This window comes from Stenotrophomonas sp. STEN030, assembly GCF_056759995.1.
The window spans coordinates 1-56511 of record NZ_JBRREB010000032.1 but is presented as its reverse complement, the minus strand read 5'-3'; the positions used below and the strand labels follow the sequence as shown (position 1 = coordinate 56511).

The 56511-nt window shown below is 62.5% G+C and carries 50 protein-coding genes; 26 read left to right on the top strand and 24 right to left on the bottom strand.

The genetic code is table 11. The features are described 5' to 3' along the window. Positions 1–124 precede the first annotated feature (124 nt). The 4 genes from ACVOLR_RS12555 to thpR all read right to left on the bottom strand — a co-directional run bounded on the left by ACVOLR_RS12555 (position 125) and on the right by thpR (position 3066). Complete coding sequence (locus ACVOLR_RS12555; protein WP_481536720.1) at positions 125–1450, bottom strand: virulence factor family protein; 1326 nt, start codon at positions 1448–1450, stop codon at positions 125–127. A 72-nt stretch (positions 1451–1522) separates the two neighbouring features. Next, positions 1523–1720 (bottom strand): oxidoreductase-like domain-containing protein, encoded by a 198-nt coding sequence (locus tag ACVOLR_RS12550; RefSeq protein ID WP_481536716.1) that lies wholly within the window; start codon positions 1718–1720, stop codon positions 1523–1525. Between the two features lie 62 nt (positions 1721–1782). Then, a complete protein-coding gene (locus ACVOLR_RS12545; protein ID WP_481536715.1) occupies positions 1783–2382 on the bottom strand; it encodes an HD domain-containing protein in 600 nt (199 codons plus the stop codon). A gap of 96 nt (positions 2383–2478) precedes the next feature. Further along, positions 2479–3066 carry an RNA 2',3'-cyclic phosphodiesterase gene (thpR, locus tag ACVOLR_RS12540; RefSeq protein ID WP_481536714.1) on the bottom strand — a complete coding sequence of 196 codons (588 nt, stop codon included), beginning with the start codon at positions 3064–3066 and terminating at the stop codon, positions 2479–2481. 276 nt (positions 3067–3342) lie between these two features. Between thpR and ACVOLR_RS12535 the strand changes: the two genes are divergently transcribed. Next, a complete protein-coding gene (locus tag ACVOLR_RS12535; protein WP_481536713.1) occupies positions 3343–4437 on the top strand; it encodes a tetratricopeptide repeat protein in 1095 nt (364 codons plus the stop codon). A 37-nt stretch (positions 4438–4474) separates the two neighbouring features. Here the strand turns inward: ACVOLR_RS12535 and ACVOLR_RS12530 are convergent, their stop codons facing one another. After that, complete coding sequence (locus ACVOLR_RS12530) at positions 4475–4807, bottom strand: zinc ribbon domain-containing protein YjdM (RefSeq protein WP_481536712.1); 333 nt, start codon at positions 4805–4807, stop codon at positions 4475–4477. A 357-nt stretch (positions 4808–5164) separates the two neighbouring features. On the opposite strand from ACVOLR_RS12530, the gene ACVOLR_RS12525 reads away from it, so the two are divergent. Beyond that, complete coding sequence (locus ACVOLR_RS12525) at positions 5165–6541, top strand: Hsp70 family protein (RefSeq protein WP_481536711.1); 1377 nt, start codon at positions 5165–5167, stop codon at positions 6539–6541. A gap of 264 nt (positions 6542–6805) precedes the next feature. Here ACVOLR_RS12525 and ACVOLR_RS12520 read toward each other — a convergent pair whose 3' ends face one another. Genes ACVOLR_RS12520 through ACVOLR_RS12510 form a run of 3 tightly spaced genes read right to left on the bottom strand, consistent with a single transcriptional unit; the run spans position 6806 to position 8837 of the window. After that, positions 6806–7696 carry a DUF4097 family beta strand repeat-containing protein gene (locus ACVOLR_RS12520; protein ID WP_481536710.1) on the bottom strand — a complete coding sequence of 297 codons (891 nt, stop codon included), beginning with the start codon at positions 7694–7696 and terminating at the stop codon, positions 6806–6808. Between the two features lie 11 nt (positions 7697–7707). Continuing rightward, positions 7708–8265, bottom strand: coding sequence for a hypothetical protein (locus ACVOLR_RS12515; RefSeq protein ID WP_481536709.1), 558 nt, complete (start codon positions 8263–8265; stop codon positions 7708–7710). After that, entirely contained in the window at positions 8265–8837 is a 573-nt protein-coding gene (locus ACVOLR_RS12510; protein WP_481536719.1) for an RNA polymerase sigma factor, read from the bottom strand. The genes ACVOLR_RS12515 and ACVOLR_RS12510 overlap by 1 nt, the downstream gene beginning before the upstream one ends. Before the next feature lie 237 nt (positions 8838–9074). Between ACVOLR_RS12510 and ACVOLR_RS12505 the strand changes: the two genes are divergently transcribed. The 3 genes from ACVOLR_RS12505 to ACVOLR_RS12495 all read left to right on the top strand — a co-directional run bounded on the left by ACVOLR_RS12505 (position 9075) and on the right by ACVOLR_RS12495 (position 11801). Then, positions 9075–9656 carry a mechanosensitive ion channel domain-containing protein gene (locus tag ACVOLR_RS12505; protein WP_481536708.1) on the top strand — a complete coding sequence of 194 codons (582 nt, stop codon included), beginning with the start codon at positions 9075–9077 and terminating at the stop codon, positions 9654–9656. A 275-nt stretch (positions 9657–9931) separates the two neighbouring features. Next, positions 9932–11191: a sugar transporter gene (locus ACVOLR_RS12500; RefSeq protein ID WP_481536707.1), complete on the top strand. Its 1260-nt coding sequence runs from the start codon at positions 9932–9934 to the stop codon at positions 11189–11191. Between the two features lie 91 nt (positions 11192–11282). Then, on the top strand, positions 11283–11801 hold the full coding sequence (locus ACVOLR_RS12495) for a GNAT family N-acetyltransferase (protein WP_481536706.1): 519 nt from the start codon (positions 11283–11285) through the stop codon (positions 11799–11801). Between the two features lie 29 nt (positions 11802–11830). Here ACVOLR_RS12495 and ACVOLR_RS12490 read toward each other — a convergent pair whose 3' ends face one another. Both ACVOLR_RS12490 and ACVOLR_RS12485 read right to left on the bottom strand, forming a co-directional pair. After that, positions 11831–12094, bottom strand: coding sequence for a DksA/TraR family C4-type zinc finger protein (locus ACVOLR_RS12490; protein WP_481536705.1), 264 nt, complete (start codon positions 12092–12094; stop codon positions 11831–11833). 73 nt (positions 12095–12167) lie between these two features. Next, positions 12168–12722 carry a DUF2058 domain-containing protein gene (locus ACVOLR_RS12485; RefSeq protein WP_481536704.1) on the bottom strand — a complete coding sequence of 185 codons (555 nt, stop codon included), beginning with the start codon at positions 12720–12722 and terminating at the stop codon, positions 12168–12170. Positions 12723–12791: 69 nt separating this feature from the next. Here ACVOLR_RS12485 and ACVOLR_RS12480 point away from each other — a divergent pair, with 69 nt between their 5' ends. Both ACVOLR_RS12480 and ACVOLR_RS12475 read left to right on the top strand, forming a co-directional pair. Continuing rightward, positions 12792–13289 (top strand): M48 metallopeptidase family protein, encoded by a 498-nt coding sequence (locus ACVOLR_RS12480; protein ID WP_481536718.1) that lies wholly within the window; start codon positions 12792–12794, stop codon positions 13287–13289. Between the two features lie 66 nt (positions 13290–13355). Then, a complete protein-coding gene (locus ACVOLR_RS12475; RefSeq protein ID WP_481536703.1) occupies positions 13356–14066 on the top strand; it encodes an rRNA pseudouridine synthase in 711 nt (236 codons plus the stop codon). Between the two features lie 166 nt (positions 14067–14232). On the opposite strand, the gene ACVOLR_RS12470 is transcribed toward ACVOLR_RS12475, so the two are convergent. The 3 genes from ACVOLR_RS12470 to sstT are packed head-to-tail and all read right to left on the bottom strand — an operon-like array spanning position 14233 to position 16465. After that, positions 14233–14535: an AzlD domain-containing protein gene (locus tag ACVOLR_RS12470; RefSeq protein ID WP_481536702.1), complete on the bottom strand. Its 303-nt coding sequence runs from the start codon at positions 14533–14535 to the stop codon at positions 14233–14235. Further along, positions 14532–15260, bottom strand: a complete 729-nt coding sequence (locus ACVOLR_RS12465; RefSeq protein ID WP_481536701.1) for an AzlC family ABC transporter permease — start codon at positions 15258–15260, stop codon at positions 14532–14534. Before ACVOLR_RS12465 ends, ACVOLR_RS12470 begins: the two co-directional genes overlap by 4 nt. Beyond that, positions 15260–16465, bottom strand: coding sequence for a serine/threonine transporter SstT (gene sstT / locus ACVOLR_RS12460; RefSeq protein ID WP_481536700.1), 1206 nt, complete (start codon positions 16463–16465; stop codon positions 15260–15262). The genes ACVOLR_RS12465 and sstT overlap by 1 nt, the downstream gene beginning before the upstream one ends. 123 nt (positions 16466–16588) lie before the next feature. Here sstT and ACVOLR_RS12455 point away from each other — a divergent pair, with 123 nt between their 5' ends. Further along, complete coding sequence (locus tag ACVOLR_RS12455; RefSeq protein WP_481536699.1) at positions 16589–18160, top strand: phospholipase D family protein; 1572 nt, start codon at positions 16589–16591, stop codon at positions 18158–18160. Positions 18161–18244: 84 nt separating this feature from the next. Here ACVOLR_RS12455 and ACVOLR_RS12450 read toward each other — a convergent pair whose 3' ends face one another. Further along, complete coding sequence (locus tag ACVOLR_RS12450) at positions 18245–19303, bottom strand: HDOD domain-containing protein (protein ID WP_481536698.1); 1059 nt, start codon at positions 19301–19303, stop codon at positions 18245–18247. Positions 19304–20213: 910 nt separating this feature from the next. Here ACVOLR_RS12450 and ACVOLR_RS12445 point away from each other — a divergent pair. Beyond that, complete coding sequence (locus ACVOLR_RS12445) at positions 20214–21008, top strand: IclR family transcriptional regulator (RefSeq protein WP_481536697.1); 795 nt, start codon at positions 20214–20216, stop codon at positions 21006–21008. Between the two features lie 148 nt (positions 21009–21156). Here the strand turns inward: ACVOLR_RS12445 and ACVOLR_RS12440 are convergent, their stop codons facing one another. Next, positions 21157–21447, bottom strand: a complete 291-nt coding sequence (locus ACVOLR_RS12440) for a hypothetical protein (RefSeq protein WP_481536696.1) — start codon at positions 21445–21447, stop codon at positions 21157–21159. A gap of 108 nt (positions 21448–21555) precedes the next feature. Here ACVOLR_RS12440 and ACVOLR_RS12435 point away from each other — a divergent pair, with 108 nt between their 5' ends. Further along, positions 21556–22359: a carboxylesterase family protein gene (locus ACVOLR_RS12435; RefSeq protein WP_481536695.1), complete on the top strand. Its 804-nt coding sequence runs from the start codon at positions 21556–21558 to the stop codon at positions 22357–22359. A gap of 325 nt (positions 22360–22684) precedes the next feature. After that, complete coding sequence (locus tag ACVOLR_RS12430) at positions 22685–25420, top strand: bifunctional diguanylate cyclase/phosphodiesterase (RefSeq protein WP_481536694.1); 2736 nt, start codon at positions 22685–22687, stop codon at positions 25418–25420. Positions 25421–25490: 70 nt separating this feature from the next. Here ACVOLR_RS12430 and ACVOLR_RS12425 read toward each other — a convergent pair whose 3' ends face one another. Beyond that, positions 25491–26126 (bottom strand): LysE/ArgO family amino acid transporter, encoded by a 636-nt coding sequence (locus tag ACVOLR_RS12425; RefSeq protein ID WP_481508366.1) that lies wholly within the window; start codon positions 26124–26126, stop codon positions 25491–25493. 133 nt (positions 26127–26259) lie between these two features. On the opposite strand from ACVOLR_RS12425, the gene ACVOLR_RS12420 reads away from it, so the two are divergent. Both ACVOLR_RS12420 and phaZ7 read left to right on the top strand, forming a co-directional pair. After that, positions 26260–27165, top strand: a complete 906-nt coding sequence (locus ACVOLR_RS12420; protein WP_481536693.1) for a LysR family transcriptional regulator ArgP — start codon at positions 26260–26262, stop codon at positions 27163–27165. A gap of 119 nt (positions 27166–27284) precedes the next feature. Further along, a complete protein-coding gene (gene phaZ7, locus ACVOLR_RS12415) occupies positions 27285–28424 on the top strand; it encodes an extracellular native short-chain-length polyhydroxyalkanoate depolymerase PhaZ7 (protein ID WP_481536692.1) in 1140 nt (379 codons plus the stop codon). A gap of 9 nt (positions 28425–28433) precedes the next feature. Here phaZ7 and ACVOLR_RS12410 read toward each other — a convergent pair whose 3' ends face one another. From ACVOLR_RS12410 to ACVOLR_RS12400, 3 genes are all read right to left on the bottom strand, one after another. Continuing rightward, positions 28434–29195 carry a transporter gene (locus ACVOLR_RS12410; RefSeq protein WP_481536691.1) on the bottom strand — a complete coding sequence of 254 codons (762 nt, stop codon included), beginning with the start codon at positions 29193–29195 and terminating at the stop codon, positions 28434–28436. Positions 29196–29363: 168 nt separating this feature from the next. Further along, the gene (locus ACVOLR_RS12405; RefSeq protein WP_481536690.1) at positions 29364–30287 is read right to left on the bottom strand and encodes a M14 family metallopeptidase; all 924 of its coding nucleotides are present in this window, start codon (positions 30285–30287) and stop codon (positions 29364–29366) included. A gap of 178 nt (positions 30288–30465) precedes the next feature. Then, positions 30466–31350 carry an acyltransferase gene (locus ACVOLR_RS12400; RefSeq protein ID WP_481536689.1) on the bottom strand — a complete coding sequence of 295 codons (885 nt, stop codon included), beginning with the start codon at positions 31348–31350 and terminating at the stop codon, positions 30466–30468. Between the two features lie 357 nt (positions 31351–31707). On the opposite strand from ACVOLR_RS12400, the gene ACVOLR_RS12395 reads away from it, so the two are divergent. Then, positions 31708–32598, top strand: a complete 891-nt coding sequence (locus ACVOLR_RS12395) for a PAS domain-containing protein (protein WP_481536688.1) — start codon at positions 31708–31710, stop codon at positions 32596–32598. 162 nt (positions 32599–32760) lie between these two features. On the opposite strand, the gene ACVOLR_RS12390 is transcribed toward ACVOLR_RS12395, so the two are convergent. After that, positions 32761–33117, bottom strand: coding sequence for a hypothetical protein (locus ACVOLR_RS12390; RefSeq protein ID WP_481536687.1), 357 nt, complete (start codon positions 33115–33117; stop codon positions 32761–32763). A gap of 48 nt (positions 33118–33165) precedes the next feature. Then, positions 33166–34116 carry an MBL fold metallo-hydrolase gene (locus ACVOLR_RS12385; protein ID WP_481536686.1) on the bottom strand — a complete coding sequence of 317 codons (951 nt, stop codon included), beginning with the start codon at positions 34114–34116 and terminating at the stop codon, positions 33166–33168. A gap of 268 nt (positions 34117–34384) precedes the next feature. Here ACVOLR_RS12385 and ACVOLR_RS12380 point away from each other — a divergent pair, with 268 nt between their 5' ends. Then, positions 34385–35359: a tetratricopeptide repeat protein gene (locus tag ACVOLR_RS12380; RefSeq protein WP_481536685.1), complete on the top strand. Its 975-nt coding sequence runs from the start codon at positions 34385–34387 to the stop codon at positions 35357–35359. 49 nt (positions 35360–35408) lie between these two features. Here the strand turns inward: ACVOLR_RS12380 and ACVOLR_RS12375 are convergent, their stop codons facing one another. Next, complete coding sequence (locus ACVOLR_RS12375; RefSeq protein ID WP_481536684.1) at positions 35409–36449, bottom strand: S66 peptidase family protein; 1041 nt, start codon at positions 36447–36449, stop codon at positions 35409–35411. Positions 36450–36754: 305 nt separating this feature from the next. After that, on the bottom strand, positions 36755–40270 hold the full coding sequence (locus tag ACVOLR_RS12370; protein WP_481536683.1) for a methylmalonyl-CoA mutase family protein: 3516 nt from the start codon (positions 40268–40270) through the stop codon (positions 36755–36757). Positions 40271–40575: 305 nt separating this feature from the next. On the opposite strand from ACVOLR_RS12370, the gene ACVOLR_RS12365 reads away from it, so the two are divergent. Continuing rightward, positions 40576–41673, top strand: a complete 1098-nt coding sequence (locus tag ACVOLR_RS12365; RefSeq protein WP_481536682.1) for a Glu/Leu/Phe/Val family dehydrogenase — start codon at positions 40576–40578, stop codon at positions 41671–41673. A 78-nt stretch (positions 41674–41751) separates the two neighbouring features. Here ACVOLR_RS12365 and ACVOLR_RS12360 read toward each other — a convergent pair whose 3' ends face one another. After that, positions 41752–44601 (bottom strand): S8 family serine peptidase, encoded by a 2850-nt coding sequence (locus ACVOLR_RS12360; protein ID WP_481536681.1) that lies wholly within the window; start codon positions 44599–44601, stop codon positions 41752–41754. A gap of 180 nt (positions 44602–44781) precedes the next feature. Here ACVOLR_RS12360 and ACVOLR_RS12355 point away from each other — a divergent pair, with 180 nt between their 5' ends. The 10 genes from ACVOLR_RS12355 (at position 44782) to ACVOLR_RS12310 (ending at position 56388) form a co-directional block, all read left to right on the top strand. Continuing rightward, complete coding sequence (locus ACVOLR_RS12355; protein ID WP_481536680.1) at positions 44782–45957, top strand: thiolase family protein; 1176 nt, start codon at positions 44782–44784, stop codon at positions 45955–45957. A 121-nt stretch (positions 45958–46078) separates the two neighbouring features. Further along, positions 46079–46420: a hypothetical protein gene (locus ACVOLR_RS12350; RefSeq protein WP_481508349.1), complete on the top strand. Its 342-nt coding sequence runs from the start codon at positions 46079–46081 to the stop codon at positions 46418–46420. A 233-nt stretch (positions 46421–46653) separates the two neighbouring features. Next, positions 46654–47421 carry an integrase arm-type DNA-binding domain-containing protein gene (locus tag ACVOLR_RS12345; protein ID WP_481536679.1) on the top strand — a complete coding sequence of 256 codons (768 nt, stop codon included), beginning with the start codon at positions 46654–46656 and terminating at the stop codon, positions 47419–47421. Then, positions 47342–47854 carry a site-specific integrase gene (locus tag ACVOLR_RS12340; RefSeq protein WP_481536717.1) on the top strand — a complete coding sequence of 171 codons (513 nt, stop codon included), beginning with the start codon at positions 47342–47344 and terminating at the stop codon, positions 47852–47854. The genes ACVOLR_RS12345 and ACVOLR_RS12340 overlap by 80 nt, the downstream gene beginning before the upstream one ends. Further along, positions 47851–49014, top strand: a complete 1164-nt coding sequence (locus tag ACVOLR_RS12335) for a PDDEXK nuclease domain-containing protein (protein WP_481536678.1) — start codon at positions 47851–47853, stop codon at positions 49012–49014. Before ACVOLR_RS12340 ends, ACVOLR_RS12335 begins: the two co-directional genes overlap by 4 nt. Before the next feature lie 334 nt (positions 49015–49348). Then, positions 49349–49858, top strand: a complete 510-nt coding sequence (radC, locus tag ACVOLR_RS12330; RefSeq protein WP_481536677.1) for a RadC family protein — start codon at positions 49349–49351, stop codon at positions 49856–49858. Positions 49859–49944: 86 nt separating this feature from the next. Then, positions 49945–51792, top strand: a complete 1848-nt coding sequence (locus ACVOLR_RS12325) for an N-6 DNA methylase (RefSeq protein ID WP_481536676.1) — start codon at positions 49945–49947, stop codon at positions 51790–51792. Beyond that, positions 51789–53087, top strand: coding sequence for a restriction endonuclease subunit S (locus ACVOLR_RS12320; protein WP_481536675.1), 1299 nt, complete (start codon positions 51789–51791; stop codon positions 53085–53087). The genes ACVOLR_RS12325 and ACVOLR_RS12320 overlap by 4 nt, the downstream gene beginning before the upstream one ends. Beyond that, on the top strand, positions 53084–56032 hold the full coding sequence (locus ACVOLR_RS12315) for a type I restriction endonuclease subunit R (RefSeq protein WP_481536674.1): 2949 nt from the start codon (positions 53084–53086) through the stop codon (positions 56030–56032). Before ACVOLR_RS12320 ends, ACVOLR_RS12315 begins: the two co-directional genes overlap by 4 nt. Further along, entirely contained in the window at positions 56029–56388 is a 360-nt protein-coding gene (locus ACVOLR_RS12310) for a M48 metallopeptidase family protein (RefSeq protein ID WP_481536673.1), read from the top strand. Before ACVOLR_RS12315 ends, ACVOLR_RS12310 begins: the two co-directional genes overlap by 4 nt. Positions 56389–56511 lie beyond the last annotated feature (123 nt).

Genomic DNA, 56511 nt, shown 5'->3' with positions numbered 1-56511 from the left:
GCAGCCGAAGCCCACGCCGTCGGTTCAGGTGGTGGGGTCCGCCGCCCCCAGCGCTGTCGATGACTCCTTCGGGCCGGCCACCGCGCGCCCCCCCCCCCCCCCGCTCCTACAACAGTCAGAACAGCTACGGCCCCTGCACCCGCTGCAGTATCGCCTTCGCCAACCCTTCGTAGTCACCTTCGAAATGATGGTCACCGGGCAGCTTGATCAGCTGCGCGCTACCTGCAGGCAACTTCGGGCACAGCGCATCATCGTCATCCGCACCGTAGATACACAGGGTTCTGTCAGCAGCCATGCGCTGCACCTCCGGCGCGATCGGCAACCCATCATCGCCGCCACTGGAAATCCAATTACTGACGTGAAACTCATAGTCGGCACGCTCGCCCACCGACATCAACGCCGTCATGCGCAGCATCTGTGCGGTGGCCGGCGGCAGCTTGTTGATTGCCGCAGGCAACACATCGGCACCCTGCGAGAAACCGATCAGCATCAGTTTTGGCCGCTGCCAATGGTTGCCGTAGTAACGCGCGATACGGTCCAGATCGGCTGCAAACCCCGCCGGTGTGCGCTCACTCCAGAAGTAACGCAGCGAATCCACACCGACTACTGGAATCCCCGCCTGCGCCAGTGCACCAGCCACATCCTTGTCCAAGCCCGCCCAACCGCCATCGCCGGATACAAACACCGCGAAGGTATCGCCCTGCCCGCTGGTCGGCACTTCAACCAACGGCAAACCGTCCAGATCCTGCGGCACCGCAGGCAGGCTGACGCCACGCTGCGCACCAAGCACGCGTGCTGCCGCGATCTCGCCAGGCAGAGCACTGCCCTCGCGGGTACGGCCGAACTCGCGCGCCCATGGCACGGCATCCATGAAAGCCGTGACGGCCGTCGCCGGGCATGCCTGCGCCTTGCCTGCGCCCGCGTTCAACCAAGGGAAGCGCAACGGCTGCGGCAGCAGCGCGCGGCCCTTGATGGCATCGCCGCAGGTCATCGTGGCGTTAGGCAGCTGGGGGCAGAAACCTTCGGTCAACAAGCCGGCGAACACATCCGGATCGGCCAGGGTCGCGACCGCATACGCCAATGCCGCACCAGCGCCATCACCACCGAGGATAGGCAGGCGGTAGGTCGGCACGTGGTAATACGCCTGCACATAGCGCGAGAAATTCTCCACATCACCTGCCGAGAAGCCGCATTTGCCGCCCTCCTTGGCCAGTACCTGGTACAGATGGCGGGTGTCGATGTCGACCACCATCGCGCCGTCATCGCGCAGCGCCTGCAGCCGCGCCTGATGTCCGGCAGAGGCCGCAGCATCACCGAACCACAGCACTACCCGCTGCGCTGGTCCGCTGGGCAACAGCACCGGCACTTGCTCGAACCGCCCATGGCTGACCTGCTCCGCCATTGCCGGCGGTGCCAACAAGCTCAGCGTCAGCACGTACATCCCCCACATCACACGTGCCATGTACAGGTCTCGATAACTGTGCTGCAAAGCCTACGCCCATGGCGGGCAGAAAGCGCAGGCTCAGGCCTGTGCTTCAGGATGACGCGCAGTCCATTCGGCCAGCTTCTGCCGGTAGGCCAGCAGCTCATCGGTATATAGATCCAGCACGCACAGCGGGCAGCCGCTGCCACAGCATTCGTTCGGACCCGGCGCTTCCGGCGGCTGCGGACGCGGATCGGGATCAGGCATGGCGGGAGCTTGGACAGGCAGTTCGTTCATTACAGCGGCCAGTTCGGCCTGATCAGCAGTGGGACAACCCACATTTTAGCCAAAGCGCAGGCTCAGGCCGTGGCCCGTATTAGGTTTGCACGCGCCGCCGCGTCGTAACGTTCATGGAAGAAGTCGCTGAAAAAGATGCGCGGCTGCGTCAATAGCTTCTTCAGGAAACGCCGCCGGTTGAGCCGGAACAGAAAGCCCGGCACCTTGCCCTGGTATTCCTCCGCAATGCCACGGTCATAGGCATCGAAGACCGCGTCCGGTGCGCCCAGGATCGCCATATCACTGTCCAGGAACAGCGCGGCATCCGCATCCAGCCCGTCGCCGCTCAGGCTGCCATGGCGCGCAGTGAGTTCAATCAGCGCCATCACCCGCGCCACATCCACCTCGGTATCCGGCAGCCAGCGCTCAATACCGGACGCAGCCAGCTGCGCCGAACGTGCCTCGTTGTCACCACGCCCGGCCTCGTAGATCGCATCGTGGTAGAGCACGGCCAGCATTACTTCCAGTGGCTGCCGCCAGCCGGGGCCAGCAGCCACATCGCGGTAGTGCTGCAGCACCGCCTGCACGTGGCCGAAGTTGTGATATGCGCGCGGCGGCTGGGCGTAAGCGGTTTTCAGCTCGGCCAGCAGCGGTGGCGGCAGGGTCTGCAGCAAGTCGTTCATGCCGTCATCTTGGCACGAAGCCGTGCAGCAAGCGTGGCCCCGGGCAAACGCAAGAATCCGCCACGAAACGCTTGCGTTGCTCGTGGCGCAGCGCGCTCAGCCCAGTTGCCAGCGGCCTTCGATCTGATAGCGCCCTTGGCCGAGAAAACTGCGTACCAGCACGAATTCACGCACAAACCAGCGCAGCGGCTGCACCGGCTGAGTCGGCAGGCGACGGCGGTCGTACAGCAGGGTCATATGCGGGGTGAAGCGCGGGTCCAGCTTGCCGCCCACGCCTTGCAGGCAACGCGCCAGCTCCTCGTGCAGGCCGTTCAACAGCTCGGCTCCGTACTCACTGCGCAGCACGAACGGGTTCTGCCTGCTGCCGGCAAAACTGCCCACCTGATCAAAGCAGACCTCAAACTCAGGCATCCGCACCCGTGCTGCTGCCTGCCGCACCTTGGGCAACAGGCTCGGCGGCAAGCCTGCGTAGTCACCGAGATGGTGCAGCGTCACGTGCAGGCGCTCGGGCGCCAACGGCTGCCCGACCAGGCCGTGTTCCTCACGCAGGCCATCGGCTAACTCGGCCACCCGCTCAGCTGTGAGCCCATCAGGCATCACCGCAAAGAACAGGCGTTCGGTTGGAATGTCGCTGCCCAGGCCCAGGGTCATCTGGGCCTCGGTGGAGGAAAGCTGCTTCGTCATGGTCTGGTATCGAAAGCCGGCTGCCGTACCCGCTCCGTCGCGGCGGCCACTACTGTCTTGGGCCGCGGATACTAGCAGACCGCGCCGGTCGCAGCCCGGCCATGGTGAAAAATTAGCCACCACCCGGCGAGCCACGCCGCACAAGGGCTGCCAATAGTTATCCACATGTTTGCACCCTGCTGGTCCACATCCGCTGTGGATTTGTCCCCGGCCCGCTTCCATCCCTCCGCAACAAGCCTACACTGGGCAGGCCGCAGCAAACTCCGGGTGATCGCCATGATCGGTTGGAATGCGTTGGTCCTGCTCGCCGTCAGCAGCGTGGCCTTGGCCGCGCCACCGCCAGTACCCGCACCGGTCCCCAGCCCGGAACAGGTGATGGCCATTCCACCGGAAGTGCGTGCGCTGCTGCAGGAGCGCGTCATCAAGGTCGCCAACTCACCGGAACAACGCCTGCAACGGCTGGTTGAGCTGGTGTTCCGTCCGGACGGGCTGGGCCTGGAGTACGACACCGAAGCCACGTTGACCGTAGCCGAGACCTGGCAACAACACCGTGCCAACTGCCTGTCCTTCACCCTGCTGTTTGTCGCCCTGGCCCGCGAGATCGGCCTGGAGGCGCGCATGCAGGAGGTGGGGCAAGTGGTGTCCTGGTATCAGGACCAGGGACTGATATTCAATGCTGGTCACGTCAATGTCGGCATGCGTGTTGATGGGCGCCGGGCAACCCTGGATCTGGATAGCAACGTGCTGTACGACCGCCGCGGCCCGCAGCCGATCAGCGACAGCCGCGCGCTTGCCCACTTCTACAACAACCGTGGCGCCGAGCAGCTGGCCGCGCGCGATTATCCCGGTGCCCGGGCCTACTTCAACGCAGCGCTGCGAATGGACCCGCGTTTTGTGCCGGCATGGAGCAACCTGGGCGTGCTTGAATCGCGCGAAGACGACCTCACCGCTGCCGCCAAGGACCTGGAAACCGCGCTGTCGATCAACAGCAGGCATGCGCCTGCTCTGCACAATGCCACCAAACTCTACCAGCGCATGGGCGATACGCGGCGCGTGGCACAGATGCAGACGCGACTGGAACAGGTGCGCAAACACGACCCGTTCTATCAGTTCATGCAGGGCAACACCGCCGAGCGCGACGGCGACTACGCCTTGGCCACACACTATTATCGCGAAGCAGTGCGGCTATACGGCAATGCCCACCAATTCCATTTCGGGCTGGCCCGTGCCTATTTCCTCAGCGGCAACAATCGGCTCGCCGAGCGTGAAATGGCACGTGCCCGTGACCTTGGCGGCGACCAGTTACGTGCGGTTTACCAGGGCAAACTGGAAGGCATCCGTCGCCTTGAAGCACGCCACGCGGCGCGCTGAGCGCGTGCCGCTGGCGGCTTGAACAACGCAAGCCGGCTCAGGCCTTGCGCAGGAAGCAGGTCTTCAGCACCAGGCCCTTGATCTTGTCCGAGTTGCCTTCGATGTTCTCGGCATCGTCTTCGACCAAGCGGATGTTGCGGATCACCGTGCCCTGCTTGAGCGGGATCGACGAGCCTTTGACCTTCAGATCCTTGATCACGGTGACGGTATCGCCGGCCACCAGCACATTGCCATTGCTGTCGCGGACCACCAGTGTGGATTCGGCCGCCTCGCCTGCGGTCCATTCATGGCCGCAATCAGCGCAGATCCACAGCGCACCGTCGGCGTAGACGTTTTCCAGCGAGCACTGCGGGCAGGAAGTAACAGACATAGGGGACTCCCGAACATTGAATAACCGCCTATTGTAGCCGTTCAGCAAAAGCCACTCCCGGCAGCGCCGAGCGCAGCGGAAACGTGACTGACCGCAAGCCCGCGCCTCGCAACTGTCGCACGCCCCTACCGGTAAGCGGCAGTGCACGATTCGCAATCCCGGCCGCTGGGCCGACGGTCTGAACGGGCGGATGACCTCTCATTCAGGCAGCGCGCATAGACCGGAAAATCGTGACTCGGTTGGTGATAGCGCAGCCTTGGCGCCCGCGAACAGCGTCTCACGACCCACATGTGAAGCCAGCCGCAGGGAGGCGTAGTAAAGTGCGCGGCCGATTCAACAGCAAGACGCGCAGGCCCCATGAAACTCGGCATCGACTTTGGCACCAGCAACTCGGCCGCCGCCGCCCTTATCGACGGCAAGGTGGTACCCGTCAGTTTTGGTGAGGCCCAGCAGTTCCGCACCACGGTGTACTTCCCCGAGGTGATGCGCGACCCCAACGACTTCGAGCTGACCCCGGCATTGGAAGCGCAGGTCGATGAGCTGATCGAATCCGGCCGCCGTGACGCCCGTGCGGTCGGCAATACGCGCAGCCATGAGCAGCTGCGCAGCGCCGCCCTGCGCGTGGTGCGCCGGCAGTGGATGGAAGAACGTATCCGCGAACCGCGCAGCTCCACCACCCTGCTGCAGAACGCGGTTTACGGTGACGACGCGCTGGAAGCCTATTTCGAAGAGAACGAGGGCAACCTGGTGCAGAGCCCGAAGTCGATGCTGGGCTACAACCTGCATCCGCGTGCCAAGCAGACCATCACCGGCATCGCTACCCACATCCTTGAGCACATCCGCCTGACCGCCTCGCGCCAGCTGCAAAGCAACGTACGCAGCGCCCTGCTTGGCCGGCCGGTGCAGTTCCGCAGCTCGATCGGCGCGGCTGGCAACGACCAGGCGCTGGATATCCTGCGCAGCGCGGCAATGGCAGCCGGCTTTGACGAAGTGGATTTCCTCGAAGAACCCGCAGCTGCCGCCATGCATTACCACGCGGTCAGCAGCGAACGCCACGAAGCGGTGATCGTCGACGTCGGCGGCGGTACCACCGATATCGCCCATGCCAGCGTTGGCGGCAGCGTGGCGCCGCAGATCCACCGCGCCTGGGGTATCGCCCGTGGTGGTACCGATATCGACCTGGCGCTGAGCCTGGCTGGCTATATGCCGCTGTTTGGCCGCGGCATCACCCGCGTACCGGCACACCACTATGTGGAAGCAGCGATGGTGCAGGACATGACCCGCCAGCGTGACTTCCGCCAGCACAACTACGATGCCGTCGATCTACCTTACGGCCCACGCCTGCAGGCCCTGCAGGACACCGGCAATACCGCACGCCTGTACCGCGCCGTGGAGCAATGCAAAATCGCACTGAGCAGCCAGCCGAGCCACAGCAGCGTGCTGGACTTCATTGAAGCAGGACTGTCGGTCGACATCGATGCACCGCATCTGACGGCCGCTGCCGGCGGCTATCTGGGCGAGTTGGAGACGTTGCTGCAGCAGGTACGTGCCGATATTGGCCACGACCCGGTGGCGGTGTTCCTGACCGGCGGCATGTCGCGCGCCGGCTACATCCAGCAAGCAGCGGCAGCGGCGTTCCCGACGGCCAAGCTGGTGCATGGCGACCCGTCATTCGGCGTGGTGCAGGGGCTGGCACTGGCAGCAACAACGAATGCAGCGGCTGCAGCCTTGTAGGAGCGGCGTGAGCCGCGAAGCCGGCAGCAACAAAACTACAGGCGTGTCTGCAATCTGATTGATGTCGCACTTCGCGGCTTACACCGCTCCCTGAGCGGGCATTGCCGACCATGGGTCGGCACTACAGGAACCTCTCCCCGCCCGCAGGATGTGCTGATCAGCGGTTCCTGTAGCGGCGGAAGTCGTGAAGCTGGCCCCCAAAAAGCGCAAAGCCTTACCCCTTCCCAAACCCTCCCCGTTGCTTTGCAAAAGGGAGGGCGCCAATCAACGATCCAGACTCACCCGCACACCGCCCGAATGCGACTGGATGGAAATGTCACCATCGCCGCCACCAATCCGCGCATCCAGATTCTTGCCCGGCCCATAACGCGGGGTCTGCACCTGTCCTACATCCGAGCGGATGCTGCCGCTGAAGGTGCTGACCTTCAACTGCGCCGAGGTGTTGGCCGGCAAGCCCAGCGACACCGAGCCACTCACCGTCTCCAGATTGACCCGGCCGCCGGGCTGCAGACCAGCGCTGCGCACGCCCAGGCTGCCTGATACCGACTCGGCATTGAGGCGTTGCACCTTGGCCAGATCCAGAGTGATTCCACCCGACACGGTATTGGCCGAAACCTCGCCACCGCTGCCACCAGCAGCATTGATCCCACCACTGACTGTTCTGGTCTCCAGCCGCGATGTCTGCAGTTGCGAGCGGATCGCGCCGCTGACCGTTGTCAACTCGGCCTCACCAGCACGACCGTTGGCAGTAATACTGCCGCTGACGGTGGAGCTCTGCAGGCGGCGCAGGTCCACATCGGACACATCCACCATCGCGCTGACAGTACTGGTCTGCAGCTGCGCAGCGCGCGGCACGCGCAGCTCCAGCACCGCGCCACGGCTGCTACGGCTGTTTTGCGGGTAGACCACTTTCAATGCCACCCGGTTGGCACTGCTTTCCACCTCCAGCCGCTGGCCGTCGCCCAATGAGCCGGTGAGCTGCACCTCATTGCGGTCCCAGCCACGCACGGTGACCGAGCCCGCCACATTGCTCAGTTCCACACGACCGCCACTGGACAAGGGCAGGTTGCGATTGACCGCGGTCTGCGCAAATGCGCTGGTCAGTGGGGCCAGCAACAGCACGGTGGCGATCAGATTGCGCATGCAAGCTTTCATCAAATACTCCTTCAAGTCGGAAGTCCGGTCGGGTTCACGCCCTTGCGGGTGAGTTCAAGCCGCAGCGCGTAGGTGCGCTGCAACTGTCCAAGTAGAAATGTGGAGTCAGGGCTCTGTGCGATGGCGCTGCGGATGCTGCCGGCGCTTTCATCCAGTTCACGCAGGGCTGGCTGCAGCTCGGCCGCCAGGTTGTCCTGCGGAATCGTCGCCATCGCCTGCCGGTACTGGTAGGTGATGCTGTTGGCCTGATGCTGCAGGGGGGATTCCTCCACAGCCACCGATGCAATCGGCTGTCGCGGCAACAACGACAGACTGGCCGCGCCAACCAGGGCCACGACCACCGCAGCAGCGGCATAGCGCGGCCAGTGGCGTCGCGGCGGCCGTTTTGTCGGTGCGATATTCAAGGAAGAAACAGGTACAGCATCCGCTTGCAGGGTACGCGGCGCCTGCTCCAGTTCTGCGGCGATACGCTGCCACACCATAGCCGGGGGCACCCGCTCGGCAGGCAGCCCGCGCAAACGCTGCACCAGCTCATCGTCTTGATCGCGATCGTCTTCGTGGTTGTTCATCATGCGTCTCCAAGCCGCGTGCGCAGCAGGCTGCGCGCACGATGCAATTGGGCCTTGGAGCTGCCGACAGCCATCTGCAGTTCCACGGCGATTTCCTGGTGTTTCCAGCCTTCAATGTCGTGCAGTACCAGCACCGCGCGGGCGCGTGGCGGCAGCGTCAACAGCGCGCGTTCCAGATCCATGCCGGTGGCATGGCAGCGTGGGGTATCGGCGATTTCGGCCAATAGGTCCATTCCGGATTCACCGATATCCAGCGATTCAAACGTTGCCGCGCGCAACTCCATCAGCGCCGTATTCACTGCAAGGCGATGCAACCAGGTAGCCAGCGCGCTCTCGAAGCGGAACTGCGGCAGCTTGCGCCAGGCCTGGATGAAGGTTTCCTGCATTACATCCTCGGCCCGCGCGGCGTTGCCGCCGCATAGTCGCCACAGCAAGGCGTACAAGCGCGGCGAGTGGCGCCGGTAGATGCGCTCGTAGGCACGGGTATCACCGGCTGCGGCGGCACGGGCCAGCGCAGCGTCGTCGACGACGGGCGGTGAAGGGACGGCGGTAGTCACGGTGGCGTCGAGCATATCCATTGGATGCGGCAAGCAGGCAAAAGGTTTAAAGCCGGCTCAATTCTTTGCGCAACTGGCCTGTCGACACGCCGCGACTGGCAGCAAACGCCACACTGGCCGACAATCGACGCTCGCCAAACCGTTGCTGCCGATGTTGGGTAGCCCCGTCACTACGCATAGCGCCGCGTTTGCCGCTGACCGGCCGCGCCGCCTCCACTGCACTGAAACACTGACGTACCGCAAGGAAACAGCATGAAGCACTACCTCCCCGCCTCGATGCAGCAATGGATTGACCCCATCAACACTGGTCTGAGCATCCTGCTGATCCTGGTCGTGGCCTGGCTGCTGCGCCTGCTCACCCGCCGCCTGCTGTCCCGGCTGGGTCGGCATTACACGCTGCCGGCGCAGATCGAGATGGCAATCCGGCGGCTGACCAACTTCGTCATCGGCACTGTGGCGCTGGTTGCCATCCTGCAGACACTGAACGTACAGGCCAGCGTGCTGTGGACCGCGTTCACCGGCTTCGCGGCGGTAGGTGCGGTGGCGTTCTTTGCCGCCTGGAGCGTGCTCTCCAATATCTTCTGCACCTTCCTGATCTTCACCACCCGGCCGTTCCGCCTCGGCGACCAGATCGAGCTGCTGGAAAACGGCGAAAAGCCCGGCCTGAAGGGCGTGGTCACCGATATCAACCTGATCTACACCACCCTGCATGAAGTCGGCGGCCCCGCCGAAGGCACGCTGATGCAGATCCCCAACAGCCTGTTCTTCCAGCGTGGCCTGCGCCGCTGGCGCGGAGGCGATGCGACGCCGACCACCGTGCAAGGCGACGGCTGAGCGGGCGCCGCCCGAAGTCAGCAATCGCCCTGGTGCTGGTGCTGGCGCCGGCTTCAGCTCCTGCCTCGGCCCTCGCCTCGGCTCGTCATCCTCGCGAAGGCGGGGGTGACGGCATAAGGCATGGGCCTGAAGCGCAAACCAAAGCCAAAGCCCTCACCCACCTGAACCACAGTGCGCCACCAACCTGCCGATCCACAGCGTTCCGCTCGCGTCCATATCACCCGTGCGAAAATCAGCGGCATTGAGCGACCGGCCCGGTCGCAAGCCCGCACGTAATGTCCTCCTCTCCCAACACCTCCTGCCCTGCCCCGCAGGCAGGCGACGCTTTTGCCGTTGCTGACTCCCAGGATCCGCGCTCTGACTGCCAACGCTGGCTCAGCGTCATCGCCTTGGCCCTGGCGGCATTCGTCTTCAATACCAGCGAGTTCGTCCCGGTCGGCCTGCTGAGCGACATCGGCGCCGACTTCGGCAAGCCAATCGAGCACGTCGGCCTGATGCTGACCATCTACGCCTGGGTGGTCGCACTGACCTCGCTGCCGTGCATGCTGCTGACCCGCAATTTCGACCGTCGCAAACTGTTGCTGGGCGTGTTTGCACTATTCATTCTCAGCCATGTGCTGTCCAGCGTGGCCTGGAGCTATCCAGTGCTGATGGCCAGCCGGGTTGGAATTGCGCTGGCCCATGCCGTGTTCTGGTCGATCACCGCCTCACTGGCGGTGCGTGTGGCGCCGCAGGACAAACGCCCGCAGGCGTTGGGGCTGCTGGCAACCGGCACGTCCGTGGCGATGGTGCTGGGCATCCCATTGGGCCGCATCGTTGGTGAGCTGCTGGGCTGGCGCATCACTTTCATGGCCATCGGCGGCGTCGCCCTGCTGGTGATGCTGGTGTTGGCGCGCTTGCTACCGGCCCTGCCCAGCCACAACAGCGGCTCGGCCAGCAGCATCCCGTTGCTACTGCGCCGCCCGGCCTTGATGGCCTTGTACCTGCTGGTGATGGTGGTGATTTCCGCACAATTCACTGGCTACAGCTATATCGAGCCGTTCGTGCAGAAGATCGGTGGCTTTGATGCGCATGTGACCACGCTGGTGTTGCTGTTGTTCGGCGGCATGGGCTTCATCGGAAGTCTGCTGTTCTCGCGCTATGGACTGCGCTGGCCGCGAGGCTTTCTGCTGACCGCGATCGGTACCCTGGCGGCAAGCTTGTTGCTGCTGCGCACGGGCCTGCACAGCACCTGGCTGCTGTACGCATTGGTCTCGGTGTGGGGCGTGGCGATGATCAGCTTTGCGCTGTCGATGCAGTCCAAGGTACTGAACCTGGCCTCCGATGCCACCGACGTGGCGATGGCCTTGTTCTCGGGCATCTTCAACATCGGCATCGGTGCCGGCGCACTGATCGGCAGCCAGGTCAGCCTGCAGCTGGGCATGCAGCACATTGGGCTTGTCGGCGGCCTGATCGCCACGGCGGGCTGGTTGTGGTGTCTGTTCGCGATGCTGCGCTGGAGCGGCAGTTTCCGGCTTGGCGGTGCGAAGCACTGAGCTGCGGCAGCGCACACGTTTGCAGCGTGTCGGCTGCAGGTATGCTTCCGTCCACGCCCCTGCTTCCGGGGGCGGGCCACAGGGGAAGTACGTGGATCAAGACATCACTTTGCGCGACGCCAACGTCACCGATGCCGACGCACTCAGCACGCTGGTAACGCCGCTGGCGAGGCATCTGTTGGATGCTGATAGCGGCGCCAGCGCGCACGCCTTCCTGGCCTCGTTGACCCCTGCCAGCTTTGCCGAACGGCTGGCTGACAAGGACTTCGCGCATTACCTGGTGGAAGATGCCGGCGCAATCGCCGGCATGATTGCGATACGTGGCCACAGCCATATCCATCATCTGTTTGTCAGCCGCAGTACGCGCAGGCGTGGCATTGCCCGCCTGCTGTGGGAGCACGCACTGCGCGTGCACGGTCGCCGCGAGTACACGGTCAACTCCTCCGAGATTGCAGTGCCGGTGTATGAGCGGTTTGGCTTCATCAGCAAGGCTGCCCCGCAGACGGTCAAGGGCGTGCGGTTTGTGCTGATGGAACGGCCGAGATTGGTGCCACGGGTTGTGCAGAAGCAGTACTTGAATGATGTGCTGCCGGTGCCGGGGAAGAGCTGAGGCCAAAACAACGGCCACAGCCATCGCCCCTAGCGCAACTGACTATCCTTGCTGCCACGCCGGTTATAGCCAGCGAACGTCTCGTCCTCGTCCTGCGCCTGCTGGCAGGCAATGCACAGCCTCACTCCGGGCACGGCCTTGCGCCGCGCCTCGGGAATCAGCGCATCACACTCTTCGCAGTGTTCCAGCCCCGGGCCGCTGGGCATGCGGCTGCGCGCACGCTTGATCGCGTCCTCGACGGTGGCATCAATCTGATCCTGAACGGCGGTATCGCCCGCCCAACCGGTGGCCATGATCGCTGGCTCCGTAATGACCTGGTTCCAGCCTAGCGCAGTTGCGGCAAGGCTGGGTAAACGCCGGTGGAACTCACCACATCAGGTCGTCAGGCACCTGGAACTGGGCGTAGTACGCGTCGTCTTCCGCGTTACCGGTGGAAATCGGCGTGTCAGCGCTCTGGCCGTGATCGAGCACGATCAGGCTGGCGTCACGCTCGCGCACCTTTTCCGCTGCCACGCGCGGCAGCAGTTCGAAACTGTCGCCGTGGCGGGCGATCACCAGCGCGCCATTGGACAACTGGGTACGCAGCGCCTCGGTGACCAGCATCGTGCGGATCACTGCGCCGTCGTTGAAACGGTATTCCAGCTCGCCAGCGCGTGGCAGCTTGCGGTCGGCGATGATCTGCCGGGCCTGCGCGCGCAGCTCGTCGGCGCGGCGGTGGGCGTTGTGCTCGGCGGCCAGCTGGCGGTCCTTTTCGGCTTTTTCGGCACGGGCACGGTCGGCCTCGCGCTGGCTTTCGGTCGCGCTCGCCGGGCCTTTGCCGTGGCGCGCCTTGACCTGCTCGCGCGCCACCTGCGAGACCTGTGACTTCTTCACCAGACCAGCCTTGAGCAGCTGTTCCTGCAGTGGATTACCCTTTGCCATCGTCGTTGTTCATGGTTTTGTTGCCGAGGCTGCCATCATAGCGGCCTGCCCGGTCCCGCCCAAATGCCCATGCTTCCGCTGAAATACCTGAATGGCTATCCCGAACACCTGCAGCAGCGCGCCCGCGAGCTGCTGGACGCGGGCAAGCTGGGCGAAGCCGTACGCAAACGCTACGGCGAGCCCAACACGGTGCGCAACGACCGCCAGCTCTACGACTACGTGCAGGCCATCAAGGAGCGCCACCTGCGCCAGTCGGTACCGCTGGGCAAAGTGCTGTACGACGGCAAGCTACAGGTGGTGAAACACGCCCTGGGCACGCATACCGCCATTTCCCGCAACCATGGCGGCAAACTCAAGGCCAGCCGCGAGATCCGCATTGCCAGCGTGTTCCGGGAGGCCCCGGCCGAGTTCCTGCGGATGATCGTGGTGCACGAGCTGGCGCATATCAAAGAGGCCGACCACAACAAGCCTTTCTACCAGCTATGCCTGCATATGGAGCCGGACTACCACCAGTTGGAGTTCGATCTGCGTCTGTACCTGACCGCCTTGGAACATGAACCCGGTTGAGCCGCCCATCGCCGCGCTCCCGCCACAGCGCTACACTCCCCGCCCTTCGTAGAACTCATTGATGCCATGACCACCCCTATCCGTCTCGACAAGCGCGTTGCCGCGCAGCTGCAGTGCTCGCGCTCGCAGGCCCAGCAGTACATCGAAGGCGGCTGGATCAGCGTCGATGGCGTGGTGGTGGAAACCCCGCAGACCATGGTCAGCGAGGAAATCATCACCCTCGGCACCGAAGGCAATACCGAAGCCGCTGAAGCGGCCACCTTCCTGATCAACAAGCCAGCCGGCTGTACCTCCGACCAGTTGGTTGCGCTGCTTTCGGACGACAACCGCTTTGCCGACGACGCCTCCGGCATCCGTCCGCTTCGCCGTCATTTCCAGCGACTGGACTACCTGATGCCGCTGGACGATGCCGCCAGCGGCCTGGTCGTACTGACCCAGGATTGGCGCGTACGCCGCCACCTGCAGGAATCGGGCTACAGCCTGGAGCAGGAGTTCGTGGTCGAAGTCAGCGGCGAACCCACCCCGTGGGCGATGCCCAAGCTCACCCATGGCCTGATCTATGAAGGCCGCAGCCTGCCACAGGCCAAGATCAGCTGGCAGAGCGAGCAGCGCCTGCGTTTCGCGATCAAGGATGTGCGCCCGGGCCAATTGCAGTTCATGTGCAACCAGGTCGGCCTGAAGGCCGAACAGATCCGCCGCCTGCGCATCGGCCGGATCGGCCTGAGCAAGATGCCCGAAGGCCAGTGGCGCTACCTGGCAGCCGAGCAGAAGTTCTAAGGACAAGCCCCCCCTGTTCTTGTGGGAGCGGCGTCAGCCGCGAAGCTGGCAATACGTCCGGCCACACCAAAAACCGGCATCGCACAATGTGTTGTTGCAAGCGATCAGCGCGCGGACGAAACACCGGCTTCGCGGCTGACGCAGCTCCCACAACGGCCAACTGCGCTCATAGCAGTCGAATCACAGCCGCAGCCGCCGCACCCACAATCACCACCAACAAGAACGGAGCCCGCAGCATCAAGGCAACCGCCGCGGCCAACAACGCGCCGATACGCGCATCGAAGGCCAACCCCTGCCCGGCCGACACCGTGTTCATTGCCGTCAACGAGGCCAGCAGACCTATCGTCAGGCAGCCAGCCACGCGGTTCATGCGCGGCGACTCCAGCCAGCGCACCGGTACCAGGTAACCCGCGAACTTGATCGCCCATGCGGCAACGCAGCCAAAGATGATCCACGCCCACAGCGTCATGGCGCCGACTCCTGCTCGACCTTGGGTGCGACATCGGGCTCCAAGCCCTCATCCGCTGGCCCCCTGCCAAACCAACCCCAAACCGCGGCCACCGCCGCGGCCAATAGAATCGGCACGCCCGGCGGTACCCACGGCAGCGCCAGCACTGTCACCAACGCGCAGACCACCGCAATCGCCACCGGCTCACGCGAACGCAGGCGCGGCCACAGCAAGCCAAGGAAGGCGGCGACGGCGGCGCCATCAAGGCCCCACTGGCGCGGATCACCCAACGCGTCTCCCAGCAGCGCACCCAACAAAGTAAACAGGTTCCAGCACAGGTAAACGCCCAGCCCGGCAACCCAGAAGCCGCGACGCTGTTCCTGCGGATCGCTCTGGCTGGCCGCAGTGGCCGCCGATTCGTCGATGGTGACCTGCGCCGCCAGCGGCCTCAGCCAACCGCGTGGGCGCAGCATGCGGTTGATCTGTGCCCCGTACACCGCGTTGCGGATGCCCAGCAGCGTGGCCGCGCCAAACGCCGCTGCGCCCGCACCGCCAGCACCGATCACACCGATGAAGGCGAACTGCGAGCCACCGGTGAACATCAACAGGCTCAGCGCAGCGGTCTGCGCCACGCTGAAACCCGATGCCACCGCCAGCGCACCAAACGAAATGCCATACAGGCCAGTCGCAATCGCTATCGAAACGCCGATGCGTACCGCTGGCGTGATGCGCCCGGCGATGGCCATCAGGCGCGCCCGCGCGCTTGTTCGGCCGCCGCGACAAACACCACGTCGGTGGACGAGTTCAAAGCGGTTTCAGCCGAGTCCTGCACCACGCCGACAATGAAACCGACACCGACCACCTGCATGGCGATCTCATTGGGAATGCCGAACAGGCCGCAGGCGAGCGGAATCAGCAACAGCGAGCCACCCGGCACGCCGGAGGCACCGCAGGCGCCAATCGCAGCGACTACGCTGAGCAACAGCGCGGTCGGCAGGTCCACCGCGTAGCCCAAGGTGTTTACCGCCGCCAGGGTCAGTACTGAAATGGTGATCGCCGCACCGGCCATGTTGATGGTCGCACCCAACGGTACCGCCACCGAATAGGTGTCCTCATGCAGGCCAAGCTTGCGACACAGCTCCATGTTGACCGGAATATTTGCCGCCGAGGAACGGGTGAAGAACGCGGTGATGCCGCTCTCGCGCAGGCAGCGCAGCACCAGTGGATAGGGGTTGCGGCGGGTAACCACGGCCACGATCAGCGGATTGCCGACGAAGGCCATGAACAGCATCGCGCCAATCAGCACTGCCAGCAGATGCAGGTAATCCTTCAATGCACCCAGACCGGACTCGGCCAACAAAGAAGCAACAATACCGAACACGCCCAGCGGCGCCAGCTTGATCACCAACCGCACCACCCAGGTGACCGCATCGGAGAAATCACTGACCAGGGTGCGAGTGGTCTGGCTGGCATGGCGGAGCGCCAGGCCAAGGCCAACAGCCCATGCCAGCAAACCGATGTAGTTCGCGTTGAGCAATGCGTGCACCGGGTTGTCGACGATCTGCATCAACAAGGTATTGAGCACTTCGCCAATCCCGCCCGGCGCGCTCATGGCGCTCTCGACCGTCTTCAACGTCAATGTGCTGGGGAACAGGAAACTGGCTGCCACGCCAACCATGGACGCGGCCAAGGTGCCGATCATGTACAGCACCAGGATCATCCGGATATGGGTCTTCTGCCCCTGCTGGTGATTGGCGATGGAGGCCGTGACCAGCACCAGCACCAGAATCGGCGCGACAGCCTTCAGCGCGGAGATGAACACCGTACCAAGCAGGCCAACAGCAGTCGCACCGGCCGGCCAGGCCATCGCCAGTACGATGCCGGCGATCAGGCCGATGACAATCTGCAGCACCAGACTGGGCGCTCGGAAAGAGGAGGAACGTTCGGTCATTACAGGGCTCGCGGCAAACGCAAACCCCGATTCTCGCCCACCGCAGGCTTCCTCCGCACCCCCGGAACGTCATGGAATCAGGACAAAGTGCCGCTGAGACGCGAACACCGCTAGGATGCGCGCATGGAAAACAAGCGCCGCCCCAAACGCCTGCTACGGTTTTTCGCCTACCTGCTCGGCGTCGTGCTGCTGTTGATCGGCAGCGGCCTGCTGCTGGGTGATCACCTCACCCCCAAGGCAGTCGGCACGCCCTCGCAGGCCCTGCCACTGCAGGCGCAACAGACCCTGATCGATCGCCAACTGCAGCCCTTGCTGGTCGAACACCCGGGCAAAAGTGGCGCGGTGTATCTCTCCGACGGGCTGGAGGCCTACGCCGCACGCTCCATCATCACCCGCCAGGCCGGGCGCAGCCTGGACCTGCAGTACTACATGTGGCACGACGACCTGCTTGGCCACCTGCTCGCCCACGACGTCCAGCAGGCAGCCGAACGCGGCGTACGCGTACGCCTGCTGCTGGATGACATGAACGCTGCCGGCCTGGACCCACTGATGCTGGCGCTGGACAACCATCCCAACATCGAGATCCGCCTGTACAACCCGTTCCGCAATCGCGACGGACTATGGCGACTGGTCGAGATGGTGCAGCGGGTTTTCAGCATCAACCACCGCATGCACAACAAGGCGTGGATCGCTGACGGCCGCGTTGCCATCGTTGGCGGCCGCAATATCGGCGCCGAATACTTCGACGCACGCCCGGATGTGAACTTCCGCGACCTGGACCTGCTGCTGGCCGGCCCTGTCGCCAACGATGCCAGCAGCATATTCGACGAATTCTGGAACAGCGATGCGGTGGTACCGATCGCCGCTCTGCATCAAAGTACCGATCAGCAGATGGCCAACTTCATCAGCCAGGCCGAGCTGGACGCACGCCAACAGCAAGCCGAACCCTATCTGCAACGCGTGCGAGCGCATCTCACCGATGCCTATCTCAGCAAGCAACTGGACCTGTATTGGACCGACGGCGTAAGGATCCGCTCCGACCCGCCGCGCAAACCCAGCGGCGGCGACAGCAGCCAATGGCTGGTCACCCGGCTGGTCGAGGTGCTGAGCAGCGCCGAGCACAAATCATTGCTGATCTCGCCCTACTTCGTGCCCGGCGCGGTCGGCACCAAGGGCCTGATCCAGCAGGTCCAGAACGGCGTGCAGGTCGGCATCATCACCAACTCGCTGGCAGCCAATGACGTACCCGCCGTGCACAGCGGCTACATGCACTACCGCCGCCCGTTGCTGGCCGGCGGCGTGCAGCTGTACGAACTCAAAGCGCGTGGACACATCCAGAAGGCATCCACCTTCGGCAGCAGTGGCGCCAGCCTGCACACCAAGGCCTTCGTGGTGGATGACCGCCGCGGCTTCGTCGGCTCGTTCAACCTCGATCCGCGCTCGGCCTACCTCAATACCGAAATGGGCGCACTGTTCGATGACCCGGTACTGGCCGCGCGCCTGCGCGAGGAATACCTGCGCCTGTCCAGTGCTGAGTTGAGTTATTGGGTGTATTTGAACAGGGACCACGAATTGCGTTGGTTGGATCGGGCCAACACGCCACCTATCAGCCTGCGCACAGAACCGGACACCGGACTGATGCAGCGCGCCAGCACCCAGGTGATCAGCTGGCTGCCATTGGAATCACAGCTCTAGCCTGAGCAGTCGACATTGCGGGGCGGTGTCCCTCGAGATTCCGGGCACGGACACGATGCGCGCCGCGTCCCTGCGCTGCCCGCCTCACTCCAGTGAGCCGTCTGCCTGCGTCATCCGCTTCCACAACCATGCCGCGACGTGTTCTGGCATCTGGCTGGCGAGCGCCGCATTGGCCTCCGCTTCGCTCATCAGACCCTGCGCATGCAGCATCGCCGCGCTTGCGGCCAGCTGCCCGATCTGCAGCGAACGTGCCAAACCAGCTGCAGCGGGCACGCCGACCTGCTTGAGGGCCTGCACGATCGGCGCCGACAACTTCCAATGCCCGGCTATCCGCACCGCGGTCGGCGCGCTGCAGCGCTCCAACACTTCCAGCAAAGTGCCCGGCTCACGTGTCCGCAACGGCGGCCGCGCCAACACATCGGCGGCAGCCTGCATCGCCATGGCCGCACTCAGGCCCAGCAGCAGGCCAGCCAGCTGGGCAGCAAAGCCATCCTCGCGTTCCACACTGCGCGCATGGTCGGCAGCGGCCAGCGACACCCGCAAGGTGTACTCCCAAAGCAAGCGCGAGAACTCGGCATCAACGCCACTGGCCGACTCCATGACCGGCTGCACCAACGCGGCGGAAATGATCTGACGGATGCCATCGTTGCCGATCAGCGTTACCGCCCGCTCGATGCTTTGTATGTCCTGCCGTTGCAGCCGATACAGGGAACTGTTGGCGATACGCAACAACGTAGCCGCCAGTACCGCATCACTACCAATGATGCGGGCAATGGAGCGCGACGAAGCCGCACTGTCATTCACGCTCTGGATCAGCTGCGGCAGCAGGTTCGGTCGGCGAGGCGTGTAGCGCGAGGACAGGTCCGCACGGCTCAGCGCCGTAACCACGTCGTCCACCACCGCACGCTGCACACGCAACGCATCGGCCGGCATATCGGCGGCGCCGAGCGCGCTGAGCAGGAAGCGCCGCTGCAGATCATCAACGCTGACAACGACCGCAGCATCCTCGACTGCCGGCACGCTAGCCGATGGCGGCACACGCAGCCGCCGTTGCGGACGTACCGCATCGCCACTGCGCCGCTGCCAGAGCCAGACCAGGCCTCCGGCAATTACTGCTGCAAACACTGCCGAGATAATCACCATGACAGATACAAATGGTCCACGCGGAAAACTGCCAATTATATCGGCCAACACGCGAATTTCTTGAATCCCTGATCCACGGAATCAACACAACACCTCCCCGCCCCACTCCAGCCTATGCACCACATGACGGATACGAAAAGCCCCCAAGGAAACATGAAAGCACCAAACCATATTCAAATAGCGAATTAATGAAGCTCTCAAAATAACGGAGATTCATACATTACCCAGGCTCGCACGCCACCCAATGCCGAAACACCGCACGCCGTCCAAACACAGGCATCCGCTGCATTCAAAGAGCACATGCGGCCAAAAAGACACCACCTCAGTTTCACCAATCAAACAAATATCATTTTCGGCACACGAGTAAAGCCAAGACCCGCCACTCAAATCAACAAGCAAGTCACACTGAGCATCGGATCTGTGAGTAACAGCACACGCAGATGGCAACTTCCCTGATTGCCAGCCCACTTGACGCTGCTATGTTTAATTGCAACTTCCGCAATGACATTTAGTTTCAAACATAAAACCTCACCCTCACCCGCCATTGGCGGGAAAGGCATCCGCCGGAAAACCACTTGTGCACAACCGCAGATACGTGACGAATACCTCCACGCGACCGATACGGGCGAAAAACAAATCAGATGCTTCGCTGTCAGTGCCGCCTGGGCTGCGCGCCGACGACCTCCGTGTCAATGCAATCGCGCCGAGGCTTATCCGGCAACAAACCGCCGAGTACGTCTCCGCCGAACGTCGTGCTTCATGCGAGAACGGGCATCCCTCGCAACGGGTGCAATACCCGCCTACATCGACGGCATCGTGAAGTACCAGCTGTCAGCTCTTTCGGGTTTCGTCAGCGGGCTGACCCTGCCCGCCGATGGCGGCCTTGTCTTCAACTAAAGGGAGGACGGATATGTCGACGCCTCAAGCAACACCGGTAAAAGAACCCAATCGCTACATGGTACCGGCACTGGAGAGGGGCCTGAACATGTTGCTGCTGTTTGGACGGCAACGTGGCGAACTGAGCTTCACCCAGGTCTGCCAGCGCACCGGCATGCCCAAAGCATCGGCGTACCGCACCATGCAGACGCTGGAACAGATGCGCTTTCTGGATCGCAACACCGCCAGTGGCGGCTACCGCCTTGGCCTCAATGTTCTGCGACTGGGCTTTGACTATCTATCCGCGATGGACATCGTGCAGATCGGGCAACCCATCATTCAACGGCTGCGTGATACCACCAGCTACTCTGCGCACCTGTGCGTATTGGATGGCCGCGACGTGGTGTACGTGGCCCGTGCCAGCGCGATCGGCGAACTGCCCAGCGGCGTCAGCGTAGGCACACGGCTCCCAGCTCACTGCACCGCAATAGGCCGCGTGCTGTTGATGGCGATGCCCGAGCAGGAACTGAGCTCACTGTACCCGGAACCGGCATTTGCACTTACCTCCGAACAAGGGCCAAAGACACCACAGGACCTGATCGAGCTGCTGGGTGATGACAGTGCGCGCGGCCACGCCATCAGCGAATCGTTCTATCAAACCGGCGTCTCGGCGGTGGCCTATCCATTGCGCGACCGTGATGGCAACGTGCTGGCCTCGATCAGCATCATGGTTCCGCGCTCGATGCTACCGGCGGATATGAAAACCTCACTGAGCGCCCAGGTTGGGAAAGCCGCGCGCGAAATAGAAGGCTTCCTGCACGCGTCTTGAGCACGCTCAAGCACAGGCCCGCACCATCCGCTGACGCTGAAAGCGTCAGCTACCCAAATCCGGTTGGCGTAGCCCTACGTTTCCAGCTCAGCCGTCAGCGCTAGCTTGCGCTGGCACCATCAGCGCCGATCCATCTGCGGGGTTCGTGTCACTTCTTCTGCTTGTGCAGACGCACACCCATCGGGCCTTGCAGCGAGCCATCCTTATTGATGGTGAAGTCCACCGACTCTGCTTCGGTGCCAGGTACTGCAACCTTCAGCATGTTGCCGTCGCGGGTATAGCGAGTCTGCTGCGCCTTGCCCAGCGTTTCAACCGTCACCTGGCCGTCGGAGTCAAAGGTGTAGCTCACCATTCCCGCGCCATCGTTCCAGGTGCCGCTCAGGCCCTGGCTGCAAGCAGCCAACAAAGTTGCCAAGGCAACGATCAGCAGTTTTCTCATCTACAACTCCCAATAACAGCGCAGACCGCCACAGCGGTGTATCCGCGAGCATTCTGGCACAGGCCCAATCAGGCTAGGCTGGTGGCTTCTGCCATGGAGCCGGACGCAATGGGTCGCATTCTGATGTCGCTATGTCTGCTGGGTATGCTCATGGGCTGCAACAGCCTGCCCTCAACCGCCAACACCGCCCCCGCCAAGGGGCAGTTCGTCGCGCGGCAGCTCGATTTCGAGGGCCGTCAGTTCCGCTACCAGGTGTTTGTGCCGGCCACTACCGCCACCTCGTCAGGTGCGCGTCCACTGGTGCTGTTCCTGCACGGCTCCGGCGAGCGCGGCGATGACGGGCTCAAACCTACCTTGGCCGGGATTGGTCCCTGGCTCAACCAGAACATGGATACGTTCCCGGCACTGGTGGTGTTCCCACAGGTGCCCGAGGGCGAGGAATGGCGCGGACGCAACGCGCGCATGGCGTTGGCGGTTCTGGACGTGGCCAGCAAGGAGTTTGCCGCTGATCCACAACGCATCTACCTGACCGGCATCTCGATGGGTGGATATGGCAGCTGGGAGCTGGCCCTGACCCGGCCCAGCCAATTCGCCGCAATCGTGCCCATCTGCGGCGCGCTGAGAGCACCGCGTGCCGACCGGCCCGGACTGATGGTCGACCAGGTGGCCGACGCTGCCAATCCATACCTGAGCACCGTCAGCCGCCTGCGCGACGTGCCTACCTGGATATTCCATGGCGCCCTCGACGAACTGGTACCAACCACCGACGATCGCGCAATCGCCGCTGCCAGCCAGCAACTTGGGGCGGGCTTCCGCTACACCGAGTACCCGGACGTCCAACACAACGCCTGGGATGCCACCTATCGCAACCCCGCGATGTGGGAGTGGATGCTGAGCCAAAAGCGCCACTGACAAGGGCAGCCATCAGGCTTGCAGCAGAAACCTGGAAATCAGGGCTCGCGCCGGTATTTGCGGGCTTTGCGAACGATGCGGGAACTTTGTAGCCAGTCCGTTGCGATAGCGTGACTGCAATCACGCATCGAATGCTGCCGCCTACACCCGCCCTGCACGGCCTGAATTGGACAGTGGGGACAAGTGCGCGACCCTCGGCCCTGTTTCCAACTGTACTTTCCAACCGTACCGGGTTCGTGCCATAACAGCGCCACCCCGCCTGCGGCAGCCACTTGGGGGCGGCTGCCAACTGCACTACGCCGCAACGGTAACCGGAGACTGAGGCTTGGCAACTACCGCATCGGCAGCGCTTGAGCAGTTGCCGCGTACCCGTGGTCTCCATTCCCGACTGCATCTGTTGATCCTTGCCACCCTGCTACCGTTACTGGTGATCGGTGCCATAGCAGTCTGGAATGCAGCCCGCGACTACCGGCACAGTTCCGAGCAACGCCTGCAGGAAACCGCCACCGCGCTGGCACGCGGGGTCGATCAGGGAATCGAAGACAACGTCAACCAACTACGCCTTTTGTCATTGCTGGCACCGCAGCTGCAGGAAACCGCCCCGGAGCTGCGGGCATGGGCACGTGAAAACCCCGACATCCGGCTGATCCAGGACAACAGCGAGCAGGCCCGTACACTGCCGCCTGGCTTGCTGGACGACGCCCGCCGCGAAGACAAGGTAAAGGTCTCGGACCTGTTCACCAACGCGATCACCAATACCCCGGAAGTGGCCATCGCTCTGCCCTTTGGCGATGCCGACGACGTCCGCGTGCTGACCATGGTGCAACCCTCCAATCGCCTGATCGCCAGCATCATGGGTACCGGCAACGACCAACAGCTGCTGGCTGCGGTAGTCGACAACAATGGCGTCATTGCTGCGCGATCACTGTCACCGGAACGCTACATCGGCAAGCAGGTACCCGACTGGCGGGTACTGCAACGCAGCGGCGGCAAGCACGGGCTGTTCGATGCAAGCAGCAACGAGGGAATGCCGGTCATCTTCGCCTTCCACCGGTTGCAGGCGGCGCCGGGCTGGACCCTGGTGGTTGGAGAACCACAACAGAGCTTCCAGGCGCGCTGGCAACAACCGCTGCTGGGGATCATTTTCGGCGGCATCGTCGCAGCGGTGATCGCCTTGCTCTGGGCCAACGCCATCGCCCGCAGCATCCTGCTGCCGATCCGGGCTTTGGCCCAGCGCAGTCACAGCGTCGCCGACAATGTCGCCGCCCTGCCCGACCCACAGCCCTCCCGCATCCGCGAAGTACGCAGCCTGCAGAGCAGCCTCAGCGGCACCGTCGATGCGTTGAAGCGCAGCGCCGATGAAGCGCGCGACCTGGCCCGTGACCTCAAGGCCAGCGAGCAACGCTACCGCGCCGTCGCCGAAGCCGGCGCGCTGGTGCTGTGGCAATCCGATCGCAATGGAACGGTGCTGTCGGCAACCGGCTGGCGCGAGCTGACCGGGCAACCCAATGATCATGCGCTCGGCAAGGGCTGGCTGCGCCGGGTCAACGAAGATGACCTGCCGCAGATAGAGATCGCCTTGGAGCAGAGTTTCACCGGCACCAACGCCGCCTCCCTGGACGTGGAGTTCCGCGTGCTTGACCTGTATGGCAAGTGGCGCTGGCTGCGCGCACGCGGCGCCCGCATCGGCCACAGCCTGAGCAGTTGGGCCGGCGTGCTGGAGGACGTGGATGCGCGGCGTCAGGCACAGGCGCGCATCGCCTACCTGGCCCAGCACGATTCGCTGACCTCGCTGCCAAATCGCAACATGCTGTTCGAGAAACTCGACCAGGCCCTGATCGCTGCCCGCCGTGGTCACCACAGCGCCCTGCTGCTGCTCGACCTGGACCGTTTCAAGGAGGTCAATGACAGCCTCGGCCATCCCACCGGCGACCGGCTGCTGCAGGAAGTCGCCCAACGCATCCTCGGCTGTGTACGCGGCAACGACCTGGTCGCCCGATTGGGCGGTGATGAATTCGCCATCCTGATGGCACCGGAAAGCCGCGCTCCCGAGGCAGCATTATCGTTGGCTGCCCGCCTGGTCGAAGAACTGGGCCGCAGCGTCGAGCTGGAGAACCACCAGTTCGCCATCAGCACCAGCATCGGCATCGTCCTCATCGACAACCAGGCCAACGCCGCCGACACCGTGATGCGCAATGCCGATCTGGCGCTGTACCGGGCCAAGGACGATGGCCGCGGCTGCTACCGCTTCTTTGAAGCAGAGATGGACACCCGCATGCAGCGTCGCCGGCAGCTGGAGACTGAATTGCGTGCGGCCCTGCAACTGCAGCAGTTTGAGCTGCACTACCAACCATTGGTGGATCTGCGCCTGCGCCAGGTCGCCGGCTTTGAAGCACTCCTGCGCTGGAATCACCCGCAACGCGGCCTGCTCGAACCCAGTGAGTTCCTGGCCTTGGCCGAAGATATCGGCATGATGCTGCCGCTGGGTGCATGGGTGCTGCGCCAGGCCGCGCAGGATGCCAGCCAGTGGCCGGAGCAGATGAAGATCGCGGTGAACCTGTCGGTATCGCAGCTGGCCCAACCCAATCTGGCCGAAGGCGTCGAACAGGTGTTGGCAGCAACAGGGCTGGCGCCGGCACGGCTGGAACTGGAAATCACCGAAAACGCGCTGATCGCCAACATCGAGGCGGCATCGGCGCAGCTGCTGCGGCTGAAGATGGCCGGCGTGTCGATCGTGATGGATGACTTCGGCACCGGCTATTCCTCGCTCGGCTACCTGCGTGCGTTCCCGTTCGACAAGGTCAAGATCGACAAGTCGTTCGTCCGCGACCTGGGCGAACAAAGCCAGGGCAGCGCCATCATCGGCGCGGTATCGCACCTATGCGAAAAGCTGGGCATCAGCACCACCATCGAAGGCGTCGAAACCCAGGCGCAACTGGACCAGCTGAAGGAAGAGCACTGTGCCGAGGGCCAAGGCTATGTGTTTGGACGCCCAATGCCGTTGGCACGGGTGGACGATTTCATTCGCGAGTGGCCGACACGCTGGAACCAGGCCACGTAACCGGGAAAGCACGCAGGGCCGTAGCCCGGGCATCACCCGGGCAGGCCACCTGCCCGGATGAAGCCTGACCTCAGTTGACCCCGCGGATCGCCAGGGTCAAGGCAAGCACGCTCAGGATCACCGCGATGGTGCCATCCAGAATCCGCCAGGTAGACGGCTTGGTGAACAACGGCGCCAGCATCCGTGCGCCGAGACCCTGCACCGTCAGCCACACGCCGCTGGCAGTCACCACGCCGATGGCGAAGGCCATGCGCGACTCACCGAAGTTGTCGGCGATGGAGCCAATCACCATCATGTCCAGCCAGAAATGCGGGTTGATGATGGAGAAACCAGCCGCCGCCATCAGCGCCGTGCGCAACGACTGCTCGCCGTTGTCATCCAGGTTCATGCCGCCACCGCCCACCACCGCACGCCGCGCCGACTGCGCTGCATACCAGGTCAGGAAGGCAACACCGCCCCACAACAGCACGGTGGTCAGCCACGGCAACTGCGCGGTCAACTGACGCAGGCCGGCCACGCTGGCCATGATGAACACCGCGTCGATGGCGAAACACGTGGCGATGATCGGAATCACGTGCTGGCGCATGATGCCCTGGCGCAGGATGAACGCACTCTGCGCGCCAACGATGGCGAACAGACCGATACCGATACCGGCACCACTGAGCCAGGCACTGCCGGCAGCTTGGGCGGAAATAACCGAAAACATGAGAAAAAACCTTGTTACTGGGGGAAGGACGTAGCGGGAGAGCCCACCGGTTACGTCCGGACGCGGCAATTGTCGCAATGCAGCACGGAAAAGTAGAGCTAAACTTCGTTAACCATCATTAGCAAAACTTAATATGCGCATCGATCACGCCCAACTGCGGGCACTGGCCGCGGTCATCCGCGAAGGCAGCTTCGAGCGCGCGGCGCTATCGCTGAACGTCACCGCCTCGGCGGTATCGCAGCGGATCAAGGCACTGGAGGACAGAGTCGGCAAACTGCTGATCAAGCGCACCATCCCTACCGAGGCAACTGTGGAAGGTCAGGTATTGGTGCAGCTGGCCGAACAGACCGCCCTGCTGGAGCGCGACGCCTTCGAGCGCATCGGCCTCAGCGATGCCGAGCTGCCAAGGGCCAGCATCCCGGTGGCGGTCAACCACGACAGCATGGAAACCTGGTTCCCGGAGGCGGTGCAGAGCTTCTCGCAGACCACCTCCACCACCCTGGACCTGCACACCGAAGACCAGGACCACACCGTTGCCCTGCTGCGCCAGGGCGCGGTGATGGGCGCCGTCACCACCTTGTCCGAGCCGGTACAGGGCTGCCAGATCCATGCACTGGGCAGCATCCGCTACGCCGCTACCTGTACCCCCGAATTCCATGCCCGCCACTTCGCCAAGGGCGTGACCGCACAGGCGCTGGCGCAGGCGCCGGTACTGGTGTTCAACCGCAAGGACGATATGCAGGCCCGTTATGCCCGGCGTCTGGCCGGTGTGGAGCAGGCACACAACGCACCTACCTGGTGGATTCCCTCAACCCGCGCCTTCGTCCACGCCAATCTGGGCGGACTTGGCTGGACCATGAACCCATTGCCGCTGGTGCGCCGGCACCTGGAAAGCGGACGCTTGGTCTACGTCAAAGCCCGCGCCTGGGAAGACGTGCCGCTGTACTGGCAGCACTGGAAGGGCGAGGTCAAAACCATGGCCTTGCTGACCCGCGCCATCCTGCAGGCTTCTACCAGTTTGATCCACAAACGCAAATAACGGGATGGGTAGCCTGTGCAGTCGTGCTGCACTGCAAGTTTCCCTAAAGGACACTGCCTGCATCGGCGGTACCGGCGGATGCTGCGTTGATCACAACGCAGACCCATCGGAGCAGCCAGATGTCGAACACGCGATCTGTCCCCGTCATTTCCTCCTGCCTGCTCGGCGCATTGGCCGCGCCGCTGGCCGGCGTCATGCTGATGCTGGCGCCCACCAGCGCAAAGGCCTTGGACTGCGGTAGCAACAATGGCTACACCTGCACCGGCGCGGCAAACCAATATGCCGGCGGCTTCAGCCCCGGGGTTGGCCAAGGCGGTTTTGGCGGCGGCAGCTGCACCGCCAGCAAGACCCCGGTGGTATTCATACCCGGCAATGGCGACAGCGCCATCAGCTTCGATATGCCGGCCGCTGCGGTCAGCGGCTACAGCACCCCGCCGCGCTCGATCTATGCCGAGCTCAAGGCCGCCGGTTACAACGACTGCGAACTGTTCGGCATCACCTACCTCAGTGCCAGCGAGCGCGCAGCGCCGCAGAACAACTACCACTCACCGGCCACCTATCAGACACTCAAGACCTTCATCGACAAGGTCAAGGCTTACACCGGCAAGAGCCAGGTCGACATCGTCACTCACTCGCTGGGCTCGACCATGGCCTTGGCGTCGATCAAGTACAACGCCAATCAAAGCAGCGTGCGACGCTTCATCAACATCGCTGGCGGGCTACGCGGCCTGCAGACCTGCCGCAGCACCGGATATCAATCGACGCTGGCGCCCACCTGCAATGCCGAAGCCTACGTTTATCCCTACACCTATTACACCTTCGGTCTGTACCCGAGCACCGGCGTGAGCTACTACGGCTACAACCGCTGGACCGGTAGTGGCAGCGGCAGCCTGCGCACCTTCCCGGCCACGTACACCGGCATCCGTTTCTACACCATCACCGCCGGTTCGCGTGACCAGGTGCATTGCTTCACCACCAGCTACAGCGCCGGCTGCGCCGATGGCGCGCTGTTCAACAGCGCAACCAATGTCTATGCACAAGTCGACATCGGCGCCGGTAGCAGCGCCTACAGCTTCGACTGGAATTGGAGCGATGGCAGCCCGTACAACTTCGGTGGTGGCGATACCAGCAGCGGCGTCGGCCATTTCCGCTCGAAGAACAACGCCGGTCTGATCGTGCGCAACATGCTGACCACTGACTGCACCAGCAATTGCGCAGCCGGCTACAGCGGCGTGTATGGGCCGGCGGTCAATCGCTGAACCGCGTTCTCAATCGAAATACATCGACACGCCGATACCGCCCTGCCAATCAGTGGTATCGGCGTCCAGCCCGCGCAGGAACGATGCATCCAACTGCACGCGCGGGCTCACCATCCAGGTCACGCCGGCACCGGCAGCGCGCATGTACTGTGCGCCGGTGCCGTAGCCGGCTTCGACGTAGGCCGACAGCTGCGGCCTCAACGCGAAACCGTAGCTGGGCGAAAGTAACCAGCCGCTACCAGCGTCGCCCCATTGCCGATCTACATAAAGGCCGACACTGCCATCCCGCGGCAGCGCCAACGCCACAGTCACGCCCAGGTCGTAGTTCTGCCCCGCATCACCCAGCGGCGCCCTGCCCCAAGGCAGGCTGGCCCCGGCCTTGAATGCCACTGACAGTTGCTCATCGGCCAGCGTCGGCGCCCACTTCAGTGCGACGCTGCCGTCGCCTCCACCGGTTTTCCGGATCCGCCCATCGGGCCCATGCACGCGCAGCCCGCTCCAGCTATCCGCGCCCAGTTGCAACTCCAGCGCATTGGCCAAGCCGACACGCAACAACGTGTCGGCAGTCCATCTGGTCGTGGTCAGGCCATCGCTGCGATCACGGCTGGCATCGGGCAAGCCCTGCTCCCAGACGAACACGCCCTTGCCGACCGTGCTGGTGGAGAAGCCTATGCCGGGCCGGTCAAATTCCGGCGCGTCTTCGGCATGCGCTTGGCGGGCGGCCAGGGCAAGCACCGCATAGAGGAGGATCGGGGCTTTCATGTTCGCCATGTTGCATATCCCACTGCGGGGTGGCGTGAATATCGATAGGCGGCAGTGGTTCCCGAGTGCGCTTGGCTTACCCGGGCTACACGCTTCGGTCGGGCTATCGAACCCGCAAATGAAAAGCCTACCCGGCTACGCCGGATGGGCTTTCAGCAAACCTGTCGGTCCGCGCGCTCAGCGATGCGCCAACGCGTAGTCCACGGCGCCGATCACGGCAGCAACCTGGGCGTCATTGCACTGCTGCGTCGTCGCCTTGGGACTGTCCGGATAGACTTCGGTGGTGGTGGTGTAACGCGCACCGCTGACGCTGGCGCACAGGCCCAAGGCCTTGAGCGGGTACTCAATGACGCCTTCGGCCACCACGGTCGAACCGATGATCTCGCCACGCTCGTCGGCAGGTGCCAGATGGGTCACCTTGACGACTTCAGCGTTGACTGCCTGCTGGAACTGCGGCTGACGGTTCTCGGTGTCGTCCACCAGATAGAAACCGTCCGGAATCTCGCCCGGCTCGAACGGCTTGCCATCGCGCGCGGCCAGTGCCGGGCGGAACTCGGTTTCGTCGGTATCGGTGGTTTCGTGCAGATCGATATGCATCAGCACGCGCCCCTGCAAGGGAGCAACCAATGCCATCAGCGCGGCCGACTCCTGCGCCGGGCTGTTGTCCACGAAAGAACGGTTCGGGTCCAGTGCCAAGGCATTCCAACGCTGGATGCGCTCATAGCCCCAGGGGCTGACGCAGGGCGCGATCAGCAGGTTGCAGCGGCCGGCGTAGCTCCCCGCATGTTGATCGACGAACTGCAGCGCACCCTGCACACCACTGGTCTCGTAGCCGTGGACGCCACCGGTCACCAGCATCACCGGCAACGTCTCGTCCCAGTTGCGGCTGCGGATTGCGAACAGCGGATAGCGGCCCGAGGGGTAATCCAGCTCACCGTACTGCGTCACATCAAAACGCTCGCGCAAGGCGTCGATCTTGACCAGCACTTCTTCGGCATAGCTGCGCTGCACCTGCTGCTGTGCCAGCCACTGCGCGCGCTCCGGCGCGCCCCAGGCCTGACCGGGAGTGCCGATGGGATAGAAAGCGGCATCAATGCTCATGCGCAGGTCTCTTCAATACGGATGTTGGCGCGCACTTTACACCGTAGGAGCGGGGTAAGCCGCGAAGCCGGCGCATCCTCAGGTAGCAGGCATGCCCTGTACTTCAGCAATGCCAGCTTCGCGGCTTACGCCGCTCCTACAAAAAACCGACGGTTTTCCGCAAAACCAATCAGATCGATCAGGCCTTGTTTTCGAGCAGGCGCGCGATGTCCTCTTCTTTCTGCAGCCACAAGCCATTCATCCACTGCTGGAACTGCGCGCGGAAGTTGCGATCTTCCTGGTAGTTGCGGCCGATGAACTCAGCGGGGATAGGCAGCTTGCGCACCAGCACCTGCACTTCCGGCAGGCGATTGGCCATCAGGTCCATCATCGAGGGAATGCCTTTGGGATAGACGATGGTCACATCGAGCAAGGCATGCAGGCCCTTGCCCATCGCATCCAGCACAAAGGCCACGCCGCCGGACTTGGGTTTGAGCAGATGCTTGAACGGCGAGCTCTGCGAAGCATGCTTGGCAGCCGTGAAACGGGTGCCTTCAACGAAGTTCATCACTGCCACTGGAATGCTGGCGAATTTCTCGCAGGCCTTGCGGGTTACTTCCATGTCACGCCGGCCCAGCTCGGGGTTTTTGGCGATCTGCTTGCGGTTGTAGCGGCCCATGAACGGGAAATCCAAGGCCCACCAGGCCAGGCCCAGCACCGGCACCCAGAACAGCGAGCGCTTCAGGAAGAAGCGAAGCAGCGGGATGCGGCGATTGAACACCTTCTGCAGCACCAGGATATCGACCCAGCTCTGGTGGTTGGCCAGCACCAGGTAGTGCCCGTCGCGCTCCAACCCCTCGGTACCACTGACCGTAAAACGGGTGGCGGTGAAGGCATGGATCATGGCGCTGTTTACCGCTATCCAGCTCTCAGCCAGCCCGGTCAGCAGCGGATTACAGGCCCGACGCACCGACTTCAGCGGGAGCACCGCCTTGAACAGCGCCACCACGAACAACGGCAGGCAATGGGCCAGCGTATTGATCACGATCAACGGGAGAATCAGAGCTACACGCAACCACACCATGGAAATAACCGCGGGGAGCAGCCCCAGAACCCAAAGAAGCACAGGGTAGCAAAACCGTCGCTTCAGGTTCTATCTGAGGTGCTTTACAAGGCCCAACAGCGACGGCCAACTAGCGGTAATCCTTGGCATTTTCGCAGCGGGACAAGCCAAAAGCCCCGGCGATGCGCGTTCCCGCAAGCGGGTTTCCGTGCATCCTCCCAACTACTGCAGAGCGGCTTCCCCCTCACCCCGGGCCCAGCGCCGGCCACGTTCAGCCTGGCACTGCTGCCGCCTCCCCGCCTGCGTGGGCAGCGCCCCGACATACGCGGCAATCTGGACACGGCATAATCCCAGCCTTCGTATTTGTTGTGCTTAGACATGCCCTTCAAGTTGCCGCTGCTCGGTGAAGTCCTTGATCTGCTACCCGACGCGGTTTGCATGGTTGCCCCCGATGGCGAGCTGCTGATGGTCAATGCAGCCTTCGAGACCATCTTTGGCTACACCCCCGCCGAGGCCAAAGGCCGGCAGATCATGGACCTGGTACATCCAGAGGACCGCGCAGCCACCGAGCAATCGGCACTGGACGCGATGGAAGGCCGGCCTCGTTCCAACTTCCGCAACCGCTACATCCGCAAGGATGGCAGCGTGGTAGACATCCAATGGTCGGCCAAATGGCTGCCGGAGTACGGTATCCGCATTGGTGTCGGCCACGAAGTGACCGCCCTGCGTGGGATCGAGCGACAGCTTGAGCACCTGGCCAGCCACGACGCACTGACTGGCCTGCCCAACCGCTACCACCTGCGGCGGGAGCTGGAAGCTGCACTGGAACGCGCTGCGCGCGATGGCGGCGGGCTGGCACTGCTCTACATCGACCTGGACGGCTTCAAGGCTGCCAACGACCGCTACGGGCATGAAGCTGGTGACCGCCTGCTGCGCGATGCCGCCCGCCAACTGCGTGACGGCCTGCGTCAGAACGACCTGATCGCCCGCGTCGGCGGCGACGAGTTTGTTGCCGTGCTACCGGCCTGCACCAGTCCCAGTGATGCATTGAATATCGCTACCGCCTTGCGTGCGCGACTGGCCCTGCTACAGAGCCTTGGCAGCGATACCCCGCAGATCGACGCCAGCGTGGGCGTGGCCTGCTTCCCCGCCGACGGCAATGACGCCGATGCACTGCTGCGCCATGCCGATGCCGCCATGTATGCCGCCAAGGCGAAGAAGCGCCTTGCCAACTCAGCTTCAGATCGCGCCTCCAACCCAATTTCCTGATCCACGCAGCCCTCCCTTGCCGAGTCAGCGTGCATAGGGCAAAGATGACTCTGCCACCTCCAAACCGCCCCGGGACTGTGCGCTGTCTTGCTGCAAGAGCGCAGCGCCGCCAGAACCAGGTCAATCTACGGAATGGGTTCTGCCTGCATAGGTGACGGGGATTTACTGGACCGACTGGACCTGGATCTGGATCTGGGCACTCGACGTCCGATTTCCCAATTCAATGATCTCGTCAGCATTCAGGTTGGCAACCTTGTCTTTGATCCTGGCAATGCCAAGGTGCTGCAGCTCAGGATTGCCCGCCACCTCATACGCCGAGTTCACACCAGCCAGATTGATCTGAAGCATGGCCACCAGCAGCTTCTGCTTTTTCGCAGAGCTCACCGATTCAGTCATTCGGTTCCAGCTGGACTCAGCTGCGGCATCCGAAGACGCATCCAGGCGAATGGGCTCTTTGGCGCAGACGATACCCGTCGCCAGGGCGCAGATGATGAGAACAGAAAAAACGCGATATTTCACAATGATCCTCCTTGAAGATTGGTATGACGCCCGTTCTGCATTACGCGACTACTTCCAGGGCATTTCGCCCTTGGCAACCTTGGCGCTGAGCTCCAACGATGCTTCGCCTTGCAGGCCCGGGTAGCGCTGCTTCATCGCCGCAATCAACGCGTTCGAGTCCTTGGCCTTTGCAGCTTCCTCATCGAAGGCGCGAATGTAGTTGGCGGTGAATTCCACGGCCGCCAGATCCTGTGGCGCACCCTGCGCATAGTGGCCGGGAATAACCTTCGTCGGTGCCAGGTCCTTGATCTGCTGCAGCGCCACCAGCCAATCCTGATGCGACTGCGGTGTCTGCGTATCGGCCATGAATACGTGCGAACCAGCATCCACCAACACCCCGCCCATCACCGTCCTGATCGACGGCACCCACAAAGCCGTGCGCTGCGGGCTCGCTCCGTCCAGGCCGATCACCTTCAGCTCCAGCCCTTCCAGTTGCAGGCTGTCGCCCTGCAAGGGAGAAGGCACCAGCAATTGTTTGGGCGCATTGGCACCGAGCTGCGGCCCCCATATCTTCAGCTTCTCATCCTTGCTGGCCAGGATATGCGCGATGGTCTGGGGGGTGGCCAAAATCTGCGCGTCCGGGAAGGCAGCATGCAGCGTCTCCAGGCCGAAGTAGAAATCCGGGTCGCCATGGCTGATGTAGATGGTGGTCAGCTTCTTGCCGGATGCCTTGATCAGTTCGACCAGCTTGGCCGCATCGGCGGTGGAGAACTGCGCATCCACCAACACTGCGTCAGTTGCACCCGTGATCAGCTCGGAAGACACCGCGAAAATACCGCTGTCGCCCGGGTTGAACACCTCAACCTTGAGCACCTGCTGGGCGGCTTGCGGGAGGTCATCCGTTGCTGGTGTCGCTACCATCGGAGCCACCGTCGCGGCGCCATCGGCTGTCGACTGCCTGCCACAGCCTGCCAACGCTACCGTCAGCGCCAGCACTGCTGCCGATGTTGTGTACCGCATGCTTCTGCTACTCATTGCACTGCTCCAGCTAGCCAAAGACGGGGTTTCATTGCGCGCGGTGCATCCAGACAACGAGCCATGACCACGCTTCGGCGCCGATGCTGGCAAGAGTCCTGTTATTGACATGTTAACGAGTAGCTCCACCAACACAGGCGCTGCCCCCAGCCGGCGCTGACAACCATTTGGCATATCGATCACATGGCTGTACGCCCGATCCGGGAACACAGTCCGCATGCGATCATCTCCTATCCCCCAAAGCTGCCGCGCAATGAACAACGAACAGCCTGGCCTTGAAAGCGTCCACAACCATGCGTACGCCGCAGTTGACGAAGGCGAACTGCAAAGCGCCACGCAGAATTTCGACGTATTGCTGCAGCACCACCCGGATAACCCCTTCTATCACTACATGCGCGGACTGGCACTGAAGTACCAGATGGAATGGGCCGGCTCGCTGCGCGACAACCTGCGTGCGATTGAACTGGCGGAGGAGTTCAGCCAAGCCCAACACTGGAACGCAGCCATCGCTGCCACAGGTCTTGGCCAATGGAGCACGGTGCGCGAACTCTGGGCAGCCTGCGACATCACCCTTCCAGAAGGTGACGGCCCCATCGATGCCGACTTCGGCGTCGCCGTGGTGCGCTTGAATCCCTGGAGCGCCGGCGAGACGGTATTCATGCGCCGCATCGACCCGGTACGCGCACGCATCCTCAACGTGCCACTGCCGGAAAGCGGCCACCGCTTTGGCGACATCGTGCTGCATGACGGCGCAGCCACCGGCACGCGTTTCGACGGCGAGCGTGAAGTGCATGTTTTCAACGAACTGGAACGACTGCAGCCGTCCGAGTTCCAGACCTTCGTGGTGTTCGTGCGCGCGGACAGTCGCGACGATATCAGCGCCTTGCTGCGCGCCAGCGCGCCGGGCATCGGTTATGCAGAAGACTGGACCAGCAGCATCCGTCACTACTGCCTGCGTTGCAGCTACGGCGCGCCACATAGCCATGCGCAGGAGTCGAACGAAGAGCAAGTGGAACAATGGCAGGTCGAGCGTAATCTCGGTATTGCCGCGCAGAGCCGATTATCAGTCGAGAAACTATTGAAAGACTGGGTTGCCGGCCAACCTGGCCGTCAACTTGACGCCATCGAGACCCGTGAGTGTCCGCAGCCGGTGCGCGAAGACGGCTATGCCTGGTGGCTGTCACCCGAGGATGAAGATGCGGATGAAAGCGCCGACGAAGAAGAATAAGCCTCGGGCTTTGACGACGTGACGGCATCCCGCCACGTCGCCCTGACCATCAAGCGCCTGCCAGCACCGGCGCCAGCAGCCGGAACGTACCGGCATCGGCATCCATCTCCACCTTGCCGCCCACCGGGACGATGAACTGCTCCTTGATGTGGCCGATCATCGCACCGCGATAGGCGGGGATCTTCAACGGCACGATGTAGTCGTCGAAGATCTCGTCCAGGGTCAGCGAGCCATAACCATCACCCGGCGAACAATCGGTGCACTCACCGAAGATGAAGCCGGCGATTTTGTCCAGTGCGCCCATCAGCTTCAAGGTGCTGAACATGCGATCGATGCGATACGGTGCTTCGGCCACGTCTTCCAGGAACATGATCTTGCCACTGAAGTCCGGCAGGTAAGGCGAGCCCGCCAAGGCGGTCAGCACGGTCAGGTTGCCACCGATCAGTTCACCTTGCGCCTTGCCGCCACGGATGGTCAGCGTGCGATTGTCGCGCGGCACCAGCTCGTCGTCGCTCTCGCTGCGGTTCTGGTACTGCATCAGCTCGTGTTTGAAGAACAGCCGATCGAACTGATCAACGTTGAAGCGATTCCAGCTGCCTGCGCCGATCTGCCCGTGGAAGGTCACCAGGCCGGTCCTGGCCTGGATCGCGCAATGCAGCGCAGTGATGTCCGAGTAACCGAGCAGCACCTTGGGGTTGGCGCGGATGCGCTCGTAGTCGAGCAGCGGCAACAGTCGTGCGGCGCCAGAGCCGCCGCGCACACAGATGATGGCCTTGACCTGCTTGTCGCCGAACATGGCATTGAGATCGCCGGCGCGTTCGGCATCGGTGCCGGCCAGGTGGCCATGGCGGGCGGCGTAATGCGCGCCGGTTTTGACCACGAAGCCAAGGGCTTCCATCGCCTCGCGCGCCAACTGCAGGCTGAGCCGCTCGCTGCTGGCTGAGGACGGACTGACCAGGCCGACCGTATCGCCCTTGTTGAGGCCGGCGGCCAGCAACTGCCCGTGCGTGGCAGCCATCGCGCCCTGCATGCCGATCAGCGGCAAGGCTGCCGCCAAAGCCGTACCACCGATGAAACGACGTCGATCCATGTTGCTGCCTGTTGCCGGGAAGTCGCCCCAAGAGTAGCAGCGCGCAACACCTGTAGAGCCGAGCCATGCTCGGCTGGGGCTCTACCGATAGCCTTACCTGTAGAGCCGAGCCATGCTCGGCAAGGGCTTTCATGTAGTGCCGAGCCATGCTCGGCAGAGGCCTTACCAGTAAAGCCCCAGCCGAGCATGGCTCGGCACTACATGAAAGCCCTTGCCGAGCATGGCTCGGCACTACATGAAGGCCTCTGCCGAGCATGGCTCGGCACTACGTGAAAGCCATTGCCGAGCATGGCTCGGCACTACCGTTACATGTTGCGGCGGTACTCTCCGCCTACGTCGTACAGGGCGTGGCTGATCTGGCCGAGGCTGTGGGTCTTCACGGCTTCGATCAGCGCTTCGAACACGTTGCGACGGTCGCGCGCGGTCTTCTGCAGGTAGCCCAGACCGTGACCATCGTGCGCTTCTTCATCCGTCGCTGCGCCTTCGATCTCATGCGCATGCGAGGTCTCACCCGCCGGGGCCAGTGCATTGCGGTTGCGCTGCCAGGTGTGCACGTTCTCGATCTGCTGGCCCTTTTCTTCCTCGGTCGAACGGATCAATTCGATCTCGGTCGCCACTTCACCGGCATGTTCCTTGGGCAGGAACATATTGACGCCGACCAGCGGCAGGCTGCCATCGTGCTTCTTGTGCTCGTAGTACAGCGACTCTTCCTGGATCTTGCCGCGCTGGTACATGGTATCCATCGCGCCGAGCACGCCGCCGCGCTCGCTGATCGCCTCGAACTCCTTGTAAACCGCCTCTTCGACGATGTCGGTGAGCTTGTCGACAATGAAGCTGCCCTGCCACGGGTTCTCACAGAAATTCAGCCCCAACTCCTTGTTGATGATCATCTGGATCGCCACCGCACGACGCACGCTTTCCTCGGTCGGCGTAGTGATCGCCTCGTCATAGGCATTGGTGTGCAGGCTGTTGCAGTTATCGAACAGCGCATACAGCGCCTGCAACGTGGTGCGGATGTCGTTGAACTGAATCTCCTGCGCGTGCAGCGAACGGCCCGAGGTCTGGATGTGATACTTCATCATCTGCGAGCGCTCATTGGCGCCGTAGCGCTCACGCATCGCTCGCGCCCAGATACGACGGGCCACGCGGCCGATCACCGTGTATTCCGGGTCCATGCCGTTGGAGAAGAAGAACGACAGATTGGGCGCGAAGTCATCGATCTTCATGCCGCGCGCCAGGTAGTACTCGACGATGGTGAAACCATTGGACAGGGTGAAAGCCAGCTGGCTGATCGGGTTCGCGCCGGCCTCGGCGATGTGATAACCGGAGATCGACACCGAGTAGAAATTGCGCACCTTGTGGTCGACGAAGTACTGCTGGATATCGCCCATCATCCGCAGCGCGAACTCGGTGGAGAAGATGCAGGTATTCTGCGCCTGGTCTTCCTTGAGGATATCGGCCTGCACCGTGCCACGCACCGTGGACAGGGTTTCTGCCTTGATCCGCGCATAGGTTTCGGCGTCCACCAGCTGATCGCCGGTAACGCCAAGTAGCGCCAAACCGAGGCCATTGTTGGTCGGCGGCAAGTCACCGTGATACTGCGGACGGCTGCGGCCTTCGAAGAGCTTCGCGATCGTCTGCTCCGCTTCGGCCCAGCGCGCGGCATCTTCCTGCAGGTACTTCTCGATCTGCTGGTCGACAGCGGTGTTCATGAACATCGCCAGGATCATCGGCGCCGGGCCATTGATGGTCATCGACACCGAGGTGGTCGGCGCGCACAGGTCAAAGCCGGAATACAGCTTCTTCATGTCGTCCAGCGTGGGGATGTTGACGCCGGAATTGCCGATCTTGCCGTAGATGTCCGGACGCGGTGCAGGGTCTTCGCCATACAGAGTGACGCTGTCGAAGGCGGTGGACAGGCGCGCAGCTGGCTGGCCAACGCTCAGGTAATGGAAGCGGCGGTTGGTGCGCTCCGGCGTGCCCTCACCGGCAAACATGCGGATCGGGTCTTCACCGCTGCGGCGGTACGGATAGACGCCGCCGGTGTATGGGTAGGAACCCGGCAGGTTCTCCTTCTGCAGAAACACCAACAGCTCACCCCAGCTGCGGTAGGTGGGCGCAGCGATCTTGGGGATCTGCTGGTGACTGAGCGATTCGCGGTAGTTCTCGACGCGGATGGTCTTGCCGCGCACCTGGTACTCGTTGACCGGATCGGTGATCGACTTCAGCCGTGCCGGCCACTCACGCAGCAAGCGCAGCGCGTCGGAGTCCAGCGACTGCACCGCATCGTTGTAGCGCTGACGCAGGGTGCGGATGCTGTTGTCGACGCCTGCATCGGTGAGTGCATCGCCTGCATACAGATCCAAGGCGCCCGGCTGGGCCGCATCAGCCAACTCCTTCAGTGCTTGCCAAAGGCTCTGCGCACGCTCGGCCACTTCCGCCTGCGACTCGATGCGGGCATTGATGCCACGGCCCTGTTCGGCGATCTCAGCCAGATAACGCACGCGTGCACCGGGTATCAGCACGGTCGCACGAGGCTCCTTCAACGTTGTATCGATCTGCGGCTGCAGGCCGGCGTCTGCCTTGGCCTTCTCGCGTAGCAGTCGGCACAGGTTGGCGAACATCCAGCTGATGCCCGGATCATTGAACTGGCTGGCAATGGTCGGATACACCGGCACATCCTCGTCCTTCATAGTGAAGGCGACGCGGTTGCGCTTCCATTGCTTGCGCACATCACGCAACGCATCTTCAGCACCGCGCTTGTCGAACTTGTTCAGCACCACCAGCTCGGCGTAATCGAGCATGTCGATCTTTTCCAGCTGACTGGGTGCGCCAAAGTCGCTGGTCATCACATACATCGGGAAGTCGACCAGATCGACAATTTCCGAATCACTCTGGCCGATACCGGCGGTCTCGACGATCACCAGATCAAAGTGCAGCGACTTCAGGAACCCGATGCAATCACGCAGCACCGTATTGATCGCCGCATGCTGGCGGCGGGTTGCCATCGAACGCATGTAGACGCGCTTGGAGCGCAGCGAGTTCATGCGAATGCGATCGCCCAGCAGCGCACCACCGGTACGGCGACGGGTCGGGTCGACCGAGATCACCGCGATGCGCATCTGCGGGAAGCTGGCCAGGAAGCGATTGAGCAGTTCGTCGGTGACCGAGGACTTGCCGGCGCCACCGGTGCCGGTGATACCGATGACCGGCGTCTTGCCTGCCGCCAGCTGCCACTGCTTGCGCAGCAGCGCCAACTCAGCCTCGCTGTGATCTGCGTCTTCCAACTGCGACAGCACCCGGCCGATGCCGATCTCATCCTCGATCGACGGCGCTTCCGCATGCACGTCGCGGGCAGCAGCTTCACGGGCCTTGCCAGCGCGCGCCACCACGTCCTCGATCATTTCCACCAGCCCCATCTTCATGCCGTCGTTGGGGTGATAGATACGCTCCACGCCATAGGCCTGCAGCTCGCGGATTTCCTCCGGGGTGATGGTGCCGCCACCGCCGCCGAATACCTTGATATGGCCAGCACCCCGTTCGCGCAGCATGTCGACCATGTATTTGAAGTACTCCACGTGCCCGCCCTGGTAGGACGACAGCGCGATGGCGTCGGCATCTTCCTGCAGCGCGGCACGCACCACGTCTTCCACGCTGCGGTTGTGACCGAGGTGGATCACCTCCGCACCCTGTGCCTGGATCAGGCGGCGCATGATGTTGATCGCCGCATCGTGGCCATCGAACAGGCTGGCGGCGGTGACGAAGCGCAGCGGGGTGGTTTCAGGCTGCGCCTGCGGGAGCTGGGAGGCGGGGGTACTCATGGGCCGTGCAACATCCGGTTTCTATTGCAACCGATCATAGAACCGCTGCCCCCCGCAGGTCAGGTTGCAGCGCAGCGTGACCTTTTGCCGGTTTGCGCTATCGGTGGGCACAGCGCCGCCCGTACCGGCAAAGCCAGGCACCGCCAGCGGTACACCGGGCTGAACACTCCCCTACCGGGAATGGATTAGAATGACGGCCCGCGACCCCCGTCCCTGCCAATGACGAAGTCGCATTTTTTGTTTTCCGGCCAGCAATTTGGCTACACGATCACTGACGTTGTGGCAGATACGCCATCGGAGCTTGCATGCTTTTCGAAACCCTCGAGACTTCCGGCCATGAGCAGGTCGTGTTCTGCCAGAACCGCGACGCCGGCCTGAAAGCAATCATCGCCATCCACAACACCACCCTCGGCCCGGCCTTGGGCGGCGTGCGCATGCGCCCTTACGCCAATACTGATGATGCGCTGCGCGACGTACTGCGCCTGAGCCGCACCATGACCTACAAGAACGCCTTGGCCGGGCTGAATGTGGGCGGCGGCAAGGCGGTGATCATCGGCGACCCCAGGACCGCCAAGAGCGAAGTGCTGTTCCGCGCCTTCGGCCGCCAGGTCGAGGCGCTGGCCGGCCGCTACATCACCGCCGAAGACGTCGGTACCGACGTCAACGACATGGAAAACATCTATCTGGAGACCGGTTATGTGACCGGCGTACACCAGGTCCATGGCGGCTCCGGCGACCCGGCTCCGTTCACTGCCTACGGCGCGTTGCAGGCGCTGATGGCCTCGGTCAAGCGCAAGTTCGGCCATGAGGAAATCGGCAAGCTCAGCATCGCAGTACAGGGCCTGGGCCATATCGGCATGGAACTGGTGAAGCTGCTGCGCGAGCGCGGCGCCAAGCTTTACGTGACCGATCTGGACCCGGTACTGGTGCAGAAGGCTGTCACTGAATACGGCTGCGAAGCGGTCAAACCCGATGCCATCTACGACGTCGCCGCCGACGTGTTCGCGCCCTGCGCGATGGAAGGCGCCATCGACATGAGCACGCTTGAACGGCTCAAGGCCAAGGTCATCTGCGGCACCGCCAACAACCAGCTGGCCAGCCATGCCGTCGGCGATGAGCTGTACAAGCGCGGCGTGCTGTGGGCACCTGACTATGCGGTCAATGCCGGCGGCGTGATGAATGTGTCGCTGGAGATCGACGGTTACAACCGCGAGCGTGCGATGCGCTCGATCCGCAGCATTTACCACAACCTTGGCAAGATCTTCGACCAATCCGAGCGTGATGACGTCTCTCCGCAGCGCGCGGCCGACCGCATCGCCGAAAGCCGCCTGGAAGCGATCGGCAAGCTGAAGATGCCGATGGGCCGCTCGGTCCCGCGCATGAACCGCCTGCGCGGCGAGTAAGCCCAACGGCAAAACACAGAAGGCGGGCGATCACATCGCCCGCCTTCTGCTTTTCATCCATCTACAACCGCTGCCTGATCAGAACGCCTGCTGCAGACGCAGCGATACCTGTCGGTTGTCACCGCGCGGGCCGAAGCGCTGGTCATAGCCCAGTGACAAACGGGTATTGCGGGCCAGCCACGAGTCCACCGACAGGCCAAACAAGCCGCCTGAACGCGACGGCTGCAGGCCCGTAATCGGCGCCCAGGTATCCACGCCAACAAAGCTGGCATCCAGGCTCAGGCCATTGCCACCCAGCGCCTGCTGCCATTCGGCATAACCATTGAATGCCACCCGCTTCCACAGGTACTGCCCGCGCAAACCAGCCAAGGCCTGCACCCGGCTGCTGCTCCAGTCATCGGCGCGCAGGCCGAAGCCGTAGCCGCCCTGTTCGTTGAATGCGCCACCGTCGATGCGTGTGTAATCCGCACCCAGATACGGTGTCAGCTGCGCCTTAGCATGGCCGAGCCGATAACCGGCCTCGACGCTGCTCGACAGGAAGTTGCCGCTATAACGCGCATGCACCCCGGCGCGCTCGGAACCCAGCAACAGACCGCGATCCAGCTCACGCTGGTACTGGCCAAACCCGGCCTGGCCCAGCACATAGGCGTCGCCGCGCTGCCAGCCAGCGTAGAGCTGCGACTGGGTCTGGCGGTCGCGACTGCGATCCTGGGCCACGCCACCGCTGGTATTGGCACGGGTTTCGCCAAATGCAAAGCCCAGTACCGCATTACTGGAGAGCGCGGTTTCGCCGCCCATCATCCAACCGCCAACGCTGTAGTCACTGCCCAGATAGCCGCCCTGCCCGCCGCCACCCAGGCTGCGCATCCACACACCACTAGCCGCCGGTCGCGCACCAGCCTCGGCGAACTGGCTGGACAGCGCACGCCGGCTCATGTCGATGCTGTCGAAAGTCATCGCCGTGGCAGTGGCGTGCGCCTGCCCGGACAGACTCTCCAGGCTCTGGGCCAAGCCGGCAAAACCACCGCCGACGCCCTGCACCGCTGCCGCTGCCGAGCCGAACGCCGTGGCCTGCAGACCGGCATCGGTATCCAGCAGTTCGAACGCCTGCTCCACCCGTTGCGCTGCCGACATTGCGCGCAAACCAACGCTGGCAGCGTTTGCCGCCGTAGTGACACTGACCCGGTCCAGCTGCAGCCAGGCGTTATTGGTGTCATAGCCATACTGGGTCTGCAGCAAGGTAACGCCGGTGCTGCCAGTAGCCGGGGTTGCGAATTGCCCGCTGATACCCCCGCCCGCATGCAACAGGTCCTGACGGCGACCATCCTGCGGCACATAGCCGGCGACGGCGCCATTTACCATCACTCCACCATCCAGGCTTGCAGTTCCTGTCACCTGCAAGGCATTGGAACCGAGCGCAACCATCAAGCGTGCGCCCGAGCGCTGCACGTAATTGCCCTCGATCGTAGCCGAGCCCTCATTACTGAGCACAATCACGCTGGCGCCGTTGTCCACGTTGCCCACCACGCGCGTGGTGCCACCCATGAACTGAAGTGCAGCAGCCGAAGGATTGGACTGCGCGTCGATGCTGACATTGGAACGGATCGAGCCGCCATCGCGCAGCGCCAGCGTACCCTGCTGGATACGGGTGGCACCGGCATAGGTATTGGCGGCGGACAAGCCCAGCGAGCCAGTGCCGGATTTGACCAGGCCGCCGGCACCACTGATCGGATTGCTCCATTCCGAATTGAGCCCGAGCTGGCTCACATTGACCTTGATATCACCCCAATCGGCCTTGCCCGGCCCCTTCACCGCTTTGCCGACATTGAGCAGGCCATAGCCGAACACCGCATCCGGCCCGGCTTCACCCAGGTCGGTCGCAGTCCCCAGCAGGGTCTGCCGGACCAGGTCATTGTTGAAGTACGGGAACGCCTGCCACACCAGCGCTGCAGCCCCCGACACCAAGGGCGCCGCATAGGAGGTGCCACTGCCGTAGTAATAGGACAGATTGTTGGCCGTGCTGTTCTGTCCCAGGAACACCGATGTCCCCGGCGCCACCAGGCAGTAATTCTTGGCGACGCCGCAGGCGTTTGAGTAGGTCGCCAACGCCGTCGGCTTGGCCGTATCCAAGGCTGCCACTGCCAACCAGCCACGCTCCAGGTCGGCCGCCGGATAGCTGCCAGGACTGCCAACCTTGCTCGGCAACGCCGCCATGTCGGAAGGGTTGGGCTTTGATTCGTTGCCGGTGGCGAACACCACCAACCCATCATTGTTGTTGATGAAAGGACGGTACTCGTTGGCAATCTCCGCCGTGACGTTCGGCCGGGTCCAGTACAGGCCGCCCCAGGAATTGTTCATGATGCGCATGCCATCGCGGATCAGGTCGGCGTGGATCGCGGCCATGCCCAGCGCACCGGTAACTTCATTACCATTGCCGGAACCATCGTCGGTTGGCGACTTGTCGGCGATGATGCGCGCGGACAGGATCTGCGCGCCCGGTGCGACACCGCCCGGCCACTGCCCGGTAGGAGCACCCGCGGCAAGCTGGGCGACGGTGGTGCCATGCCCAACTACATCGTCCACCGACAGATTGTTCTGTGCGGGGTTCAGATAGTTGTGGTTAGCCAGCACACGCCCGGCCAACGCGGGATGGTTGCGCATCACCCCAGAGTCGATCACGCCGATCCGGTAGCCCGCACCAGTCAGTCCCATGGCGTGCGCGGCCTGCGTATTGGTCAATGCCAGGTGGGCATCAAACGCAGGCTGCGGGGTCACCGGCGGGGTTACTGGAGGTGTCGTAGGCGGCGGAGTCACCGGCGGCGGATCGGATTTGGGCCCGCTACCACTGCCGCAGGCTGCCAACGCCAGCGCCAATGAACTGGCCAACACGCCGCGCACCAATTTGCTGCTCACTATTGCAGTAGTCATTCCCTTGCTCCCCTTCCTATGGATGATTCGCCAATTCAGGTATTACCTGATCCCGGTAGCACTCCGGCTACCTTCTATACTGCAACGACAATCCACTGCCTGTGGGGATGTGCCGTTGGTCCAATGTGCCCGATCCTGCAGACGTTCGATAATTGCCGAAAGGTATAACCGAGATTGCTCATGTCTGACATCGTCATCGCCGCCGCCAAGCGTACCGCCATTGGCTCCTTCCTTGGCCAGTTCAACGGCGTCCCTACCCCGACCCTCGGCGCCACTGCCATCAGCGCCGCCATGGCGCAGTCCGGCATCCCCGCCGCGGACGTGTCCGAGGTCATCATGGGCTGCGTGCTGCCGGCCAACCTTGGCCAAGCGCCCGCCCGCCAGGCCGCACTCGCCGCCGGCCTGCCGACCAGCGCCGGTGCCACCACCCTCAACAAGGTCTGCGGCTCGGGCATGAAAGCCATCATGCTCGGCCACGACCTGATCAAGGCCGGCTCGGCCAGCATCGTGGTTGCCGGTGGCATGGAATCCATGTCCAACGCTCCGCACATGCTGCCCAACTCCCGTACCGGCAACCGCTACGGCAACTTCCAGGCCGTGGATCACATGGCGTGGGACGGCCTGACCAACCCCTATGACGGCCAGTCGATGGGCGTGTTCGCCGAGGCCACCGTGGCCAAGTTCGGCTTCACCCGCGAAGAGCAGGACGCCTACGCCATTGAATCGGTGGCCCGCGCACAGGCCGCGCAGGCCAACGGCGCGTTCAACGATGAAATCGTTGCGGTCAAGGTTGCCACCCGCAAGGGCGAGGTCGAGTTCAACCAGGACGAGCAGCCGGGCAAGTCGGACGTCAGCAAGATCCCGACCCTGCGCCCGGCCTTCAAGAAGGATGGCAGCGTCACCGCCGCCAGTTCTTCCAGCATTTCCGACGGCGCCGCAGCGCTGGTGCTGCTGTCCGCCGACGATGCCGCCAAGCGCGGCGTGCAGCCGCTGGCACGCATTGCCGCACACGCCACCCACTCGCAGGAACCGGAGTGGTTCACCACCGCGCCGATCGGTGCGATCAGCAAGGTCCTGGAAAAAGCCGGCTGGACCATCGCCGACGTCGACCTGTTCGAGATCAACGAAGCCTTCGCCGTGGTGGCGATGGCACCGATCCGCGAGCTGGGCATTCCACACGCCAAGATCAACGTCAATGGCGGTGCCTGTGCATTGGGCCATCCCATCGGTGCATCGGGTGCCCGCTTGGTGGTTACGCTGGTAAATGCATTGCGCACACGCGGCCTCAAGCGTGGCGTTGCGTCGCTTTGCATCGGCGGCGGCGAAGCAACTGCCATCGCCATTGAATTGATTTGATTGAAAAATTTCAGATAATTCAAAACCTGAATGCGGGACCGCTTGACAGTCGAAATGGGCTTGTCATCATGTTCCCGGCGCGCAATGGCGCGTTGCCTAATTTCACGACGAGGATTCACAAATGAGCATCAACAAGCTGCTGATCGCAATGACCCTGGGTCTGGCCCTGACCGCCTGCTCGAAGCAGGAGCAGGCTGCTGACGCCGCCGCTGCCGCTGACACCGCTGCAACCGAAGCCCAGGGCGCTGCTGACGCTGCTGCCACCGCTGGCGCTGCTACCGCTGACGCTGCCCAGGCTGCTGCTGACACCGCCGCCACCGCTGCTGACGCTGCTGGCCAGGCTGCTACCGACGCTGCTGCTGCCACCACCGACGCTGCTGCTGCCACCGCTACCGACGCTGCCAAGGCTGCTGAAGACGTTGCTGCACAGGCCAAGGACGCTGCTGAAGAAGCCAAGAAGTAATAACTTCTGCTTCCAAGCTGTTCCAGAAAAGCCGCTGGTTCGCCAGCGGCTTTTTTTGTTTCACGATGACTCCAGTACCGCAATTCGCTGGACTACGCCAAGGTTCGATACAGCAGGTTTATCAATCACTTAGGCGAGTTCAACATATGCCGGTGCTTTCCGAAATTTGACCCGGCTTCCCCTCGCGTGGCTCCCATGCGGCTCTTGGAAACCGGGCTTTCCGAGGAGTCAATATGGCGAAGATCAAGCTCACCAAGTCCGCAGTCGATGCGGCACAACCCCAAGACAAGGCCGTCGAACTGCTGGATACCGTGGTGCCCGGCTTCCTGTGCAAGATCACCCCGGCGGGTCGCAAGGTGTTCATGCTCCAGTACCGCACGAACGCCGGTGAACGCCGTAAGCCCGCCCTGGGCCAGTACGGGGAGCTGACGGTCGATCAGGCGCGCACGATGGCGCAAGAGTGGCTGGCCGAGGTGCGCAAAGGCGGCGACCCCAGCGCAGCCAAGAACGCCGCCCGCAAGGCACCGACCATGAAGGAGTTCTGCCATACCTTCATGGAGGACTACTCCAAGCAGCGTAACAAGCCCAGCACGCAGCGCGGCTATCAGGGCGTCATAGACCGTTGCATCATCCCGATCATGGGCCGGATGAAGGTAAAGGACGTGAAGCGCCCGGACGTGGCTGCGCTGATGAAGAAGCTGGCCTACAAGCAGGCCGAGGCCAACCGCACCTTCGGCGTGCTGCGCAAGATGTTCAACCTGGCCGAAGTGTGGGGGGCTGCGCCCAGACGGCACGAATCCGTGCCGACACGTCCCGATGTACCCGCCCGGCAAGGAAACCCGGCTCATCGTGGACGACGAACTGGTGCGGATATTCCGCCACTTGGAACATCTGGAAGCAGAAGGACTGGAGAACTAGGTCATCCCGCTGGCGATCCGTCTGCAATTCGAGTTCGCCGCCCGCCGCTCCGAAATCTGCCCGCTCGAATGGGCGTGGGTTGATCTGGAAAAGCGCCGAGTCGTCTGGCCTGACAGCAAGACCGGTGGCATTTCCAAGCCCATGAGCGAGGAAGCCTATCGACTGCTGTCCACCGCGCCGCGCCGGGAAGGTTGCCCCTACGTCCTGCCGTCGCCCAACGATCCGACCCGACACATAACCGAAGGCGAACATTACGGCGGCTGGACACGCGTGCTCAAGGCTGCTGGCGTGCCGCACGTTGGCACGCACGGTATCCGTCACCGGGCGACGACCGATATTGCCAACTCGGGCGTGCCGACCAAGGTAGGCATGAAGCTCACAGGCCACAAGACCGTGGCGATGTTTATGCACTATGTTCATACCGAGGACAAGCCGGTGCGGGATGCGGCCGAACTGGTGGCAAATCGGCGGCTGGCGATTACCGGGGCTTCCCGTTCTATGGAGGTGACAGCATGACAAGGAAGACTCCCGTGGCAACGCGGAAACCTGCCGCCTTACCGGCCGGCTATGCCGGCATCCACGGCGGCATCGTGGAGCTGCTGGATATCGCGCGCAAGGCAGCAGCGCGTAGCGTCAATGCGCTGATGACGGCCAGCTATTGGGAGATTGGCCGCCGGATCGTCGAGGCCGAGCAGAAAGGCAGACGACGGGCCGGTTACGGCGAGCAGTTGATGGCGCGGTTGTCCGCCGACCTGACGGCACGATTTGGGCGCGGTTTCAGCCCGGACAACCTGGAGAACATGCGGCGTTTCTTCGTCGCTTACCCCCATGAGGCAATTTCCGAGACACTGTCTCGGAAATCTGAAGACGGACTGAGCATCGAAAATTCCGAGACGGTGTCTCGGAAATTCGACCTCTTCGAACTGTCCCAGGTCTTCACCCTGCCGTGGTCGGCCTATGTCCGGCTATTGTCGGTTAAGGATAACCATGCCCGTCAGTTCTATGAGACAGAGGCGCTGCGCGGTGGCTGGAGCGTGCGCCAGCTCGATCGGCAGATCGGAAGTCAGTTCTACGAGCGCACGGCCTTGTCCAAGGACAAGGCGGCCATGCTGGTCAAGGGCGCAGCGCCGAGGCCAGAGGATGCCGTCAGGCCTGACGATGCGATCAAAGACCCCTATGTGCTGGAGTTCCTGAACCTCAAGGACGAGTATTCCGAATCCGACCTGGAAGCGGCCTTGATCCAGCGGCTGGAAGACTTCCTGTTGGAACTGGGTGAAGGCTTCACCTTCGTTGGGCGGCAACGCCGGTTGCGCATCGACCAGCCCTGGTATCGGGTGGATCTGCTGTTCTTCCATCGCAAGCTGCGCTGCCTAGTCATCATCGACCTGAAGCTGAGCAGCCTGACCCATGCAGATGTGGGGCAGATGCATATGTACTGCAACTATGCCAAGGAGCATTGGGCTTACCCGGACGAGAATCCGCCGGTGGGTCTGATCCTGTGCGCCAAAGGCCATGCTCTGGCGCGGTATGCGCTGGATGGCTTGCCGACGAAGGTGATGGCGGCGAACTACCGGACGGTGCTGCCGGATGCCGAGTTGCTGCAAAAGGAACTGGAGAACACGCGGCGGCTGCTCGAATCTCGCGGCGCGCTGTCCCCCAAGGACGACAAGCCATAGTCGTGCGTCCCGGCGTACCGCCGTCGGGCTCGCGGGCTGCGCCCTGTGCTTCGTGCCGAATCACAGCCATTCGGCGCTGATCCCTGACGCCTCTGGCCTGGATCGTTGAGCCGGGCCTGCGTGTGCTGCGCACTTGCCAACGGCGGGGGTGTGGCTGAGTGGGGTGTAGGCGGTCTTGCTGTTCCCTTCACCGTATCACGGCGTTCTCGCCGTCAATGACTGCGCGTGCTCGCACGCTTGCGGCCTACCGGTCGTCTTCGATCCCTGACTGCTTGCGCTGCGCCGTGCTGGCCACGGTTCCGGGCAATTCCGCCCGAGCAACCGGAGCACGATCATGTCGCAACTGTCCTTTTCCTCGTTCGATGATGCTTTGCTGGTGCGTGACGCCCACGGGCGCTACCTGCCGGCATCGGTAGATCAAATTCTTGAAGCGGCACGCCAGGCCATCGAGCTGAAGATGCAGCGTGGTGCTGAGTTCACTTCCCCGGCGTTGGTCAAGGAATACCTGCGCAACAAGCTGGCAGGCTTTGAGCATGAAGTCTTTGCTGTGCTGTTTCTGGATACTCGCCACCGGCTGGTCGCGTACCGGGAGATGTTCCACGGCACCATCGACAGTGCATCGGTATATCCACGCGAGGGGGTCAAGGAGGCACTGCGGCTCAATGCGGCGGCAGTCATCCTCTCGCACAACCATCCGAGTGGAAATCCCGAGCCGTCGAACGCCGACAAGGTGCTGACACAGCGGCTCAAGGATGCGCTGACGTTGGTGGAGGTGCGCACGCTGGATCACGTCATCGTGGCGGGAGGAGCCACAGTGTCGTTTGCAGAACACGGTCTGGTTTGAGTGGCAGGGGGGGGCTTCGGCCCCCTTTTCATCGTGCAACCAAGAATCTCTTGACAAATATTTGCTATATAGCAAATATATCAAACATGACAAATATAGCCCGTGATTTCGCCACAACGCTTCGTGCTATTCGCACAGAGCTAAATCTCACCCAAGAACAACTTGCTGAGCGTCTTGGGGTGTCTTTTGCCACCGTCAATCGCTGGGAGGGGGGTAGCAGCAAGCCGCAGCGTGCGGCGCAAGAGGCAATTGCGACTCTTGCGCTGGAAGCTGGTGTTTCGGAGGCATCCGCCGCAGGTCAAGGGCAGGCATCCGTTTCTGCAACGCCTCGCCGGGGGCGGCGGGCTGCGGCCGCTTCCACCACCAAGCCGATGGAACAAATGCTGTGGGATGCCGCGTGCTCCATTCGGGGCGAAAAGGATGCTGCCAAGTTCAAGGACTATCTGCTGCCGTTGCTATTCCTAAAGCGCCTCTCGGATGTATTCGATGACGAGATCGCGCGTCTTGCCGAAGACTACGGAGACCGCGCCACCGCACTGGAAATCACCGAAGCCGACCATTCGTTGCTGCGCTTTTACTTGCCGCCCGAAGCACGCTGGGCCATCCTGAGCGGGCGCGAAGCCTATGACTGGCCGCTGGATGACAAAAGCCGCAGCACCGCTCCGCGAGACATCGGTGAACACCTCACCCGCGCCGTGCGCGCCGTTGTGAAGCACAACCCCGACCTTTCTGGCGTGCTGGATGTTGTGGACTTCGCTGCCGAGCGCAACGGTGAGCGTGACATCAACCCTGCCAAATTGCGCGGCGTGGTCGAGACTTTCTCCGATCCACGCTATCGCCTTGGCTTGGCAGACGTGCAACCCGACTTTCTGGGGCGCGCTTACGAATACCTGCTGCGCAAGTTCGCTGAAGGCTCTGGCCAGAGCGCGGGCGAGTTCTTCACGCCAACCGAGGTGGGCTTCCTGATGGCGCACATCCTGCGCCCGCGCCCTGGCGAAACCTGCCACGACTACGCCTGCGGCTCGGCGGGCCTGCTGATCAAAATGCAGCTCGTTGCCCGCGAACTCGACCCCACCAGTCGCGTGCCTGTGAAGTTAAGTGGCCAGGAATTACAGGCCGAAAGCTACGCCGTGGCGCGCATGAACGCCATCATCCACGATATGGAGGTGGAACTGGCGCGTGGTGACACCATGATCAATCCCAAGTTCCGCGACGCAGCGGGCAGGATTCGAGGTCACGACATTCTGGTGGCCAACCCGATGTGGAACCAGTCCTTCGCTGTCGACCTATTCAAAAACGACCCGTTTGAGCGGTTCCAGACGGCGGGCGGCATCACCAGCGGCAAGGGGGATTGGGCTTGGTTGCAGCACACTTTGTCCGCGATGGACGATGATGGCCGCGCCTGCGTGGTACTGGATACCGGCGCGGTGACGCGCGGCAGCGGCAGCAAGAACGAGGACAAGGAGCGCAACATTCGCAAGTGGTTTGTAGACCACGACTTGATCGACGGCGTGATCCTGTTGCCCGAGAACCTGTTCTACAACACCACGGCGGCGGGCGTGATCGTAGTGCTGAACAAGCGCAAGCCGGCAGCGCGCAAGGGTAGGATTTATCTGCTCAACGCCAGCAAGCACTTCCGCAAGGGCAAGCCGAAGAACTATCTGCCGGAGGAGGACATCCGCCCACTGGCGGCGATGTACCAGAAAGGCGAGCCGGTCGAGGGCGAATTAGCGGTTATCACCACGCAGCAAGCTGACGAAGCGGACTACAACTTGAGCCCTAGCCGCTGGGTGGGGCAAAACGGAGATGCCAAACACCGCAGTATTGAGGACTTGGTTCGTTTGGCAAATGAACTTACCAAGACCGGTGATGACCTATGGGCGACTCTTCAGCCCATGCTTGCGCCCATTACATCATCGGGAGAGAAAGCGTGAAGCAAGTTGCGTTGAACGATGAATCTTATTTCCAGCTAATCAGCGGGCTTTGGAGGGGTGAACGCGCCCCGCTGAAACCCGCGAAAGTGCTGCGCGCCACGAATTTCGGCGGCGATGGCCTTCTTGATTTTGATGATGTTGTCGAGCTGGATGTCGAGGAGCGTCATTTTTCTGAGCGGCAACTTGCACAAGGCGACATTGTCGTGGAGCGTTCAGGCGGAGGGCCAAAGCAGCCGGTTGGGCGCGTTGCGCTGTTTGTGCCACCGGATGACCGCGCATATTTCTCCAGTAACTTCACGACAACGCTACGCGTTCGTGACCAAGACACGTTTGACCCCGACTATGTTGCGCTCTACCTCCACGCCCTCTATCTAGGCGGCGCCACGGAAACGCTCCAGCGCGCGACGACGGGCATCCGAAATCTGGATTGGCGCGAGTACCTACGATTTGAGATTCCTGTCCGACATCTGGATGAACAGAGGGAACTCGTGCAGCTCATCGGCGGCGTCCGCAAGGCGTATCGGGTTGAACGTGACCTCGTTGATGTGTTGGTAGAACTTAAGCGCGTCACCATGACTAGCCTGTTCACGTGCGGCCTGCGCGGCGAGACGCAGAAGGAAACCGAGATCGGGCTTGTGCCGGAAAGCTGGGAGTTAGACTCGCTCAGCGCACATCACACGGTTGTTTCCGGCGGCACGCCGTCGCGCAGCAATCCTTCGTTCTGGACGGACGGCACGATTCCGTGGGTCAAGACCACCGAAGTGAACTACTGCGTCATCAGCGAAACCGAAGAGCACATTACGCCAGCAGGGCTCGAGAATTCCGCCGCCAAAATGCTGCCTTCAGGCACTCTGCTAATGGCGATGTATGGGCAGGGCGTGACGCGCGGCAAGGTCGCCATTCTCGGCATCGAAGCGGCCTGCAATCAAGCCTGCGCCGCGATCACGCCGAAGGATGATGTCGTTCTGCCGCGCTATCTGTACCACTTCCTCACCTGGCGATACGACGAGATTCGCTCTCTCGCTCACGGCGGACAGCAGCAGAACCTCAACCTCGAAATCGTGCGCGACCTGCCCGTTGTGTATCCGCAGACTGATGACGAGCAAAATCAAATCATCGCCATCCTCGACGCTCTAGATCGCAAGATCGCACTACACCGCCAAAAGCGTGCTGTGCTGGAAGAACTGTTCCAATCCCTGCTCCACAAGCTCTTGACCGGCGAAATCCGCGTTGTGGACCTCGATCTGTCGGCACTGCCTGTGGCTCCGGCACAAACCCTGGAAGCCACGGCATGAACAAGCCACTGAAAATCAGCGAAGCGGGTACCGTGCAGTTCCCGATGGTTCGTCACGCAGCAGAAATTGGCTGGACAACCATCACGCCCGATGATGCTCGTGCCATGCGGGGCGGCGATGCGGGCACTTTCTTCCGCGACGTGTTGGAGGGCAAGCTCACCACCTTCAATCCTTGGCTGACGGCGGACGCCGTGCGTGCCATCGTCGAAACGCTGGACGCGCTGCCTGCCAGCATCGACGGTAATCGGGAGCTGCTGTCGTGGCTGCGCGGCGAACACGCTTGGTACGACGAAGCCGAAAAGCGTCATCGTGGCGTGACGCTGATTGACTTCGACCATCCGGCGGAGAATGTCTTTCACGTGACCTGGGAATGGAAGATCAAGTCGCCTGCTCGTCCCAAGGGCAACCGCGCCGATGTCATGTTCGTGGTCAACGGCGTGCCGGTGGTCATCGTCGAGCACAAGAACCCGAAGGACGGCGGTGCCATCGAGCGCGCCATCAAGCAACTGCGCCGCTACGAACTGGAAACACCGGAACTGCTGGCGACCACGCAGTTGTTCAACGTGACGCACCTGCTCGACTACTGGTATGGCGTGACGTGGAACGCCAACCGCCGCGACATGGCGCGATGGAAGCAGGCGCCGGAGGAAAGCTACCGCTTCGCGGTGCAGGCGTTCTTCGAGCCTAGCGAATTCCTGCGCACTTTGCAGCACTGGATTCTGTTTTATGTGCAGGACGGCGAAACCCGAAAATCCGTGCTGCGCCAGCACCAACGCCGCGCTATTGACGCCATCCTTGAGCGCTGTGCAGACCCGGCCAAGACGCGCGGGCTGGTCTGGCACACACAAGGTTCGGGCAAGACCTTCACGCTGCTGACGGCGGCGCGGCAGATTCTGGAGGACAAGGTGCGCTTCCAAAATGCCACCGTGCTACTGGTCGTGGATCGCACCGAGCTGGAAGGTCAGTTGAAAGGCTGGGTGGAACGGCTGCTGGGTGAGATGCAGGCACAGGACATCGCGGTGGAGCGCGCCAACACCAAGGCGAAGTTGCAGCAACTGCTGGATGCAGATTTTCGCGGCCTCATCATCTCGATGATCCACAAATTCGATGAAATCAAGAAAGATAGTTGTGCCCGCGACAACGTCTATGTCTTCATCGACGAGGCGCACCGCTCGGTGGCGAAGGACTTGGGCACCTACCTGATGGCGGCGCTGCCGATGTCCACAATCATCGGTTTCACCGGCACGCCGATTGCGCGCAGTGCTCAGGGTGAAGGTACGTTCAAGATTTTTGGCACGCAGGATGAAGCCGGCTATCTGGACAAGTACTCGATTGCCGAATCCATCGCCGACGAAACCACGCTGCCGATCAAGCATGTAATGGCCCCCAGCGAAATGACTGTGCCCGCCGAACGGCTGGACAAGGAGTTTTTTGCACTGGCCGAAAGCGAAGGCGTGTCGGATGTGGAGGAGCTCAACAAGGTGCTTGACCGCGCCGTGGGACTGCGCACCTTTCTGACCGCTGACGACCGCATCGAAAAGGTAGCGGCCTTCGTTGCAGAGCACTTCAAGGAAAACGTGCTGCCGCTGGGCTACAAAGCGTTCGTGGTGGCTGTGAACAGGGAAGCCTGCGCCAAGTACAAACAAGCTCTGGATAAGCTGCTGCCGCCGGAATGGAGTGCGCCGGTCTACACCCAGAACGCAGCAGATGCGATTGACCGCCCGCTGGTGGCGAAGTTGCAGCTTTCTGACGAGGCTGAAGAGCAGGCGCGCCTGCTATTCAAAAAGCCCGCCGAAAACCCGAAGATTCTGATTGTCACCGACAAGCTGCTCACCGGCTACGACGCACCGCCGCTGTACTGCCTCTATCTCGACAAGCCTATGCGCGACCATGTGCTGCTGCAATCCATCGCGCGCGTGAACCGGCCTTATGTGGATGCCAATGGCGTGCAGAAGCGCGTGGGGCTGGTGGTGGATTTCGTCGGTGTCCTACGTGAGTTGAAGAAGGCGCTGAAATTTGATTCCAGCGACGTGGGTGGCGTGATTGAGGACCTGGATGTGCTCTTGCAGGATTTTCTGCAGCGCATTGCGCAGGCCAAGCAGGAATACCTCGATGCCAATGTAGAGGGCGCGCCGGACGAACGGCTGGAAAAGTTGGTATTCGGGCGCTTCCTTGAACCTGAAGCACGTAAGGCCTTCTTCGACCAATACAAGGAAATCGAGGCGCTGTGGGAAATCCTCTCGCCCTCGCCAGAGCTACGCGACCACATCGCCAGCTACAAGCAGTTGAGTCAATTGTATGCAGCGGTACGCAATGCCTATGCGGAGAAGGTCGGATTCATCGCCGACCTAGCCTACAAGACACGCCGGTTGATCGAAGAAAGCGCCGAACAGCAAGGCTTGGGGCGGCTCACCAAGAGCGTCACCTTTGATGTGGCCACACTGCAATCCCTGCGCGGCGACAAGGGCAGCGACGAGGGCAAAGTGTTCAACCTCGTGCGCGGCTTGCAGCAGGAAATCGACGCAGACCCTACCGCCGCGCCCGTGCTTCAACCGCTGAAAGACCGGGCCGAACGCATTTTGAAGGATTTGGAGGAGCGAAAAACCACCGGTCTGGCAGCAATGGATCAGTTGGCGGCACTTGCCACGGAAAAAGAAGCGACAATGAAGGCAGCCCGTGACAGCGGTTTGTCGGCTCGTGCTTTTGCTGTTGCCTGGGTTCTGCGTGACGACATCTCCGTCAAGGCGGAAGCCCTCGATCCTATGCTTCTGGCCAAGGAGGCTGAGGAATTACTTAGCCGATTCCCGAATGCGCTAGTCAATGCCGACGAGCAGCGGCGGCTACGGGCGGCAATGTATAAGCCATTTCTGGCTTTGGCTGCGACTGAACGGGCGCGCGTTGTTGATCTCGTCATCCAGATACTGCTTATGGAGGGTGATAAATGAAGCCCTCAGGCTACCCAGCGCAGGATCTGAAGCGTCGTGCGATGACATGGGCGATCAAGTTGAAGGTGAACCCTCGTGTTGTACGTGTCCAAGATATGCGCAAGAAATGGGGATCATGCTCATCGTCAGGAACGATTACTTTAGCCATCGACCTGCTTGATCGAGACGAGTGCTTTCAAGACTACGTCATTGTCCATGAGCTGTTGCATCTTCGCTATTCAACACATGGGAAGGTCTTTAAGGCATTGATGAGTGCCCATGTACCGGATTGGCGTCAATTCGATGTGGCAAGTCCTAGTAACACTTGCGGTGGCTTGAGGCGAAAAGCAAAGAATTTCTCTTCTCTCCAATCGTAAAAGGGGTCAGTTTGAACTGCCCCGGATTCCATGGATAAGGTAGTCAGGGGACACTCCTGACCTGTTGATATTGCTGCTCGATCTGTAAAGGCGTGGTGTAGCCGAGAGCTGAATGGAGCCGGG

Excerpts from the sequence above, each read along its gene's own strand:
- ACVOLR_RS12555 (WP_481536720.1), bottom strand. The coding sequence starts at position 1,450 with ATGTGGGGGATGTACGTGCTGACGCTGAGCTTGTTGGCACCGCCGGCA.
- ACVOLR_RS12550 (WP_481536716.1), bottom strand. The coding sequence starts at position 1,720 with ATGAACGAACTGCCTGTCCAAGCTCCCGCCATGCCTGATCCCGATCCG.
- ACVOLR_RS12545 (WP_481536715.1), bottom strand. The coding sequence starts at position 2,382 with ATGAACGACTTGCTGCAGACCCTGCCGCCACCGCTGCTGGCCGAGCTG.
- thpR (WP_481536714.1), bottom strand. The coding sequence starts at position 3,066 with ATGACGAAGCAGCTTTCCTCCACCGAGGCCCAGATGACCCTGGGCCTG.
- ACVOLR_RS12535 (WP_481536713.1), top strand. The coding sequence starts at position 3,343 with ATGATCGGTTGGAATGCGTTGGTCCTGCTCGCCGTCAGCAGCGTGGCC.
- ACVOLR_RS12530 (WP_481536712.1), bottom strand. The coding sequence starts at position 4,807 with ATGTCTGTTACTTCCTGCCCGCAGTGCTCGCTGGAAAACGTCTACGCC.
- ACVOLR_RS12525 (WP_481536711.1), top strand. The coding sequence starts at position 5,165 with ATGAAACTCGGCATCGACTTTGGCACCAGCAACTCGGCCGCCGCCGCC.
- ACVOLR_RS12520 (WP_481536710.1), bottom strand. The coding sequence starts at position 7,696 with ATGAAAGCTTGCATGCGCAATCTGATCGCCACCGTGCTGTTGCTGGCC.
- ACVOLR_RS12515 (WP_481536709.1), bottom strand. The coding sequence starts at position 8,265 with ATGAACAACCACGAAGACGATCGCGATCAAGACGATGAGCTGGTGCAG.
- ACVOLR_RS12510 (WP_481536719.1), bottom strand. The coding sequence starts at position 8,837 with ATGCTCGACGCCACCGTGACTACCGCCGTCCCTTCACCGCCCGTCGTC.
- ACVOLR_RS12505 (WP_481536708.1), top strand. The coding sequence starts at position 9,075 with ATGAAGCACTACCTCCCCGCCTCGATGCAGCAATGGATTGACCCCATC.
- ACVOLR_RS12500 (WP_481536707.1), top strand. The coding sequence starts at position 9,932 with ATGTCCTCCTCTCCCAACACCTCCTGCCCTGCCCCGCAGGCAGGCGAC.
- ACVOLR_RS12490 (WP_481536705.1), bottom strand. The coding sequence starts at position 12,094 with ATGGCCACCGGTTGGGCGGGCGATACCGCCGTTCAGGATCAGATTGAT.
- ACVOLR_RS12485 (WP_481536704.1), bottom strand. The coding sequence starts at position 12,722 with ATGGCAAAGGGTAATCCACTGCAGGAACAGCTGCTCAAGGCTGGTCTG.
- ACVOLR_RS12480 (WP_481536718.1), top strand. The coding sequence starts at position 12,792 with ATGCTTCCGCTGAAATACCTGAATGGCTATCCCGAACACCTGCAGCAG.
- ACVOLR_RS12475 (WP_481536703.1), top strand. The coding sequence starts at position 13,356 with ATGACCACCCCTATCCGTCTCGACAAGCGCGTTGCCGCGCAGCTGCAG.
- ACVOLR_RS12470 (WP_481536702.1), bottom strand. The coding sequence starts at position 14,535 with ATGACGCTGTGGGCGTGGATCATCTTTGGCTGCGTTGCCGCATGGGCG.
- ACVOLR_RS12465 (WP_481536701.1), bottom strand. The coding sequence starts at position 15,260 with ATGGCCATCGCCGGGCGCATCACGCCAGCGGTACGCATCGGCGTTTCG.
- sstT (WP_481536700.1), bottom strand. The coding sequence starts at position 16,465 with ATGACCGAACGTTCCTCCTCTTTCCGAGCGCCCAGTCTGGTGCTGCAG.
- ACVOLR_RS12455 (WP_481536699.1), top strand. The coding sequence starts at position 16,589 with ATGGAAAACAAGCGCCGCCCCAAACGCCTGCTACGGTTTTTCGCCTAC.
- ACVOLR_RS12450 (WP_481536698.1), bottom strand. The coding sequence starts at position 19,303 with ATGGTGATTATCTCGGCAGTGTTTGCAGCAGTAATTGCCGGAGGCCTG.
- ACVOLR_RS12445 (WP_481536697.1), top strand. The coding sequence starts at position 20,214 with ATGTCGACGCCTCAAGCAACACCGGTAAAAGAACCCAATCGCTACATG.
- ACVOLR_RS12440 (WP_481536696.1), bottom strand. The coding sequence starts at position 21,447 with ATGAGAAAACTGCTGATCGTTGCCTTGGCAACTTTGTTGGCTGCTTGC.
- ACVOLR_RS12435 (WP_481536695.1), top strand. The coding sequence starts at position 21,556 with ATGGGTCGCATTCTGATGTCGCTATGTCTGCTGGGTATGCTCATGGGC.
- ACVOLR_RS12425 (WP_481508366.1), bottom strand. The coding sequence starts at position 26,126 with ATGTTTTCGGTTATTTCCGCCCAAGCTGCCGGCAGTGCCTGGCTCAGT.
- ACVOLR_RS12420 (WP_481536693.1), top strand. The coding sequence starts at position 26,260 with ATGCGCATCGATCACGCCCAACTGCGGGCACTGGCCGCGGTCATCCGC.
- phaZ7 (WP_481536692.1), top strand. The coding sequence starts at position 27,285 with ATGTCGAACACGCGATCTGTCCCCGTCATTTCCTCCTGCCTGCTCGGC.
- ACVOLR_RS12410 (WP_481536691.1), bottom strand. The coding sequence starts at position 29,195 with ATGGCGAACATGAAAGCCCCGATCCTCCTCTATGCGGTGCTTGCCCTG.
- ACVOLR_RS12405 (WP_481536690.1), bottom strand. The coding sequence starts at position 30,287 with ATGAGCATTGATGCCGCTTTCTATCCCATCGGCACTCCCGGTCAGGCC.
- ACVOLR_RS12400 (WP_481536689.1), bottom strand. The coding sequence starts at position 31,350 with ATGGTGTGGTTGCGTGTAGCTCTGATTCTCCCGTTGATCGTGATCAAT.
- ACVOLR_RS12395 (WP_481536688.1), top strand. The coding sequence starts at position 31,708 with ATGCCCTTCAAGTTGCCGCTGCTCGGTGAAGTCCTTGATCTGCTACCC.
- ACVOLR_RS12385 (WP_481536686.1), bottom strand. The coding sequence starts at position 34,116 with ATGCGGTACACAACATCGGCAGCAGTGCTGGCGCTGACGGTAGCGTTG.
- ACVOLR_RS12380 (WP_481536685.1), top strand. The coding sequence starts at position 34,385 with ATGAACAACGAACAGCCTGGCCTTGAAAGCGTCCACAACCATGCGTAC.
- ACVOLR_RS12375 (WP_481536684.1), bottom strand. The coding sequence starts at position 36,449 with ATGGATCGACGTCGTTTCATCGGTGGTACGGCTTTGGCGGCAGCCTTG.
- ACVOLR_RS12370 (WP_481536683.1), bottom strand. The coding sequence starts at position 40,270 with ATGAGTACCCCCGCCTCCCAGCTCCCGCAGGCGCAGCCTGAAACCACC.
- ACVOLR_RS12365 (WP_481536682.1), top strand. The coding sequence starts at position 40,576 with ATGCTTTTCGAAACCCTCGAGACTTCCGGCCATGAGCAGGTCGTGTTC.
- ACVOLR_RS12360 (WP_481536681.1), bottom strand. The coding sequence starts at position 44,601 with ATGACTACTGCAATAGTGAGCAGCAAATTGGTGCGCGGCGTGTTGGCC.
- ACVOLR_RS12355 (WP_481536680.1), top strand. The coding sequence starts at position 44,782 with ATGTCTGACATCGTCATCGCCGCCGCCAAGCGTACCGCCATTGGCTCC.
- ACVOLR_RS12350 (WP_481508349.1), top strand. The coding sequence starts at position 46,079 with ATGAGCATCAACAAGCTGCTGATCGCAATGACCCTGGGTCTGGCCCTG.
- ACVOLR_RS12345 (WP_481536679.1), top strand. The coding sequence starts at position 46,654 with ATGGCGAAGATCAAGCTCACCAAGTCCGCAGTCGATGCGGCACAACCC.
- ACVOLR_RS12335 (WP_481536678.1), top strand. The coding sequence starts at position 47,851 with ATGACAAGGAAGACTCCCGTGGCAACGCGGAAACCTGCCGCCTTACCG.
- radC (WP_481536677.1), top strand. The coding sequence starts at position 49,349 with ATGTCGCAACTGTCCTTTTCCTCGTTCGATGATGCTTTGCTGGTGCGT.
- ACVOLR_RS12325 (WP_481536676.1), top strand. The coding sequence starts at position 49,945 with ATGACAAATATAGCCCGTGATTTCGCCACAACGCTTCGTGCTATTCGC.
- ACVOLR_RS12315 (WP_481536674.1), top strand. The coding sequence starts at position 53,084 with ATGAACAAGCCACTGAAAATCAGCGAAGCGGGTACCGTGCAGTTCCCG.
- ACVOLR_RS12310 (WP_481536673.1), top strand. The coding sequence starts at position 56,029 with ATGAAGCCCTCAGGCTACCCAGCGCAGGATCTGAAGCGTCGTGCGATG.